This window comes from Corynebacterium sp. ES2794-CONJ1 (assembly GCF_025660615.1).
Classification (GTDB): domain Bacteria; phylum Actinomycetota; class Actinomycetes; order Mycobacteriales; family Mycobacteriaceae; genus Corynebacterium.
In genome coordinates, this window is the sequence record NZ_JAOTIM010000003.1 from 57,142 (window position 1) to 114,812 (window position 57,671).

Below are 57,671 nucleotides of genomic sequence, written 5' to 3' on the forward strand. Positions count from 1 at the left end.
TTTGGTCACCAGGAAGGACAAACCCCGCAAGGGTAGGATCACTCAAACTTATAGGAATGAGTGCATTGCCGTCGAGGCCGACAATATTCTTGGCATCGAATTGGGTATTAATAGTATCCTCGGGGAGCGCAATCGCGGACTTAGGCCGTTGACTAATAAGTACCCGACCCACAAAATCTTGCTTTTTCATCGACTGTCCCCTAGGAATGAGGTCGATTGCCACCTGCTTTTCCATTAAATCCTCGGCTTTCAGTCGGGTTCCGGCTGCGACGTCGTGACTGTAGATGATCGCGGTGGCGGTGGAATTATTGTGCCCGGCCACAAGTAAGAGGGCAGCGCTGATGATCAAAGCCGCGGAAATGAGACGTCGAAAAGCGATCTGGCGGGCAATACCTGGCGAGGCAAAAGGGTAGATCATACCTGCTATGACTCACAGCGAAGATCGGCGGTTCCGTTCTCAGTGAGGATAATGTCTACACGGCAATCGTGGGCCTCGACTACGATGGGTTGAACCTCGCTGGCGAAACACACCCCAATGAGTAACGTAGGACGATCAGCCAATGCGCGGTCATAAAAGCCACCGCCCTGGCCGAGGCGTTCACCGCTGGGGCTGTAGCTCAAACCTGGCACCACAACCGCGTCAAGCTCACCTAGAACTGCAACATCCCTAGTTGCCAAACGAGGTTCTCGTATGCCACAGCTGCTTTTTTCCAAGGATGCTGGACCCTGGTATAGGCCCCACCGAAGCTGGTGCCGTTGAGCAACACGCGGTAACCAGAGCTGCTCGAGGGCTGCAGCGAGAGGAGCGACAAAGTCGAAACCCGGTTCGTGAGGAAGGGGAGCGTAGGCGGCAACAGCTCGCGCATGATAGTCACGAAGAAACTTCACCAAGTGTCCGGAAATTTGAGCATTTTCACTTCGGCAATCTTTAGAAATACGAGCTCGTCTCACCTTATCTCGCATCACCGATTTCGCTGCAGCACTATTCATGGTTTGAATCCTAGGCGGGAAAAAATCTCGTGGCTATAGCGGTGGTGCTTTCCGAAACTCAGCGGTCAAACGTTTACACTATTAACCATGACTTTGCCTTCCTCCTATTCCTCGACAGCGGTACGAACCGTTATTGTGCCGGCGGCTGGCATGGGTACGCGCTTTTTGCCGGCCACCAAGACGGTGCCCAAAGAGTTGCTACCCGTTGTCGATACCCCCGGCATCGAGCTCATCGCTGAGGAAGCGGCACTTCTCGGGGCCCAGCGGCTTGCTATCATCACGGCCCCTAATAAACGCGAGGTGCTTGCCCATTTCCAAAAATTCGGGGACCTCGAGCGCATGCTTGAAGATCGTGGCAAAGATGAGCAACTAACCAAGGTTCAACGTGTCAACACTCTGCCTACCCCAGTCGCCGTAGAGCAGGCAGAACCCTTGGGCCTAGGCCACGCAGTTAGCCTCGCAGAATCCGTCTTAGATGACGATGAAGATGTCGTTGCGGTCATGTTGCCCGATGATCTTGTACTTCCTATGGGCGTAGTAGAGAAAATGCTTGCAGTGCGCAATGAACTCGGGGGGTCGGTACTCTGTGCCTTTGAAGTCGCACCGGAAAACGTGTGCAATTACGGGGTTTTTGATATCGAAGAAGCTTCGTATTCCGGCGATCTGACCGTGAAAAAAGTTAAGGCCATGGTGGAAAAGCCGACCGTTGAACAAGCGCCGTCTACTTTTGTTGCTACCGGTCGCTATCTGTTAGATCGTTCGATATTCGATGCCCTAGCTCGCATTCAACCAGGTGCTGGCGGAGAATTACAACTAACCGACGCAATTGCCCTACTCATTGAGGAAGGGCACCCCGTCCATATTGTGGTTCACCACGGTAAGCGCCACGACCTCGGAAATCCTGGAGGGTATATACCGGCGTGTGTCGATTTTGGTCTCCAAGACCCCGTGTATGGTCCTGGATTACGAAAAGCCCTGCGTAAAATATTTGACGAGCATGGGCTCTGAAAAGAGGGAGAATCCTAGTGCGCTCCGTTGACGAGCAGCTCAATCTCATCACCCAGGCTGCACGAACCCCAGAACCTGTTCGTATCGCTATCGCCGAATCGTTGGGGCTCATGTGCGCCGAGGAAGTTCAGGCCACGCATCCGCTACCTGGTTTCGACCAAGCAGCAATCGATGGTTACGCTATTAGAGCAGTCGATATCGCCCCGATCGCGGGGGATCCCGATGTCCCCACCGAAGTGTCGTTGCCAGTTGTTGGTGAAGTAGCTGCTGGCAGCTCAAGACCGTTGCGGTTGCAACCGAAGCAGGCAGTGCGCGTCCATACCGGCGCCCCCCTCCCGAGCCTTTCCGATGCTGTTATCCCGCTGGCGTGGACCGACCGAGGACGCAAGCGTATGACCGCGCTCAGAGCTGTACGGCCAGGTGAATTCGTACGCAGGCAGGGCGATGACATACAGCCCGGCGATATAGCGGTCTCTGCAGGAACGATTTTATCTCCTGCCCATATAGGCCTCCTCGCAGCTGTGGGGCGGAGTAAGGTACTGGTCAATCCGCGCCCTCGGATGTCTGTGATTTCGATCGGTTATGAACTTGTTGACATTGACCGGGATCCCTCCCTGGGTCAGATTTATGACGTCAACTCCTACGCCTTAGCCGCCGCGGGTCGAGAATCCGGCGCCGACGTGCACCGCGTGGGAATAGCGGCGGGGGAGCCTCGACGGCTGCGCGAAATCGTCGAAGCGCAGATGCTGCGCAGCGAAATTATCGTGATCTCTGGCGCCGTTGGGGGTTCGGGATCGGACACCATTAGGGACATTCTTAATGAGTTTGGTGAGATCGACACTACCCGCGTAGCCATGCACCCTGGCAGTGTTCAAGGCTTTGGTCTCCTCGGTGATAAACAGATACCGGTATTTCTGCTACCGGCCAATCCAGTATCCGCCTTGGTAATCTTCGAAACCATGATCCGGCCCCTGGTACGGGCGAGCCTAGGCAAGCGTAACGCTAGACGTCGGGCCGTACGCGCCCGGGCGCTGAACCATGTGAGCAGTAAGAACGGGCGGCAAGGTTTCATCCGAGCCAGGCTTATGCGCGATGCACAAACGCAGGATTATCTTGTCGAGGCACTTGGGGGTGCCAATGGAGCTCCCGCCCACTTGCTCGCGGGCCTATCAGATGCCAACGCGATGATTCGTATTCCGGCAGGTATAACCCAGGTGCGTCCGGGCGATATCGTCGAGGTCCTCTTTATGAATCAGCAAAGCTAATGCCCATCTTTCGCGAGCGTCTTGCTCTCGGCCCCCGACACCCCATGCACCCAGGTTGGCGAGAGTATACCCCGCATATTCGAGTGGGCACACGCCAACTTCGGTTACGGCCGCTACGAAGAAGCGACGGTCCTCAATGGTGCGAATTGCGTATCGACGACGAACGGTTCCTCCGCCCCGTCGAACCGACTCCCACTGCCGCGTGGCACCTCGCACACAGCAGTGCCGCTTGGCGAGCTACCTACAGATACTTGAGTCGCAGTGCCGCTAAGGGAGAGATTTTGCCCCTGGCTATCGAAGTCAACGGGGAATTTTCCGGCCAGCTGACAATAGGCAATATCCAACATGCGACTGCTCAGGAAGGATGGGTGGGTTATTGGCTGCATTCTTCTCTAACTGGCCACCACATTGCTACCGCAGCAGTGGCACTAGCGATCGATCATGCCTTTAATCGAGTGGGTCTTCACCGCCTCACGGCAACACATCTTCCGTCGAATAAAGCTAGTCGAAGGATCCTGGAAAGAAACGGCTTCAGAGAGGAAGGCTTATTAAAGGAAAACCTTCATATTGACGGCCGGTGGCGCGATCATTACTTAATGGCCCTCACGCGTTCAGAGCTTCAGCAGACGGCTGTCCATAGAATAAGCGACCAAGGGATCATTTCAAAAAAGCCCAGTAGGAATCGGCGCGCCTTATAAGCTATGTTCGGTCGCCCCAATAGGCTTGAACTGTTAAGTAGAAAGGGCTATCACTAGTGACCGGACTCATTGGTCTTCTCATCATCGTCGTGCTGTGGATTTTCGTGCTCGCACCGTGGTTTTTGCGTGCCCAGAAACCGATAAGAAAAGCGGGCGAAGCCTTCAATGAAACGCGCGTCATTCTCGAGGGTGGATCTAAAAAGCTCAGCCCCCAGCGATCGTTGAAAAAATTGCCGCTCGAGGATTCAGCGGTCCCAACTCCCAGTGACTCACAGCTCGAGTCTGACGTTGAGGCATCGGGCGAGGAAAATGAGCCGGTGAATGGCGAGGATCAAGACGAAGATTCTATCCTCATAGATCCTCCTATTAGAGAACAAACTATCTCTGACCTTTCTTCACAGGCCACCTATGAAATCGATTCTTCCTATACCGATCCAGAGGATCTGCTCTTCCCAGCCCCCGACGAAGATACTGGCGATGAAGTAGAAGATAGCGAGGAAACGCCCGATAACGACGACTTTAGCCCAGAGTTCACCGAAGAAGAGCTTTCGTATATTCAGGCTAGGCGTGGTCGGGGAGGTTTCGACCCTGAAGCGGATCGAGAAGCCGCGAAGTCACGTTATCAACGGCGAAAGATCGTAGTAGCTACGATGAGCGTGTTGCTTCTCGTCGCTGTTATCTCTGCGATTGTATTTGGGGGACTGGCCTGGATTGCCCCTGCACTCATGGGCGTTATATTTGTGGCATACCTGATCGTGCTGAGGAAATTGGTTAAATCAGAGATCGAGTTACGCAACCGACGCATTCGGCACCTCCGTCGTAGCCGACTTGGTGTACGGAGCGTCTCCGATAACGATCTGGGTATACCGCAGCGGCTGCGTCACCCTGGCGCGGTGGTTTTAGAGATTGACGACGAGTCAGCCGATTTTCAAGAATTGGAGCTCATCGACAGTGCTCATTATAAACAGCCCACACATGATGCTGAAGCTTCGCGGCGGGTGAGCTAGGCATGGATCGCCCAGTGGTACGCGATATTGCACTCGCAATATTTCGGCTCGTCCTCGGCGTCATCTTCGTAGCACATGGTTACCAGAAGCTATTCATCCAGGGAATTGATGAGATTGCCGGACAGTTCTCTGCAAGCGCTATTCCCCAGCCAAAGCTCTCTGCCTATATAGCTGCCATTGCTGAACTCGGTGGGGGAGCCTTGCTGGTTATTGGACTGCTAACCACTGTAGTTGCTGGTGCTCTAGCTCTTCTTATGGCGGCGGCCTTTTACTTCGTCCACCTAGGTTCTGGTTTTTTTGCGTCCAGTGGGGGATTCGAGTACGTGCTCTTGCTTATTGTGTCTCTTATGGTAGTCGTGGTATTTGGTGCAGGTCGGCTCAGCGTAGATTGGTTTCTCACCCGCGATGCTGAACTGTGACAAGGTTCAAGCTGCTCTCTCGGCTCGCTTGGATGGCGAAGCTTTTTCTCTTAACGATGAGATCGTTGATGCCCACCTTATAGGGTGCGAACAATGTCGCCATTTTCTTGAGCAAGCCGCCTTAATGAATCGCAGATTAGCCTTCAACGAAAATTTGCGGGATCGCGCTCCGGACTTGTCGGCAATTATCATCCATGGTGTGGAATCCGAGTGGCGCCGTCACGCGTCTGCGCGAATTGTTGGTATCACCGTATCGCGCGTATTCATTGCAGTTACTGGTTTGTTCTGGGTCTTTTGGGCCCTCTTTCTTTTGGGCGATGTTGAGTTTCTAGTCGATGACCCGCTGATGAGTAGAGTTGTAGTAGAGGCAGCCGCTATGCGGTTATCACTGGGTTTTGGTCTATTTTTTGCCAGCTGGCAATACCGCCTCATCGCCGGAATCTTGCCCGTGTATGGAGCTGCGTGGATGTTCAGCTTTGGCTTTGCGACGCGTGAAATTGTTGTTGGGACGATTAACTACGATGCACTCGCCCAGTTGGCATTGCTGCTTTTCTCCGTCGTAGCGTTGGCGGGATGTTGGTTCGCTGAACGTGGCTGGGAATTGCTGGAACTCGGCAGACGTTCTCTGTAATAAGGCATCCTCAATAACCCCTTGGTCCTTCGACCTCGAGGATGTGGGTGTTGCGTGTGGACTAGCTCTCTCCGAGGATCCGGTGGGCGAAGGCCTGTGTCCCCTTGGAGATAGCTGGGTGGAGATTAGCGCGTTGAGTGCCGTCGGGCATCCGGTAGGAGATAAGTCCAGTCTTAGGGTCAGCTTCGACACGCCCGTGGCGAGACCTATTAGGGTCATCGTCGTTTCTAAGGTTATGGACCCTACACAGGGGGCAGAGATTGGCAGTGGTAGTTGCCCCTCCACGAGAAAAGGCCTGTATATGGTGGATATCGCAGCGAACCGCCGGGATCGAGCATTCTGGATGCTGACATATCAAATGCGAAGTTATCGCGCGAAAACGGTCGTCTGCGTCTGCTAAGCGTTTGATATCAAGAACTTCGTGAGGCCTGGGTACTCCGTGTGAGTCCTTGTAGATTGCGATGGCAAAACCCATTTCGTTGATAATTTCTTCAGCAATATCGGTAATATTGAGAATGACGCCATCACTATTGGTGACTGTACCATCGCAGTGTTCTTGCGCATCTGCTATCGGAATAAGGATCAGAGGACTGTGGCGAAGATCCCGATGGCCAGAATCAGTTGAAGTATTGGTAATAACGGTTTCATACAGAGCCATAGCGAGGCCTTCAGCCTCTCCATTGGCCATACCTTGGGATGCTTTATCGTGGGCTTGTGGAGTTAGCACTGTGCGCAGACGTTCACATTGCGCTTCAGGGAGCTTCATATTGATATAGCGCATGCCGTCTGCATCGGCAGTTGCGGAGAAACGGGCGTACCATGCACGTGGGCGGGAATACTCGGCATTTAATGTTTTCAACGTAGTTTTGATGTGGCGATCGAGGTCGAAGCAGCTCAAGGTTGCCGCTTGACGGATGAGTTCTTCTCGTAATTCCTTAGGATCGATGCTCGGATTGCGCAGTTTTTTGCTCACACTTGAGATCAAACGTAGTTTGGCAAAACTCAGTTGGTAGTCAATAGCTAGGTCGAGCTCGTCCGGGTGAAAAGTTTTTGCAACCGCGAGCATCAGTGAGGCTTCGGTATGGGTGCAGTCGAGGAATAACGCCATCTCGTCTTTTGTCAAAACGGTGCGCTTGAGTTCGTAAGCAAGTTCACCACCACGTGGAGCGAGGTCCTTTATCGATTCTAGGCACGTCTTCATGCTCCTGACGCTAAACAGGAAGAATCGCGAGCACAATATCTACTCTAAAAAACGCGAAAAGTTGTGGATAACTTTTTGCGTTTGCAGTATCGACCTTTAGACCCTCAACCGCTTTGGCTCTACGATTTTTGCTATCGCCACGCAGGGATCCACGCTAGCGCGTCATAGGCTGAATCGGGCAGAATGAAGCCAAAGAAGAGAGGCATGAAGTAGAAGAACTGTGCAATAAGGATGCCGAGGTAGATACTAACAATAACCGTTCCCCCTCGGGGTCTCCTGTGGATTATTTTCCCTAATAGGTAGGTGAGCATCACAATAACCATCGGGATCAGAGGAGCCGCGTAGAAGAAGTACATCTGGCGGTCGTAACCGATCAACCAGGGAATGAAGCCAGCCGCAAACGTCCATAAGGGGATAACAAGTACCCAATCCTTTTTGATCAGGACAAGCCACAAGGCGGCAATAATAACCGGTATGACGAGCCACCACAGAGCGGGAGTGCCAAAGAGGTAGAGCATGCGGCGGCACGCGGTTGGTCCGCAAGGAATATCCGTTTGTGAGAAGTAGAGAATGGGCTTAATCCCGACCAGCCATTCCCATGGCTTGGATTCAAAGGGGTGCTGGTGGCCGGCGGAGGTGGTTAGCGAGGCATGAAATTTCAGCACTTCTGAGTGATAATAAGTCCAACCTGCAAGTCCCTCGGGGAGAAGCTTGATAAAAGAATCATCTCCTAAAGTGCCGTCGCTAGCAACATGGTGATAGATCGACGTCTCGCTAGCGAACCAAGCTCGCCAGCTCCAGATATAGAGCGCAACAGGGAGGATAACCAGGTGGGTAAAAGCGCGCCAGCTATCACGCATAAGTGTTCCTACAAACGGTGATAACGTACCGGAGCGGGCGCGAGTTCGGTAATCGAGAATAACCGAGAGGATGCCAAAGAAAGCCATATAATACAGACCTGACCATTTTACGGACAGCGCTAGTCCGAGAAAAACTCCACAGGCAAAACGCCACCAGCGAAATCCGATGGGAGGCCCGTAGAGTGATTCGTGGCGATCCTCATAGCGGGCAGATACCTGCAGCCAATCTCTGATAATAGCCCACGAGGCCGCAGTAATAAAAAAAGTTTGAAAGACGTCAAGAAGAGCGAATCGACTGATTACCAGAAGGAAGCCGTCGCTTAGCGCTATCACTCCCGCTGTAGTCGCTAGGCCGGTTGAGCGGGTGAGCTGCCTAGTTATAGCCATGATAAGGGTGATCGTCAGTGCGCCGAGCAGCGCGCCCACCGCCCGCCACCCGAAGGGCGTGTAACCGTAGAGCATTTCGCCAAGGGCGATAAGCTGTTTCCCTAATGGTGGATGGACAACGAGGCCGTAGCCCGGATTTGATTCGATGCCTCCAAGGATCGGGTTCATCCACGTCTCCACCATATCCCAGGCCTGGGGCACATAATGCTTTTCGTCAAATACTGGGGTTTCTTGGTCGCTGAGGGAGCCGAGATTGACGAAACGCAAGAGTGCCGCGCAGATGAAAACGACCATCGTGGAGAGAGTATCCCCGAGGGTCCAGATATGGCGTGGGTATTCGTGGTTAGGTGGCTTCTTGACGAGGTTCACTGTTTTAATATTAGAGGTAGAGCGGTCTCGAGTGGAAAGATATTGAGAAACTCGCCGGAGCTGGATAGCGTGGCTGATGGCCCTAATCGTTACCCTATTGTGACCTTCGGTCAGGCATTGTATTATCGTGCCTGCGCATAGCGTTGGTAACGAAATGGTTACATTGATCAATTTGGAGCGCCGGAGCTGTCAATTTTGGGCGCCTTTGTTGCATTATCGCTGCATATGGAGCACGGTAGCTTTATGGAAAAATCTAATGAATCTCAGCCTGCAGAGGCTAGCGGTGTCGCTTTGACGACCGCGCAGGAGGATGCAGCAGCACCTACTGCAACGCATGAGCTTGCTGCCATGCTCTCGAGTAGATCGACAATCGAGGAGCAGGCCTACGGTGACGAGGAAGAGATTATTCTTCAGGGTGAAGATGAGGATGCCAAGGTAGATTGGCTGGTCACCATACCAGCAGTCGTCGCGGTTTTAGCCGTCGTGGCTTGGGGTCTCCTTCTTCCGGATTCATTCTCAGGCTTTGCCGGCACGGCCCTTGGCTATGTCATCGATACCTTCGGTTGGGCCTTCATTTTGGGCACCACCGTCATATTGGTATTCGCTATTGTTGTGGCGCTCAGTAAATTTGGTTCCATAAAACTGGGCCGCGATGATGAAGCCCCCGAATTCTCCACCGCCAGCTGGATCGCCATGATGTTTGCTGCCGGCATGGGAATCGGTCTGATGTTCTACGGTGCATCGGAACCGTTGACTCACTACCTCAACGGAGTGCCAAATTATGCCCCGAATAACGTGGCTCAGGCTATGGCAACCACGCTCCTGCACTGGACATTGCACCCGTGGGCTATCTACGGAATTTTTGGCCTTGCTATTGCATATTCGACCTTCCGTTTAGGGCGACGCCAGCTGCTAAGCGCATCCTTCATCCCATTATTTGGTGAAAAAGGGGCGCGAGGATGGCCAGGGCGCGTGGTGGATATCCTCGCAATCATAGCCACCATTTTCGGTACTGCGTGCTCCCTTGGTATTGGAGCGACTCAGATCCGTGCTGGTCTCACCGCTGCGGGAATCGTCGAGGAACCACGGATGTCCACGCTTATTGGTATCGTCTCTGTGCTCACTCTAGCGTTCTTAGTGTCCGCTATGTCGGGCGTGGGCAAGGGCATCCAGTATATTTCCAACGCTAATATGGTCCTCGCCTCGCTCGTTGCACTCTTTGTGTTCGTCGTGGGACCTACCGTAACCATCCTCAACCTCATTCCTGGTGCCCTAGGTGCCTACCTGTCCAACTTCTTCCAAATGATCGGTCGTACTGCTGAGTCCGCTAATGGTTCTGCCGGCGAGTGGTTGGGTGGCTGGACGATCTTCTATTGGGCTTGGTGGATTTCCTGGTCACCTTTTGTTGGCATGTTCCTGGCTCGCATTTCGCGCGGACGCACGGTGCGCGAGTTCATTATGGGAGTGCTACTGGTACCATCTGCCGTGTCCGTAGTATGGTTCGCTATCTTTGGTGGGACCGCTATTCACCTCGAGCAAGAAGGTCGCTCGATCTATGGTGAAGGCAAAGCAGAATACCAGCTCTTTGATCTGCTCCACACGATGCCAGGTGGGCATATTGTTGGCATTATCGCCCTCATCCTGCTTGCTACCTTCTTTATTACCTCGGCAGATTCTGCCTCGACGGTGATGGGGTCAATGAGTCAAAATGGTAAGAGTGACGCTAATCGCTTCGTCTCTGCGGGTTGGGGTGTTCTTGTAGCTCTCATCGGTATGACGATGTTGGTCACCGGTGGAGCGGATGTGCTATCAAACTTGCAGAATTTAACTATCATCGCCGCTTCGCCTTTCCTCCTTGTTATTGTTATGCTCATGTTTGCTCTCTTGAAGGATCTTCGCAACGATGCGATTTACCTCGACTATCGTGAGCAACAGCGCTTCCAATCCCGGTTGGCCCGCGAACGACGCATCCACTTAGAGCACGTTCGACGGGAGAAGAATAAGGCTAAGCGCCGTCTCGACAGGCACCACAAGAAAGAGAAAACTCCACATGTTTAAGCGCGTTGCGTCGATAGCTCTAGCATTCATCGGCGTCATCGTAGGAGCTGGGTTCGCTACTGGCCAGGAAGTGCTGCAGTACTTTGTAGGCTTTGGCTCGATGGGCATCCTTGCGGCAGTCATATCCAGTGTCGTGGTTATGCTTTCGGGCATGGCTGCCATCCAACTCGGCTCCTATTTTCTAGCCGACGACCACGGGGCCGTGATCCATCGGATCTCTCACCCCATCGTTGGCAAAATGCTCGATGCAGGTGTCCTCGTGACCCTGTTCTGTACCGGTATGGTTATGTTTGCCGGCGCTGGTTCCAACTTGAATCAGCAATTTGGTTGGCCAATTTGGGTAGGCGCGATCGGACTGCTGGTTGTGGTGCTCATCGCAGGTCTACTCGACGTTGATAAGATCACTGGCGTTATCGGCGCCGTAACTCCCTTTATCGTTGCCTTTATTGGGCTGGCGGCCGTGTGGGCCTTAACCCATGCGTCCTCCTCACCAGAGGCTATTGAGGCTGGCGTGCGCTTGATTGAGCCCGCTACTCCGCACTGGTTTATTTCCTCCATGAACTACGTAGGACTGAATCTGATGGTGGGTGCCTCGATGGCAATCATCATCGGCGGAAATAATACTGATCCAAAAGCTGCTGGTATCGGCGGCCTCATCGGTGGCATTGTCTTTGGACTCATGCTCACACTAACCGCATTGGCACTCTACCGCAGCGTTGATGTGGTGGCCCAAGACGATGTTCCTATGCTGCGCATTGTCGACGGCATTCATCCGAACTTGGGTCTTTTAATGAGTATCGTGATCATCGGCATGATCTTCAATACTGCGGTCGGTATGTTCTACGCCTTTGCCAAGCGCCTAACGTCCAAATCTCCACAGCGTTTCTACCTGGTATTCGTGGCTTCCTGCCTCATCGGATTTGGTGCCAGCTTCCTAGGCTTTAAAACATTGGTTGCCACGGTATACCCAATCCTGGGCTATATCGGAGTGATACTCTTTACGGTGATTACCCTTGCATGGATAAAGAGCTTAACTACCATCCGTGAGGAGTCCACACGCCGCGACCGCATCAGAGAATTGCTACGGCGTAAACTCGATCCGCGCCTACGCTTTAGCTCCAAACAACAGCGTATGTTAAATCGGTATGTTGAAGAGTCGAACCTAGAGCGCGAGGAATTCGTGGAATCTATTCGCGTTGAAGTTGAGGAAGAGATCGAAGAGGAAATCGCTGAAGAAGAACGTCGTGAACACGAGAGCCTTGACGGGGCCGATGAGAGCACCACAGAGTCTCATCAGATTGAATCTGAGAATTCACGTGAGCACCCGGAAACTTTAGGAGATTCCGATCAGCAGTCGCCACATAGGTTGCAGGATCACTAGAGCTTGACCTAGCGCCGCCAGTTTTTTACTGGCGGCGCTTTTGTATAGTCCTATAAGGGTAGATTAGGGGGTGCTAGTTAAGCCGCTGCCTTCTAAGGAGTTATTAAGAAGATGACCGTCGACCTACCACCTCTGCCACGCGGGCTCATCCTCGCAGCGACGCCACTGGGCAATATCGGAGATGCTTCCGAGCGGTTGCGCCAAGCTTTGAGTGAGGCTGATTATATTGCCGCCGAAGATACCCGCCGTACAAAGGCGTTGGCGCAGGCTTTAGGAATTGAGGTGAAGGGGAAGATCATCTCTAATTTCGACCATAATGAACGCTCGCGCGTGGCTACACTCATTGAACTGGCACGTGATGGAAGAGTTGTTGTGGTGACCGATGCAGGAATGCCTATCGTGTCGGATCCTGGATTTCCTCTTGTTGAGGCTGCTCATGAGCAGGGTATTCCCATCACTTGCTTCCCTGGTCCATCTGCCGTGCCCGTAGCTTTAGCCTTATCCGGGCTGCATGTGGGAAAATTCGCCTTTGATGGATTCGCGCCACGAAAAAAAGGAGCCCGACTGTCGTGGTTAGAGTCTCTGAAGAACGAAGAACGGGCCGTGTGTTTCTTTGAATCGCCCCATCGAATTGTCGATACGCTCTCGGATGCTCTCGATGTTTTAGGTCCGCAGAGGCGTGTCGCCGTGGTGCGCGAATTGACTAAAACATTTGAGGAAGTTAAGAGGGGGAGTCTTCTTGAAGTTCTGCAGTGGGCACAGTCTGGGGTACGTGGCGAGATCACCTGCGTGATCGAGGGAAATTTGGGGGCGAGGGATGTCGATATTGACGATATTATTGCCGAAGCTGTAGAGAGGGCAGCGGCTGGGGAGCGGCTTAAATCGGTCTGCAAGGACCTGGCCCGCACGTACTCTTTGCGTGCGAATGATATCTTCGAGAGCGCTTTGGTTGCTCGTGATAAAGTTCTAAACCATGAATAATTTGCTGGTAGCAGTTGCTTGGCCCTATGCCAACGGTCCGCGACATATTGGCCATGTTGCGGGTTTCGGTGTCCCCTCGGATGTATTCGCTCGTTTTCAACGAATGGCAGGGAATAATGTGCTGATGGTGTCGGGGACCGATGAGCACGGAACTCCCCTATTAGTGCAGGCTGACAAGGAGGGCGTCCATGTCAAGGAGCTGGCTGATCGATATAATCGTCAGATCGTTGAGGATCTTACCGGTTTGGGTCTAAGTTATGATCTCTTTACCCGTACAACCACCCGCAACCACTATGCGGTGGTACAGGAACTGTTTAAGGGCCTGTATGACAACGGTTATATGATTAAACAAACAACTTTCGGGGCGGTGTCGCCATCGACAGGGCGCACCTTGCCTGATCGGTATATCGAGGGTGAATGTCCGATTTGCCACTCGGAGGGTGCCCGTGGAGATCAGTGTGATAACTGCGGCAATCAACTAGATCCGGCGGAACTCATCAACCCGATATCGAAGATAAACGGTGAGGTTCCTCAATTTATTGAGACTGAGCACTTCCTTCTTGATCTTCCGGCGCTTGCTGAGTCTTTAGAGCAGTGGCTTCATAGTCGCAAGGATTGGCGTCCTAATGTGCTGAAATTCTCGCTCAACCTCTTAGGTGATTTGCGCCCGCGGGCCATGAGTCGAGATATCGATTGGGGAGTTCCAATTCCCGTCGAGGGCTGGGAGAATAAGCCAACAAAAAAATTGTATGTATGGTTTGATGCTGTTATAGGCTACCTATCCGCATCCCTGGAGTGGGCCTATCGCTCGGGCGATAAAGACGCTTGGCAGAAGTGGTGGACTAATCCACAGGCTCTTTCCTACTACTTCATGGGTAAGGACAATATCACCTTCCACTCCCAGATCTGGCCTGCTGAGCTCTTGGGGTACCAAGGATCCGGTGCCAAAGGTGGTCAGGAGCATCACTATGGACACCTCAATTTACCGACCGAGGTGGTTTCATCGGAGTTTCTGACCATGTCAGGCTCGAAGTTCTCCTCGTCGAAGGGCGTTGTCATCTACGTCAAGGATTTCCTCAGGGAATTTGGCCCGGATGCCTTACGTTATTTCATCGCGGTCGCCGGTCCGGAAAACAACGACACAGATTTTACCTGGGATGAATTCGTCCGACGCATCAATAATGAGTTGGCGAATGGCTGGGGCAATCTCATCAACCGTACAGTCTCTATGGCGCATAAGAACTTCGGGGAGGTTCCTCCCTGTCGTGAGCTTCTACCGGCTGATATGGACATTCTGCAGGCGGCTACCGAAGCCTTCGACCGAGTTTCTGAACATTTGGCCCAATCGCGATTTAAGCAAGGCATTTCTCATATTATGCACATCGTGGGTGAGGCGAATGCTTATATTGCGGAGATGGAACCGTGGAAGCTTGCCAAAGATGAATCCCAGCGTGAACGCTTAGGCACTGTCTTGTGGGTAGCCTTGCAGCTGGTTTCAGATATCAATGTGATGCTCACTCCATATTTGCCGCATCTCGCTCAAGCTGTTCACGAGACTTTGGGACGCTCGGGAATATGGGCAGCACAGCCTGAGATCGTTGAGGTTAGCGACGATATTCCGGTTGAGCTGGTCGGAGTGGGTTTACCTGACCCCAGTTCTACATATCCGGTAATCATGGGGGATTATGCGAGCGAGCAGGCTTGTTGGCAGCGCATCGACATGGTCGCCGGTACGCCCTTGTCGAAGCCGCGCCCGCTGATTGCAAAATTAGACCCTAAGCTCGCCACGGAGGGCCCGAGTTGGGCACCGGTGCAATAGCATGGGGAAGAAGAAGCCGCGCCCTCTCGCGCAACCGTACCCTAGAATCCCTTTGCTTGTCGATGCTCACACGCACCTGGCTAGTTGTGGAGCTCGCAATACCAGTGAGATCAAAGCCTTAGTCGACCGTGCCTTAGCTTCGGGGGTGGAGAAACTGTGTACCGTCGGTGATGGCCTTGACGAGGCCGTCTTAGCTCTCACGGCGGCGCAGGTGAATCCTCGTATTTTTGCTGCGGTAGCGATACATCCTACACGAGCAGGTGAACTCGACGAGGTGGCACGCGACCAGCTTACTCGTATGGCCGGGGACGAGCGGTGTGTCGCCGTAGGAGAAACAGGGCTTGATACTTATTGGATTACACATGCTCCTGAGTCGACGGCTTCGCTAGATATTCAGGAAGAGGCCTTTCGCTGGCATATCGATTTGGCGGTGAAAACGAATAAGGCCCTCATGATACATAACCGCGAGGCTGATGCGGATTTACTGCGAATTCTCGCGGATGCTCCTCGACCACGCGAAGTTATCCTGCATTGCTTCTCTTCACCCGTGGAGGTTGCGCTCGAGGCGATCGACAGGGGCTATATATTGAGCTTCGCTGGCAACCTGACTTTCAAGCGCAACGATCATCTACGACAGGCTGCTGCGCTGGCTCCGATTGATCAAATTTTGGTGGAAACTGATGCTCCGTATATGACGCCCGAGCCCTATCGCGGAGTTAAAAATGAGCCGGCATTAATCGGCCATACTGCGGCTGTGATTGCGCACAGTCGCGGGATGGAGCTGGAAGAATGTGCTTATCAAATCTACCGAAATTTCCATCGCGCCTATGGACTCGATGAAACATTGGGAACAATTTGAGTGGCGGGTGTGACGACTGTACACGCATGGGGCAAACGCGTTTTCCCAGTTCTACCGCCTGTAGTTGTGGTTCTGTTATCATAATGTAATCAAACCCTCGAATCTCACTGAGGGGGTTGGAAACTCGTCACGCAGGGTGGCAGAACGTTGAGAAAGGGATTATGGGACATCATCGCAAGGATTTAACTCCAGGATCATCGCGTCGTATCGCCATCCGTTGTGCAGCCGGTGGCACCGCCGCGGCTTGTCTGATGAGTGGCGGAGCGATGGTAGCCCAAGCAAAAGACGTGGTGATAAACCTCGACGGGGAGAACGTAGAGTTACTCACAACGGCTAGTGATGTGGCTGGCGCGTTGGAGAAAGCGGGGATTACCGTCGACGCTGACGATATCGTCGCTCCCGCCCCCGATCAGAAGATTCAACACAATCAAGTAATCTCAGTGCGTACCTCGAAACAAGTCGATCTGGTTATCGATGGCAAGCGCGAAACGGTCAAAACTAATGCAAATACCGTCGGGGAATTAGTCTCACAAATTGATTCAGTGTCCAGTGCAGCCCGGGCTTTGGGTTTAAGTCAGCCTGTTTACACCAGATTGGCGGAGGGGCCACGTGAAATCAACGTGGTAACACCAAAAATAATCACGCTGTCCGATGGGGGTCGGACTTCATATATCTCCATTGCAGAACCTACTGTGGCTGATGTGCTCAAAGCTCGAGGTATAACATTGAGTGCTTTAGATCGCGTGACACCAGATCTGAAAGAGCAGATAGCGCATAATACCCACATCGTTATCAACCGTGTGATAGAGCAGGACGTCGAAGAAGTTATTGAATATGACGCTCCTGCAGCCTATTTTGAGGATCCCCACCTCGATAAAGGGGTGGAACAGGTGCTCCAGCCCGGTACACCTGGACACAAGCGGGTGAGCTCAATTATTACACTCATCGACGGGGTGCAAACCGCGCAAGAGATCCAATCTGAGGAGATTATCCATACTGCAATTCCCGCAACCATTGCACGCGGAACCAAGCCTGTCATCTCCGTGCCCGCGGTCAGTTCTGGATCGGTGTGGGATAAGTTGGCACAGTGCGAAGCCGGAGGGAATTGGTCTATTAACACCGGGAATGGGTTCTCTGGAGGGCTGCAGTTCGCTCATTCTACCTGGCTGGGTTTTGGCGGGGCGCAGTATGCTCCCATGGCATATCTGGCAACTCGAGAGCAACAGATTGAGATAGCCCAAAAAGTGCAGGCGGTTCAGGGCTGGGGGGCGTGGCCCGCGTGCACATCCAGAATGGGCTTGCGATAGTCTTCTCCTTCTTATTACCTGAGTCTCGCCACCTTATTTGTGTGAGGTGGCGAGGTCCTTTTTTGTGATGAGTAATCTTTCGAGTGAATATGACGGATTGCCCAGGCATTACTGCCGAAAATAGGGGGTGTTGATGGGGGTGGATTTTCTGTACTGCCTATGTCAGGATTTCTGCAGATAACGGCGCTATTCTCGGCTTTTGCCCCGGTCAGATGTTATCTACCTTACATTAAGGCGAAATAGTGACGGTAGCCCGTTGTTATGGGTGTAATTGTTTAGTACACTCAAAGTCGAGGCATCAGACGTCCGACAAGTCAACTCAATGGAGGTTGAAACATGACAAATACCGCTGAAGGTATGAACCGTCGTGGTTTTTTAAAGGCAGCAGGCGTTATGGCCGCTGCCGCTGGTATTGCTACCACCGTTAGCGCCTGTGGCTCTGACGATAAGTCAGATGGGAACACTAGTGGATCCGGATCCGGATCCGGCGGTGCTATGAGCAAAGATGAGATTACCGCTGGTATCTCCTATGAGCTGGGCACCAACGGCTATGACCCAATGACCACAACGTCAGCACTGACGATTGCTGCGAACTGGCATACCCTGGAGGGTCTCTACGAGATCACTCCCACCCCAGACCGCACTGTTTACGCAGCGCTCGCTGACGGTGACCCCAAAGTAAGCGAGGACGGAAAGTCCGCTGAAGTGACTTTGCGCGACGGTGCAGTTTTCCACAATGGGGAGCCAGTCACCACGGAGGATGTCGTGTTCTCCTTCGAGCGCGTATTGGACGAGTCAAATAATTCGCTCTACGCATCCTTCATCCCATTCATTGAGAAGGTCGAGGCTAAAGACGCCACCACCGTGATGTTTACGATGAAGTACCCCTTCACCCTTGTGAAGGAACGTCTATCGGTAGTGAAGATCGTACCGAAGGCAAGCGTAGAGGCTGATAGTGCAGCATTCGATGCTAACCCTGTAGGAACCGGCCCGTGGAAGATGACCGACAACGGTGCTGCATCTTCGCAGGTTGTCTTTACAAAGTTCGAGGATTACACCGGTCCTAAGCCAGCCAAGGCTGCCAAGATGACATGGAAGATTCTTCCAGACGCAGCAACTCGTACCAACGCTATGGAATCCAAGTCGGTTATGGCTATCGATTCGGTTCCCTACCTCTCACTCACCCAGGTTCAGGCCTCGTCGAGTGTCGAGTCTGTTCAAGGTTTCGGCTTGCTGTTCATCATGTTCAACAATGGTGAAAATTCTGCCATGAAGGACCTCAAGAATCGTCGTGGTGTGCTTTATGCCATCGATATCGACAAGGTTATTCAGACAGGCATGGCCAACCAAGCGTCGCCGGCTAAGTCTTTCGTCCAGGAAAACCACGCAGCCTACAAGGAAGCTTCGATGGTGTACAGCCTCGATGCTGCCAAGGCTACCGAGCACTTCGCCGAGACTGGCCTGAAGTCTGTCCGGATGCTGGTAACCAACCATGACTGGGTCAAGGGCTGCACCCCAATCATCAAGGAATCGCTTGAGGCTGCTGGTATAAGCGTAGAGTTCACCGAGTTGAAGTCTTCGGATCTCTATACCCAAATCGCATCTGATGACACGTGGGATATTGTGATCGCCCCTGGTGATCCTTCCGTCTTCGGTGCTGACGCCGACCTTCTTATGCGCTGGTGGTACGCAGGTGACACCTGGACCGATGGTCGTATGCACTGGAAGGGCACCGACTCCTACAACAAGGTTCAAGAGCTGCTTGAGAAGGCATCCCAGTCTTCCGGTGACGAGCAAATGGATCTGTGGCACCAGACCTTCGATCTCCTCTCCGAAGAGGTACCTCTGTATCCGCTCTTCCACCGCAAGAGCCCATCCGCTTGGAACGACGATGCACTTGATGGTTTCGAGCCGATCTCGCTCACCGGTCTCTCCTTCGTCGATGTGGGACTGAAGTAATATCTTGTAGAAGATAAGCGACAACGGGGCGGGCTTGGCTCCTGCCAATACCCGCCCCTTAGTCGAAATTGGCTCGTGTTCGGCCAAAAATTATTGAGCACAATCAAACTTTAACCGTGATGCGCACTGGCATCGTTATTTGTCGTGCCCGCATAAATCTTGGGGAAACTGCCCAGTCATCGCAAGCACGCAGCTTCCTTAAATACTGAAATACCTGTCCCCACAAAAACTACTTAAGCTTCATTTCTTACGAAAGGAGCAGTCCCACTGTGTCGAATCTCATCCGACTGATCGGACGAAGGCTAGTTGCGCTGCCCATCATGATTTTGGGCGTTACCTTTTTGGTCTTCTTCGTCATGTCTTTCTCACCCTCCGACCCTGCGCGCCTAGCCCTTGGCGAAGCAGCTTCCGAAGAAGCCCTCGAGGCCTATCGTGAGCAAAACGGTCTCAACCTTCCCTTGTTCGTTCGCTACGGACAATTCCTTCTTGGACTTTTGCGGCTAGATCTTGGAACCTCCAAGGGTAATACCTCGGTAACCGACCTCGTCGCTTATGCTTTCCCAATTACGTTGCAATTAACGTTCATCGGCCTTTTCATTGCTGTCATCATCTCCTTCAGCTTGGGCGTTATCGCTGCCCTGTACCGTGATAGCTGGCCTGATCAGCTCATCCGTATCCTCTCTATCGCAGCATTGGCAACTCCTTCGTTCTGGCTGGCAATCTTGCTCATTCAGGCCTTCGGTACCGTGCCTTCAGGAACTGGTTGGTTCCCAGCGTTGATCTCAGAGTGGGTCCCATTTACTGAAGATCCTGGTCGCTATATCAACAATATCTTCCTGCCCGCCTTCGCTTTGGCTGTTCCTGTTGCAGGTTCCTTGACCCGTGTGGTGCGTACTGCCATGGTTGAAGAGCTCGATAGGGATTATGTCCGTACCGCTATCGGAGCCGGCATTCCAAAGTCTGTTGTCATCGGCCGTAACGTCTTGCGTAATGCATTGATCACCCCAATTACAGTTTTGGGTCTGCGTGTTGGCTACCTCATGGGTGGCGCGGTGATCATCGAGATCATCTTTAATATTCAGGCGATGGGTCAGCTCATCCTCGACGGTGTTACCCGTAACGACGTCTACCTTGTCCAGGGCGTGACCTTGACTGTGTCTATTGCCTTTATCCTCATCAATATCATCGTTGACCTTCTCTACGTGATGGTCAACCCGCGCATTAGGAGCGTCTAATGATACGCAAGAAGATGACCCAAAAGCTCAGCACGCCTGGATTGCGATTCAAAAAATCCAGCTTGCCCGTAGGCTCGCAAATCGCCGTTGGTATGCTCGGCCTTGTGATTCTCATGGCTATTTTCGCGCCGTTGATCACCAAATTTGATCCTCTCACCACCTCGCTTCCCTTCGATCCTTCGGTGGTTGGCGATGAACAAGCTAATAGCGCACTAGTCCCAGTCGTTCCGCCAGATTCCACCTTCTGGTTTGGAACCGACGCCTCCGGCCGCGACGTCTTCGCTCGTGTAGCCTATGGCGCTCGCTACTCCCTCGCCATTGGCCTCCTATCTACCGCAATGGCACTAGTCTTCGCCGCGGTCCTCGGCTCCATCGCAGCAACAGCTGGCAAGGTAGTTTCCGAGATCCTCATGCGTATTTTGGACATCATCATGTCCTTCCCCGGCATCGCTTTGGTTGCTGTTTTCGTAGCCTCCCTCGGTAAGACAATCGGCGTGATCGTCTTTTCCATTGGCTTCCTGTATGTGCCGCAGCTCTCCCGTATCGTTCGTGCCAACGTACTCTCACAGTTTGGTGAAGATTATGTTTCCGCTACCAAGGTCATGGGTGCTCGCACGTCCTGGATTCTGTTTAAACACGTTGCCCGTAACTGCATCGCTCCCATTATGGTGTTCGCGACGGTGCTGGTAGCCGATGCGATCGTACTCGAAGCCTCGCTATCATTTATCCAAGCTGGAGTTCAGCCACCTGCTCCATCGTGGGGTAATATCCTGGCCGACGGTAAGCAACTTTTGACTTCAGGATTCTGGTGGCCCACATTCTTCCCAGGTCTGATGATCTTGATCACCACCTTGTCTCTGAATGTACTTTCCGAGGGTCTCACTGATGCGTTAGCAGCACCTCGAGCTCGCGGTAATGCCAAGTTCATCGGGGCAACTGAGGATGAAGTCGAAAAGCGTAATGAGTATATCGTCAGCGAGTATGTTCGCCAGAAGGAATCTCTTGGCGAGCGCTTGGATGCGCTGCGCATTTCTGAAATCTCCCGCGATGATCGCCTCATCTTAAGCCCAGAGAAAAGCGCGCAACCTCCACTACTCGAGGTCAAGAACCTCACCATCAAGTTCCCAGCAGCCCACGGTGATGTGGCTATTGTGGATAATGTCTCCTTCTCCGTTCGCCCGAGTGAAACTATGGGTCTAGTGGGTGAGTCCGGATGCGGCAAGTCCATCTCGTCTATGGCGGTGATGGGTCTGCTCCCTGATACCGCAGAAATTACTGGTTCAATCCTTTTCGACGGACACGAGCTAGTCGGTATGGATCCCAAGGAGCACAACTCCTTGCGTGGCCATGAAATTGCCATGATCTACCAAGATGCTCTGAGCTCCCTCAACCCCTCGATGCTTATCTCCTCACAGATGAAGCAACTGACCTCGCGCGGCGGAACGCGAACCGCTGAAGACCTTCTTGAATTGGTGGGCCTCGATCCTGACCGCACCTTGAAGTCTTATCCCCATGAGCTCTCCGGTGGACAGCGTCAGCGTGTGCTCATTGCTATGGCGCTCACTCGCGATCCTAAATTGGTCATCGCAGACGAGCCGACAACCGCGTTGGACGTGACGGTTCAAAAGCAGGTCATTGACCTGCTCCACGATCTGCAACAAAAGCTTGGATTCGCCATGGTCTTCGTATCGCACGACCTCGCCCTTGTGGCCTCGGTCTCGCATCGCGTCACCGTTATGTACGCAGGTCAGATCGTCGAGCAGGCACCAACTGCCGAGCTTATGACCAGCCCAACCCACGAATACACCAAGGGTCTGCTGGGGGCTGTGCTTTCGATCGAATCCGGAGCCGAAAGGCTCCACCAGGTACCCGGCACAGTGCCTTCGCCTCGCGAATTTGTTACGGGCGATCGTTTCGCTCCGCGTTCCTCGCACCCGACTGTGGGTATCGACACCCGTACCGTCCCCGTTGAGGTTGGTCCCGAGCATTGGTATGCGGAGCTTCCAGAATACCTCGACGCTCACAACCGTCCGATTGCTAAGAGTTAAGGAGCACTGACATGACTTCTCCACAGGACGTCCCTGTTATTGAGCTGAAAAATGTCCACGTGGTTCACACCTCACGTACTGGTAAACTCTTCCGGCCGGATAAGGTTCATGCCGTCAATGATGTGTCCATGAAGGTGTTTAAGGGTAAAACCCTAGGCATTGTGGGTGAATCAGGGTGCGGTAAGTCAACTACAGCGCGTGTCATGGTGGGCTTGCAGAAGCCTACCGGGGGAGAGGTTCTCTTCCGTGGCAAACCGGCACACTTCAATGCTTCAGGGCGCAAGGAAATTGGACGTGCTGTTTCGGTGGTCTTTCAAGATCCCGCAACCGCCCTCAACCCTCGTATGATCATCCGCGATGCGTTAACTGATCCTATGAAGGTCCACGGCATTGGCACCCCGGAGTCGCGCGTTGCCCACGTCAAGGAGCTCCTCGATCTAGTGGGTCTACCTCAGTCGGCCCTCGACGTGTTACCTCGCCAGATCTCAGGTGGCCAGCGCCAGCGCGTGGCTATTGCTCGCGCCCTGGTTCTAGAACCTGATGTCATCATCGCCGATGAACCGACCTCCGCCCTCGATGTCTCGGTGCGTGCACAGGTACTTAACCTTCTCGTAGATCTGAAGGAACGCCTCGGACTTGGTTTGGTTTTCATCTCCCACGACATCAATACTGTCCGCTTTATTTCTGATCGCATCGCGGTGATGTATAAGGGTTCGGTAGTCGAAGAACAGTCGACGACCGATATCTTCAACAACGCCCATGATGACTACACCAAGATGCTGCTCTCCGCAGTTCCTTCATTGGTGCAGGAATCGCAAAAGCTCTACTAGTTTCACCCTCAGTGTGCCCCGGAGGTCGTAACCTCCTCCTCCGGGGCACTGGAGGATACTTCATCTTTTTCTCCTTTTCGGAAAGGTCCTTAACATCATCATGAATAAGAAATTTCATGGCATCATCCCTCCGCTCGTTACCCCACTACTCGAAGATGGATCCTTCGACCGCGAGAGCTTCAAACGTCTAATTGATAGACTCATTGATGCAGGATGCCATGGTCTTTTCGTCCTCGGTTCCTCAGGCGAAGTCGTTTTCTCCACTGACGCGCGGCGCCGGGAAATCATTGCTGCTGCAGTTGAATTCAACGCGGGCAGGGTGCCTGTGCTGGTGGGCTGCATCGATACAGAGACCAACCGTGTTATCGAACATGCCAAGGTCGCCCAGGAACTCGGCGCCGATGCGATTGTGGCTACCGCCCCCTTCTACGCACTCCAGGGCCTCGAAGAGATTGAGCGTCACTTCCGCCTCATTCACGAAGCCTGCGAGTTGCCACTTTTCGCCTACGATATTCCAGTGTGTGTTCACACGAAACTACCGCACACCTTGCTCGTACGTCTTGGACAAGAAGGTGTTCTCGCTGGTGTTAAGGATTCCTCAGGTGACGACGTATCATTCCGCTTCTTGGTCCAAGATAACGAACGCGCTGGCCACCCTCTGACCATCCTCACCGGCCACGAAGTTGTCGTAGACGGAGCTTATTTGTCCGGGGCTGATGGAGCAGTTCCAGGTTTGGGTAACGTTGATCCAGCAGCTTATGTGCGCCAGTGGAACGCCTACCAAAATGGCGACTGGGAGACCGTACGCGCCGAACAGGATCGACTTGCGGATCTGATGCGCATTGTTTTCGTACCCCAAGACCTGCACGGCTACGGCGCCGGCGTAGGTTCTTTCAAGTCCTCTCTGATGCTCCAAGGCGTTTTCACCAGCAATACGATGCCAGCTCCTGTGCGTACTCAAAGTGCGGAAGTGGTTCAAGGAATTGGTGAACTGCTCAAGGCTCATGGCGTTCTCTAGAAGAAGGTTAAACGATAATGAGCACGGATATCACCAGCATCATTGAGCAAACAAAGGGGCTCATTGTGAGCTGCCAAGCCTATCCAGGCGAGGCACTGCGAACTCCTGAAGTCACTGCCAGAATGTGCCAAGCAGTAGTTGCAGGTGGAGCGGTTGCGGTTCGCGTCCAGGGTGTCGTCGACATCTCAGCTGCGCGCCAAGCAGTTGAAGTCCCAGTGATCGGCTTGATTAAGTACGGACATGATGGAGTGTATATCACCCCTTCTACTGCTCACGCTCGTGCGTGCGCCTTAGCCGGGGCTTCGATTGTGGCTATTGATGCCACCAATCGGCCCCGGTTAGGAGGGGAGTCTTTCGCCGATGCTGTGCGTAGTATCCACGAAGAATTCCCTGGAGTCGCCATCATGGCTGACTGCGGTAGCCTCGATGACGCCCTGCGGGCTGAGGAAGCTGGAGCTGATCTCATAGGTACGACGCTCGCCGGATATACCGGTGATCGAGAAAAAACCGCGGGACCAGATTTCGAGCTTATCGACGCTGTATGTGAGCACATCACTCGACCCATCATCGTCGAAGGCCGCATCCACACCATAAGTCAGCTCAAAGAAGTATTTACTCGCCCGATCCATGCTGCCTGTGTGGGCACCGCCATTACTCATCCCACCTCGATTACCTCGTGGTTTAGTCAGGCTATCGAATACTAATTGATGGGATCCCCATCCCCCTTATACCGTGGCAGAAAGGATATATTCTCATGGCTGTGAGTACTACCCAGCAGGCAGTAGCCGGAATAGAAAAATATATCCGAACCCACGGACTTCGTGAGGGGGATGCATTGCCCTCCGAGACTACCCTGTGTGAAGAGCTAGAGTGCTCGCGCAGCTCCGTCCGCGAGGCTATGCGAACATTGCAGTCACTCGATATCGTCCACATCCGTCGTGGCCAGGGTACTTTTATTTCGAAAATGAGCATGAGTCCGCTGGTACGTGGGATGGTTCTGCGTTTGACTCTCGATCCCCGTAACGCTGGGGAAAATCTCCTCGAGGTAGTTGCCACGCGGGAGGCTATCGAATCAGCACTGGCCGCAGAACTAATTGACAAGCATACTTCCGCAAGTATCGAGGATATGCTCATCACGGTTGAACAAATGCGTTCGAGCTACGAAAACCGCGGCCATTTTACCCGCGAGGACCGTCTGTTTCATCGGCAGCTACTAGCACCAACATCTAATAAACTTATGCGGGAGCTTTCCGACGCCCTTTGGCAGATTCACGACCGAACGGTGCCCATGCTCAGCCTTGATATCTCTTCGGACTACGCACGCACCATTGAATCGCATGCCGTCATGGTCAAAGCCGTTGCCGCCCGTGATGTTGAGGCCTTCAAAACTGCAGTCCACCATCACTATATTCCGCTGCGAGAAGCAGTGGCGAAACTCAATTAAGGATAAAGTATGGTCAGCATTGCCGTCGATATCGGTGGCACCAAAATTGCCACGGGAATTGTCCTCGATGACAAGCCTAAAGAAGTGCTCTTTCGCAGCGTTCGTCCAACCTTGGCTCAAGAGGGTGGCCAGGTAGTCTTACGCGAAGTAATAGCCGCCATTCAAGAAAGCCGAGAGCAGGCCAAAGAAGCTGGTCTGGTGCCAAAGCGCATCGGAATCGGAGCCCCAGGCGTGGTAGGGAACGGCCGCATTCTATATGCGGGCCCCACCATGCCAGGCTGGGTCGGAACCGAACTTACTGAACGCATCACCGAAGAGTTTCAGCTTCCCATCGCTCTTCATAACGACGTGCGCGTCATGGGATTGGGAGAAGCCGTCTATGGCATCGGTGCAGACAAAGAAGTTCTCTTTGTCTCCATTGGCACTGGCATCGGGGGAGCTCTGATTAGTCGGGGCGAATTGATTGATTCCCCCCACTTCAATCGGGGAGAAATCGCTTATCTCCTGGGACCCACTCCACAGGGAGGCTGCGCTCCGATTGAACACGTTGGTTCAGGTCCAGCGATGTCTCAAGCCTATGGCACCGATTCTTTGCACCCGGTAATGCAGGACTACCGAGCAGGGGTCAAGGAGGCGCGCGCACTTATCGATAAAAGCCAGGAGTGCGTGGGGCAGGCGATTGCCGGTTTTATCAACTCTTATGATGTCGACGCCGTAGTTCTCGGTGGTGGAGTAGGAACCTTGCCGGAAACCCTCGCGCCCTTCGAAAAAGGTCTGCGTTCAGGTCTCATTTCTTCTCTTAAGGATATTCCGTGCATTCAGGCGACTCTCGGTACTAACGCACCACTCGTGGGCGCCGCATATCTTGCTCGAACAAAGGACAATACGTAATGGCTGATATTTTCCGCGGACGTGTCGTTAATCGTGAGGGAATCACCCCCATGGAGATGGAGGTAACGGACGGTGCAATCTCGGCTCTGAGGGTTCTCGACGAGGATCCAGATTCGCTGCCCATTCTCTTCCCTGGCTTTACTGATATCCATAACCACGGCGGGGCAGGGGAGTCTTTCCCTAACTCCGACCTTGCTGGGTGTCGCAAAGCTGCACGCTACCACGCTATGCACGGCACTACGTCGATGCTCGCCTCTCTAGTTTCTGCAACTGAGGAGATCCTGACCGAGCAAACAAAAATTCTTGCGCAACTAACTCACGAGGGTGAAATAGCCGGAATTCATATGGAGGGCCCCTTCGTCAATCCAGGTAAATGTGGCGCTCAGGATCCTGATGCCATTATGCCCGGAGATCCAGAGATGTTTAATCGGATTGCTAGCAGCAGCGAGGGCACCATGCGCTCTGTCACCTTCGCCCCAGAAACTGCTCATGCTAAGGAACTTGTCGATGTGTGTGTTGCCCACAATATCATTGTCTCCCTCGGGCATACGAACGCTGATGCCGATACCACTTGGGAGATTGTTGATTATGCCCTCAGCAAGCGGGCGACTGTGACTGCGACGCACCTTTTTAACGCTATGCCAGCTATCCATCACCGTGAACCAGGAGCAGCAACCGCGCTTATCGACGCCGCTGAGCAGGGCCTGGTGACAGTAGAGGTCGTTGCCGATGGTGTTCACCTTAATGACCATATAGTCAATATGGTGCGCAATGGTTCGCCTCATAATACTATGTTCATAACCGATGCTATGGCTGCCGCTGGCTTGGGCGACGGAGACTACGTGCTAGGAGCACTCCCGGTGACAGTCAGCGACGGAGTCGCTCGTCTCACCCACGGCGGAGCGATCGCCGGGGGTACGTCCACCATCCACCAACAACTGCGTCGGCACACCGCCAAAGGGTGGACCTTAGACGACATGGTTCCCCTCGTGTCTCAAAATGCTGCTGCATTATTGCAGCTTAACTCGGGCGAGCTAGAGATGGGCCGCGATGCCAATTTCGTGATTATGGATGAGGATCTATCAATCCAGAGCGTTTATCGCTTGGGTAAAGAATTGTCATACTAAAAAAAGGAGTTAGTAATTATGGAAATTATCATTATGCCTGATGCCCACCAAGTGGCACTGCGCGCAGCCGATGTCTACGAAGGCTATGCCACCGAAGGGGCAACGTTGGGACTAGCGACTGGTTCCACCCCGCTGGCGATGTATCGTGAGCTCATCCGTCGTCATCGCGAAGAAGGGTTAAGCTTCGCGCAATGCCGAGCCTTCCTCCTCGATGAATATGTGGGACTACCTCGCACACATGAGCAGAGCTACTATGCCACCATTCGGAACGAATTTACCTCCCATATAGATATCGATGACACCGCGGTGAAGAGTCCCGATGGGACAGCCCCAGATGTCACTGAGGCTGGGAAAGCCTACGATGCCGCTATCAAAGAGGCCGGTGGCGTAGATATTCAGCTTCTTGGAATTGGAACCGATGGACATATTGGGTTCAACGAGCCAGGTTCCTCCCTGCGTTCTCGCACTCGTCTGAAAACTTTGCATCCGCAAACGATCAAGGATAACGCTCGCTTCTTTGAATCCGAGGATGAGGTTCCTATCCATGTTCTCACCCAAGGACTGGGCACTATCTCCGAAGCCCGACATCTGCTGTTACTTGCCACGGGGACCAATAAGGCTCAGGCAGTACGAGATTTTGTAGAAGGACCGCTCGCATCCGTATGCCCGGCCTCAGTACTGCAATTGCACAATCACGCTACCGTGATCGTTGACGAAGAGGCGGCATCACTTCTCGAGCATGCGGACTATTACCGCTTCGCCTTTGATCACAACCCTGCGTGGAAGAAATAAGGGCGGTACCCTTTTAGAGAAATATTCTCTAAAAGGGTACATTTATCTGCTATGGAGACCCTCGAACCGCCTCGACTTCTAGGCCCCCAGGAAATTCGTCAGCTGGCGGACCATCTGGGGGTGAGCCCGACAAAAAAGCTGGGTCAAAATTTTCTTCTCGACCCCAATACAGTGCGCATGATCGTTCATGCAGCTGGACTCAATGACGAAGGTGTTTCAGAGCACGTCGTCGAAGTGGGGCCCGGCCTAGGCTCTTTGACCCTCGGCTTAATCGACCAGGCGCAGCATCTGACAGCTATCGAGATTGATCAAAACTTGGCTCGTCAATTACCGCAGACGATAGCTGATTACGCCCCAGATTTCGCCTCTCGTTTTTCCTTGATGGGAGCGGATGCGTTGCGGATAAGTTCGACTGATCTCTCGAACCCCACGGCTCTGGTTGCTAACCTTCCATATAATGTTTCGGTGCCAGTAATCTTGCATATGCTCAAAACTTTTCCTTCAATCCAACGAGTTTTGGTGATGGTGCAAGCAGAAGTTGCCGATAGGCTAGCGGCAAAACCCGGCAGTAAGGTTTACGGTGTCCCGAGCGTCAAAGCTGCCTTTTATGGAGATGTAAAAAGAGCCGGCTCCATCGGTAAAACCGTCTTTTGGCCCGCACCGAAAATAGATTCCGGCTTGGTTCGTATCGATTGCACTCGTCCCTATGATCTTTCTCTGAGGCAGCAGGCATTTCCACTTATTGATGCTGCTTTCCTCCAGCGCCGCAAAACCATGCGCGCGGCATTATCAGGATTCTATGGATCGGCAGCCCAGGCCGAAAATGCTCTCAGACGTGCAGGAATTGATCCTGCTATTCGCGGTGAAAAGCTTGGCATAAATGATTTTATTCGCTTGGCTCACGCCGGGGGGAGCGACATCTAAAGTGCCGAAGGTTCCTAAAATATCGAAAGTAACTGCCAAAGCCCAAGGCAAAGTGAATATCCATTTAGGGGTGGGGCCCATACGAGACGATGGCTACCATGAGCTTTCTACAGTTTTCATGGCTCTCGATCTCAGCGATACCATTACCGTCGAGGCCACCACGGGGGTTGGGGTCACCACTCTTGATTGCGCGGAGACCGGGGTGCCAACCAACGCTCGTAACCTCGCGTGGCGGGGAGCCGAACTGGTGCTGCAGCGCTATGGGCGCCTCGGTAAAACACAGGGTCTCAAGATTACTATTGAGAAAGGTATTCCGACAGCTGGTGGAATGGCCGGTGGGAGTGCCGATGCCGCCGCAGCCATGGTGGCCACTAACCACATGCTGGGCGGTCGCCTCAGTCAGGCAGAACTGTTATCCTTAGGTGCCCAGCTGGGTGCTGATATCCCATTTACTATCCTCGGTGGTGTAGCTCTTGGTCAAGGAAGAGGTGATGAGCTCCGGCCTTGTGAGTCCAAAGGTAAATTCCACTTTGCTCTTGTTTTTTCGGATACCGGCTTATCCACACCTGAGGTTTTTCGTACCCTGGATTCTATGGATCGTATTTCCCATATGGACTCCTCGCGGGCAGAAGCTGCGCTTCGACTCGGTGACGCGGATGCATTGGCGGAAGCTATGTGCAATGATTTGCAACCCGCCGCCTTAAAACTTCAACCAGCACTTGCAGATATTCTCGCCGCGGGTCAATCCGCCGGAGCTCTTCGGGGCATAATTTCCGGCTCGGGGCCGACGTGTGCTTTCCTCAGTCCTCATGAAGAGAGCGCACGCGCTATCGCCCGTGCGCTCTCACCCCTAGCCCGCACTGCTATCGCTTCCGGTCCAGCTCGCGGGGCATATATTGAACGGATACATCATGGCTAATCTCATCAATCTGGCAGAAGTCTCGAAGTCATTCGGCTTAAAAACCCTTCTCGATGAGGTGAGCTTAGGTGTGCAGTCCGGAGATCGCATTGGCGTAGTGGGACTAAATGGTGGGGGAAAGACTACTCTGTTAGAGGTTCTCACGGGGATCGAGCCTCCAGATTCCGGGCGAGTAAGTCATACTACGGACCTGAGGATGGCGGTAGTTACTCAACGCGCTGAGCTTGATCCACAGGCCACCATAGCCGATATCGTGTTGCGTCCGTTGGGACTAGCCACCTTTGAATGGGCTGGTGATGCGCGAGTACGTGAAGTGCTTAATGGTTTAGGGGTTGCACGGCTCGGGCTGGACACTAAAGTGGGGGAGCTGTCGGGTGGGGAGCGACGCCGTGTAAATTTAGCGGCAGCCCTCGTTAAAGAACTCGATGTGGTCGTTCTCGACGAGCCCACCAACCACCTTGACATTGAGGGTGTCCAGTGGCTGGCTGCTCATATTGTTGCCCGCAAAATCGCGGTTGTAGTAGTCACCCACGACCGGTGGTTTCTCGATACTGTCGCGACCAAGACCTGGGAAGTCCACGATGGTCACGTCGACATCTACGACGGTGGCTATAACGATTGGATTTTTGCCCGCGCGGAACGGTCACGCCAGGCCGATGCCGTAGAGCAACGCCGTAAAAACCTAGCCCGCAAGGAGTTAGCGTGGTTGCGTCGAGGAGCGCCCGCACGCACCTCAAAGCCTCGTTATCGCATTGAGAACGCCGAGGCGCTCATCGCTGATGTCCCTTCACCGCGCGACAGCGTGGAGCTCATGGCTTTTTCAAAGAAACGCCAGGGCAAGGTTGTCATTGAGCTGGAAAATGCCCGTATCGAAACTCAGGACCATCGAGTTCTTGTTGAAGATCTCACCTGGCGTTTAGGGCCCGGCGAGAGAATTGGCCTCGTAGGCATCAATGGTTCCGGTAAGACCACGCTGTTAAGAGTGCTCGCTGGTGCTTATCCACTCAGTGCTGGACGTCGTATTGAAGGGCGAACCGTGCGCATAGGATGGCTGCGTCAGGAACTCGACGATTTGGATCCACATATTCGACTCCTTGATGCCGTGGAAGAAGTGGCAAGCTATGTACAGCTAGGTACTAAGGAGCTCAGCGCGTCTCAACTAGCCGAACGTCTTGGCTTTAGCGCGAAGCGCCAGCGTACACCAGTGGGCGACCTATCCGGTGGGGAACGCCGACGTTTGCAGCTAACCAGAGTGCTCATGGCTGAGCCGAATGTGCTGCTCTTGGATGAGCCCACCAACGACCTTGATATTGATACCTTGCAGGAATTGGAATCTCTTCTGGATAACTGGGCAGGAACTCTTGTCGTGGTCTCGCACGATCGATATCTTATCGAGCGTATCGCTGATTCCACATGGGCCCTTTATGGTGATGGCACCTTGAGTAACCTTCCTGGTGGGATCGAGCAATACTTACAACGACGGCAGGAAATACTAGCTGATACTCCTTCTGGGCTCATTCAACAGGGAGAAGCTCAGGTGCATCAGCCGCAGCCGCAGATCGACCCAGCTTTAAAAAGGCGCGTTGAGAAGGAGATGAAAGCTCTCGAGCGTAGGGTGGAAAAACTTCGCGAACAGCTCACCGAGCTTGATGCTCAGATGGCCGCCGCCGCTCATAACGTCAGTGAACTGATGACATTAGGGGAGAAGGCCCGCGTGATCCGTGAGGATATTGAGGGCCTGGAAATGGAATGGATGGAGCGAGGAGAGCAGCTCGAGCTATGACAGTTGGGCACGAAGCCTTTCGAGCTCAATCTGATCTTCGACAGCTTGGATAATGCGCTCGACATATTGGCCGAGCTTGCCAGCGTCCATCCAGCTTTCGAGAGGGCTGAAAGCTTGATCAGAGATTCCAGAAATACGCTCACGGGCTTCATTGAGTCCTGTTTCGCCACCCTCATGAACCCTTTGCAGGGTGGAGTGGGCGATATGGCCGGTGACTGTTAGCTCACCTAACATGGTGATGAGAAAATCTACGTTGGCGTAATCAACGGGGAAACCCTTTGCAACGAGATAGCCTGAGATATCCCTGTAGTAGTCGAGGGCATGCACATGAGCTGCTGGAGTTTCTAACATGGCCTTCTCGAAACCAGGATAACGCTCAAAAAGATCCCATAATTGCTTAACCAGAAAGCGTAAGGCATCCTGCCAACCCATCTCGTCCTTCGGCAAGGTCAGTTGCGATAGTCCGTGTTCTAAACATAGATGCACTATATCGTTGCGTGTTTGAACGAGGCGGTATAGCGATGGACTGGAAACTCCTAGTTCTCGAGCTATATCGGCAAGGGTGAATTTATCCACTCCACGTTTGAGAGCAATACGTACTAGGTCAGATTCATTGAATTTAGGCTTTGGTCCAGTCTTCTTTACGGGCATAGCGAAGATAATACTACTCCTAAGTTATATATTCGAATGCCTTTAAAACTTCGACCTCGTTGACATTAGCCTTCGTTTTAAGACTTTATTCGGCATCTTATTTGAGATCAGCAACTGCACGTATAGCGACGTAAACACGCCGAAGCGGGTAAATTGGAGGTATGTCCAACAAAGAAGAGAAAAAACCGCGGAAACTGAATAAGAAGACCTACCAAGCAGAGCTGAAGCGGCTACAAGCCGAGCTCGTGGAGATGCAGCAGTGGGTGGTAGCTACAGGGGCCCGCGTGGTCATTATTATGGAGGGCCGCGACGCCGCAGGCAAGGGGTCGGCAATTAAGCGCATCACCCAATATCTCAACCCACGTTCGTGCAGGATTGAAGCGCTTCCTGCTCCCAACTCGAGAGAACAGGGACAGTGGTATTTTCAGCGCTATGTGGAGAAACTCCCCACCGCCGGCGAAATCGTTATTTTTGACCGATCCTGGTACAACCGGGCGGGCGTCGAGCGCGTCATGGGATTTTGTACAACCGAGGAATACCGGAAATTTCTCCATCAAGCGCCAATATTTGAGCGCCTGTTAACGGAAGATGGCATCATTTTGCTCAAATACTGGTTCTCGGTATCGAATGAAGAACAAATTGAGCGCTTTAAGTCCCGCCGTAACGATCCACTGCGCCGATGGAAACTCTCGCCTATTGACCTCAAATCTATTACACGTTGGGAGGACTATTCCCGCGCTAAAGATGAGATGTTTATCCACACCGATATTGTGGTAGCACCGTGGTACACGGTTGAGAGTGAGGATAAGAAGCGCTCCCGGATCAATGTGATCAACCATATTCTCTCGGCTGTCCCGTATGAGCATATTAAACAGGAATTACCGGAGATACCCGAGAGGCCTGAATCGTCGTATGACTATCAGCGCCCTCCGCGGGAAGAGTTCCGTTATGTTCCAGATGTAGCCAAACGCTTGGAGGAATAACATGAAACCTGGCCGCGCTAGCTGCTCATATAACTAGCAAAACCTATTTATCGGAATCTGGAAATAGCTCGTCTAAAACAGTGAGCACTCCGTGCTCGCTATTGGGAGGGGCTATATGGTCGGCAATATCCTTCAATTTTTGATGACCGTTGTCCATGACATAGGAGGTCCCAGCGGCCTCGATAAGTTCGTAGTCGTTGAGATAATCTCCAAAAGCTAAAGTTTGGGATATATCGATGCCCATAGCGTCTGCAAGCTCGCGCAAAGCTTTGCCTTTATTAGCAGACTTATTCATGACATCAATCCAATGCTTGCCGGAGACTGCAACAGCGAGGTGATCAGGAAGCGCGGAAAAAAGGTCATGGGCGCGATCTTCAACGTCCTCGAAGCTGTAGAGGGCAAGCTTTACAACATCATCGTTGACTGCCTGATGAAGGTCTTCGATATGGGTGAGGCGGGCGTAGTACCGGGTACCTTCAGCTAGGAAGTCCTCGTCGGTGCGTGAAACAAATGCCCCATCTGTGCGGCACAGGGCAAGGCCCCAATCGATCTCTGGGTGAGCGTCAACAATGTCAATAATGCGGTGGGCATCCTCAGGGGCGATCGTTGTCGTTGAGATGATCTCACCTTCGTGGTAGACCATTGTGCCATTCTCGGCGATGACCGAAACCGGGTAGGATGCCTGCTCGAACTGATTAAGCAGCGTATACAGCTGACGGCCTGAGGCTGGAGCGAAGGCGACGGACTGCGAAGTTAGTCGATCAAGAAGAGCCCAAAACCCCTCAGGTATATGGTGTTCGCTATCTAATAATGTGCCGTCCATATCGCATACGACTAGTTTGTACTGCGGATCCTGATTACCCATTATCTCGGCGTGCCTTTCTCGATAAGTTCATGCAATGCCCACGCTACCTTACAAGATGCTAGCTAGCGGAGCACATTTTAATATGTCACACTTAGCCTATGACAGATAGCGTGATTCGTGCCTATGTTGAAAATCGCACCGGTATTGTCGAGCTTAACCGCCCCCAGGCTCTTAACTCTCTGAATCTCGAGATGGTCACTATTATCTCGAAGCATATGAGCATCTGGGAAGCCGATCCCGATATTGACCAAATACTGATTTATTCTAATTCCAAAGCTTTCTGCGCCGGCGGTGATGTGCGCCTCGCCCGAGAGTATATTATTGCTGGCGATCCCGAGCGCGCCGACGAATTTTTCCGTGCTGAGTACGCCATGAACGCTCAGATTCATCACTGCACTAAACCGTATATCGCGCTGATTGATGGTGTAGCCATGGGCGGCGGCTTGGGTATTTCGGTGCATGGTAGTCACCGCATCATAAGTGAAAATGCTCTTGCGGCGATGCCCGAAATGGCGATCGGGTTCATCCCAGATGTGGGTGTTGCCTATATGGCACAACGAATGGTGGGGCAGCGAGGCTTCGCATCGCCAGCCCTCGCGCGATTTATGCTCCTCAGCGGCTGGCATCTGGGGCCAGCTGATCTTCTATGGTCAGGTTTTGCAACCCATTATGTCGAACACGCAGATATGGAAGGTGTGCGCTCTGCGATCATTGCCCACGGTATTGATCAAGCGCTTGATCGCTATGCTCGACCAGTGAAGGGTGAATCGGAGCTTGCGAGATTTGCGGAGGCCATCGAGGAGGTCTTTTCGGCGGCCGAATGGCCCGATATCGAACGACGACTTACTGCCTATCCCGAGCTCGCTGAGCGTTTCGATACCCTCACCAAGGTGGCAAGTCCTACCTCCATGATTGCCGCCCTCGAGCTCTTAACTCGCAGCCAAGAAGCCAGCACTATAGAGGAAGAACTTCGTTTAGAAGAGAGGCTGGGGGCCTATCAGCGCCAGCACCCAGATTTTGCCGAGGGGGTCCGAGCAGTGCTCGTGGACAAAACTCGCGATGCTTCGTTCTGCCCTGCTCACATCGATAATGTGGACAAGGATGCGATTAAAGCCGCACTAGAATTGTCGTAGTTGACGGTAGGCGAATTCTGCTCGTTGCTTATCGACGCCGCTCGGGAGACGTGTGGATCGAGCGGCCGCCGCAGCCTCCGGAGTATAGGGAGGTAAATGGAAGGCGGGAGCGTCGATAAGCACGAGAGCAGTGGTGCACTCATTCACGGGAATAAAGACGTGAGTCCAGTGACCTACAATGCGCTTCACAGCATGGACAAGACCTAGTTCCTGGGCACGAGCAATAGAAGTAGGTTGGAGTAGTTCAGGAATAGCGTATTTTGTCGCGAAGGCTCGTACCGGTAGCAGCTCAGCTTCGCTGGAGTGGGCGAAGCTGAAGGTATCCCCACTGAGGAAGCCAGCTACGATCCCGTGGGCATTAATGGAATTGCCGCGAAACTTGACCTGAGCCTGATGGGTTTGCTCGTCATAGGTTACTCTGGCCTGGGGAAATGCGCCGTGGAAGAAGAGTTGATGTTCCACACTGAAGTAGAAGGAATCTGCCACAACGTCGGCGATGCTGAGTGAGTTCGTCGACTCTAAAGTTCCCGAGCTTAGATTGACGCGCGATCCGTTTTCGAAGACAATCACATCATCGTCGGCGCGAATCCTGATATTTTCGAAGGCCGCGAAAGACAGCAGCGCTCGCTGTAGATCTATGGAATGTGGCAGGGAGCGCAAACCAAGGGCGAGTGTTTCATCGATAGATGGCAAGAAACCGCCCCAGTCGGCATCTTCGGCTAGCACGAGATCCGTTGTCCCGTCATCCTGCGGTGCTAGATAGAGCAAACCTGGTCCAAAAATCGTCCGGGCCGCCTGGATGAGCTCATCTGAAGCGGGAGCGAAGAGAAAATCGAAATCGGGGTGGGGAACCAGCCATGTAATATGAGTCCGATCAGCGTTGAGTGAGCCGATAATTCGGCCCTTAAGCTTCAATGCCCGGTCAGCCCCAATAAGGTCAATCGCATAGCCGGATTCAGTGCGCATATAAGCAACCTTAGGGGACGTACCCAAGCAGGTCCGCAGGGCATAATCGCGGCGCAGAGCAGAGAAATAACCATCTGAACGTACGTCATCGAGGGTTCGAGGTGGTTGCAGGTGGGTAGACAATGAGGTTCCTCTAGGGTGAATTACTTCAAGCTAGGTAACCAGCGTTACCTAGCTTGTAATCTGGACATACCGCTATTTATCTTAGCGTAGAGGACTTTTAGGAACCTGTAGGCTGAACGCAACCAATGGTGTCGCTTCCAGCAGCTGCTGAGAAGAGCGTTTTACCCTCGTAAGTAGACACGTTGAAGATCATGACTTTTTCAAAAACTCCCTCGCCATTGGCGGGAGTATGCCAGCACCACTCGTGGGTCTCGGATTCGTCGTTGAGCGGTTGGTCGTAGACAAGGGTCATATCCAGCTCTTTGCGCGGTGGGTTGGAATAAATATAAGTCGCGAGCGCTTCCGTGGACATCTCGGGGTAGTAGGCATCCCAGAAGTAAGTTCCCTCTGCGGCAGTTTTATCCTCGATCTCCGTTGCACCCAAGGGGAGGACATAGTCGTAGAGCTTGGCTACGGTAATACCATCGCTGCCAACGCTGGTGCCTGAATCGGCTGTTGTGTGGTCTTCGTCGGAAGCGCAGGCAGCAAGGGCGGTTATGGTGGCGAGCCCGCAAATGAGGGGAATAATTTTCATATCGGAAATCCTTCAGAAGAGTCAACAAAGATTGCTATCAGCCTATCAAATGCGAGCTTGCTAACCCATTTTCTATCGGAGGGGCTCTCGTAAAATAGGGATGCCCGTTAGACTGTCAGGGACACCAAAAGGAAGCCCACAAAAAATAAAGGCAGTATTTAATGCTTCATGCTGTAACCTATGCATTCCTCGATTCGCTTAACGTCCTCCTCATCGGCATTGTGGTTGCATTGGGGATTATGCTGCCTGAGCGCTCCCGTTATCGCCACGTGGTGGGGGTCCTCATTGTTGGTGACTGGTTGGGAGTTTTTTTACTTGCATTAAGTACGATGTTTATTTTTGACCAATTAGGCGACGTCGTACGGAAAGCGGTTTCTTCGCCCATATTTGGTTGGTTGCTTATCTTTGTGGGCATATTAAGTATTGTGATGACGGCTCGCGGCGGGGACTCCCAGGCGATGGTCGCAAAGTTCCTGCCACCTTTGCATACCCCCAGCTTTCGTACCCTAATTATGGGACTATTTATTGGGCTCGCCCAATCTGTTACATCGGTTCCTTTTTTTGCGGGTATTGCAGTCTTAAGCGCCGGCGATTTTTCTTGGATGACCCGTTATCTGGGAATGATTGTTTACGCCAGTATTGCTCTGTCACTACCGACGTTATCGGCTCTCATGATGGTGTCTATCCGATCTCGGCCAACTTCGCGTGCAGCGGTCCTGTTCCAGGCAATGCGTGAACGACCGCGTTTGGCTTCGCAGATTGCCGGTTATACTGTTGGAATCGCTCTGATCCTTATGGGCAGCTTTCATCTTTAAGTGGTTGGTAGCACAGAGTTCATCTCATAACGGTTCGGTAAATTTCGGGCGCGGGGATGTAAAAATATGCGGAACTATGCCACCATAGATCTATGAAAAAGATTCGCCATATCGCTCTCGCCACCTCTCTTGCCTGTGTCATGGGATTAGCTCCTCAGGCAGCTGCCCAGCCTGCACCGAGTAGCTCAGACTTAGCAGCGATAGGCGGAAGCTCCGAATTTGTGCTGCCCAAGGAATTGCTCGACGTGGCCGATCAGTTGAGGATCCCAGTTCCTGCTGAGTTGCGTCCTGATGACACCCTCGCTCGCACTACTCACGAGCGGGCTGCTTTGCAATCTGCCACAGAAAAGCACCTTGCAAAGATGGGGCATACCCCTGATCAACGGGCGTATAGCATAGCTGCTGCTTGGGCTGATGAGGCTGCACGCGGACGAGTGGTATTCCACGGCAATGCTGGACGCGGCGGCAGTCATCTGCGTGAAGGCACCGGAAATATTTACCGCTATACCCCGCAACAAGCTCGCGAGCGGGCGAAGTGGCTGAAAAACTCCCCAAACTATTATCCAGATGGGCGAGGATTTGGGGTAGCTACATCGGCGCGCAGAGGCCAGGTTTTTGTCGTTGAGTATTTCCTCAACTAGCAGTGGTTTAATCCGCACCTTTGTCACGAAGGTGCGGATTTCCTATTCTCGGGATTGAGAGCTTTTGCCCTCGACACTTAGTATCATCTCGTGTTCAGCACTATTGCTAGGAGTCGAGGGGTGCTCAGGGGATAGTAGATCGCGTAAAGCTAGCACAGTGACGTAATGCTCAGGAGCAAAAGTGGCCCGACTCAGCACGCATCACTGGATGCCTCCCTCACATAATCAATATAGGAAACGGTTAGTGGTGCCCGGCTGTTGTTTATGGGGCCCTGCCAGCCGCTAGATACTGAACTTCATTGCACTCAGTAGGCCAAGGCTCACGCTATATGATCGCATATGCCCCTAGGTATCAGTTTGAACTCTTCGAATATAGCTTTACAGTCCGGTGATCAGGATTCACCTATTCCCCACGAGAGGCGTTTGAAAATGGTGAGATCTCGAGAGCCTCGTGGGCTGCGGCGACAGTTGAGGTGTCGGAAGTTCTTAACCTAATCTGCGACCATGGGGAAGAGTTCAAACTCGGGGTGCTCTTTTTCGATAAAGGCAAGTTTCCACTTATCCCCAAAGAGAGCGACGAGCTCGCCATCGGTGCGCGTGAAAATCTCAACTCCGCGCTGTTTGGCTAATTCTGGGGCGGTCTCTTCGGTGGTGCGCCGTGCTACGGAGTAGGGGATAGGGTCAGCTTGGGTTTCTACGTTGTATTCATTCTCCATTCGAGCCATCATGACTTCGAACTGCATGGGACCTACCGCCGCCATGACGGGGGCGGCATCGCCACGGGCGTCATTCCGCAAAATCTGCACTACCCCCTCGGCTGCGAGTTGGTCTAGCGCTTTGCGGAATTGCTTGTATTTGCCCAAGCTCTTCGCGCGAAGGGTGCGGAAATGTTCGGGGGCGAATTGCGGCATGGGTGGGAATTGCACTTTTCGTCCTGCGTAGATGGTATCGCCTGGTGCGAGGGAACCGGCATTGACCATACCTACGATATCGCCAGGAAATGCGCTTTCCACTGTGGATCGGGTGCGACCGAAAACAGTGAGCGCGTATTTTGTGGAGAAGCTGCGCCCCGATTGAGCGTGGGTGACCTGCATTCCGCGCTCGAATTCACCTGAAACGATTCGCATAAATGCTAGTGAATCGCGGTGATTTTTATCCATGCCGGCTTGTACCTTAAAGATTACGCCAGAAAATTCCGACCCTACTTCGCGAAAACCGTCGAAGGTGCCGGTGGCGGCGGCTAATACTTTCTCATCTGAGCCTCTTCCCTGGGGGGCGGGGGCGAGGGTGCATAAGGTATCGAGAATTTGGTGTACACCAAAATTCAACATCGCGGAGGCAAAAATAAGAGGGGAAGTCATGCAGGATAAAAAGAGTTCTTGATCGTGCACGGCTCCATCAGCAGCGAGGAGTTCTACCTCTTCGGTGGCATTGTCCCATGCCGCGCCCTCACGGGTATGGGCGGCATCGGGCTCGTAGTGCTCCTCTGGGGCAATGGTGGATCCGCCTGCGGTTCGCACAAAGTGGATATAGTTTTCTGCTTCACCCTCATCATTGATGCGAGCGAGTCCGCGAAAATCGCCTGCTTCTCCCACGGGCCAATAAAGCGGAGTGGGTTGTAGCCCGATCTCTTGAACGATTTCATCGACGAGTTCCAGAGGGCTGCGGCCTGGGCGGTCCCATTTATTGATCACCGTGATAATGGGGAGACCACGAGCTTTACATACCTTGAAAAGCTTGAGGGTTTGCGGCTCGAGGCCTTTGGCAGCGTCAATAAGCATCACGGCTGCGTCGACCGCGGTGAGGACGCGATATGTGTCCTCGGAGAAGTCGGCATGCCCTGGGGTATCGACGAGATTGATCATATAAGGCTCGCCCTCATGACCCGCCGGCGCATATTCAAATTGCAGAGCCGATGACGCGATCGAGATCCCGCGGTCTTTTTCCATCTCCATCCAGTCAGAAACAGTTGCCTTACGTCCTGCTTTACCGTGCACGGCTCCGGCTTCGTTAATGATGTGTGCGTGAAGCGCGAGAGCTTCTGTAAGTGTTGATTTACCGGCATCGGGGTGGGCGATGACTGCAAAGGTGCGACGGCGGGCGGCTTCTGTGGCGGTGTGGGTTGAACTCATGATTTTTAAGGATAGTACAAACTAGGTGCTCTCCTTTCTTTCTCCGTATGAGCAGAGTGGTGTTGATTACATAGGGCGTGGCTTAGTTGGTTTGAAAGTCTTATTCGTTTATTCTTGGATTCTGATGCCTATTGGTACTCGTTTTCATTATTTTCAATAAGAACCCCTTGATGGAAAGGCTCCCATGTCCCTTCGTCCTTCCGCTCAGAGGCTCTTAGCGTCGCTAACCTCGCTATCCATGCTCGGTGCAGCGCTCATAGTGCCCTCAACAGCAACTGCCAGCCCCGATGATGGCAAGCGTGTGATTACGCGCCACCATGTCGATTCCCCAAAGACCTTCTACGATGAAGCAACGGGATCTATCCAATTGCGCACCGAATACTCCGACGGAAAGACAGCCGAATTTGACGAGTCGGTCATCTGGATCGGTAAAGGCTGGGAGCGCGGATTCCGTGGATATGTACCCACCTATCAGTTCACCACCCCTGATAATGATTTATTCGATCATATGGGACTTAAGCGGGAAGCGACCTACTACGCGAGTCCAGCGAATATCCGCAGTTCAGCAACACCGATTTGGTGGGGTTATGGGTCAGATGAAAGCTTCAAAATCAACCAGTACCTCAATCAAATGGCCATGCTCGACCTCGTGAGCGTCAAAGGCCCAGGCCGCGTGGAACTGTTTAACTACTACGAGGACTACCCAGCTGGTCTCAATCAACTGCTCGGGTCAAGCGCTCAGAGCCCTCGCTCGAGCAAGCTCGATTTCGGAGAGCACACCCATAACTACACCCTTTTCACCAAGCCTGGACGCTATGAGCTCACCTACCGAACCGTAGCGCGCCAAACTGACAAGGAGCTGCTCTCCTCCAAGCTCAGCACGATAGTGGTACAAGTAGGCGGCGAAGCTCCTAAGGATACTGCGAGCGCCAGCCTGAAGGACCGCTACTCCAACGCACCTGCCCAAACGCATGCCCCGGCTTATACACTGAGCATTGCCCCGACCGAGCTCAATGCCGAGAGTAGCGCCGGCGATGACAAGCTCGACACCATTCGTTTCGACGCCAAAGACGATTCGGTGCGCGGTACCTTGACTGTGCTTATCGATGGCTACCATCTCACTGATCTAGACGTGGTAGACGGTGTGGCGAGCTGGAATGAGCTCATGGGGCCTGAAGCCTCCAAACTTCAAGCTATTTTCGTCCCCGAGGGGGACGCTGGGCAACGCTGGATCTCGCCTATCTTAAGCCGCGAGGTTGATGAGGAATTCCAGGTCATCCCCGCGACGGTGGGAGGCGTTAAAACCGAAGAATCATCGTTTGATGAAAAAGTTCTAGCTCCGGTTGCCAACGACGTTGTAGACCTTGATCTCAACAATTTTGAGCCACGTGAAGATATCACCTGGGCAATTGCCATTACTCCTATTGAAGACGATCACTATCGCGTTACGCTCACCGCAAGCGACCCCAGGGCGCGCGGCGTAGTCAAGTTCCGCGCTGGTGAGGGCGGCGATGAATACTCCTTCTTCGTTGAAAACGGTGTAGGCACCCTTGTTCTTAGCGATAGTGATCTTCAAGATCGCCAGCCGCATATCAAGATCATCCCCCACCCAGCAGTTGCGGTTAGTGCTGTCGACGTAACTGCCACAGCACCAATAGATCTGGAAAGCGATTCGATAACCATTGCTACTCCTCCCATGGTGTCCACACCGCTTATCGACGCTCCCGCTGAAACCCCAGAAGTACCCCGGGTAGTTCATCGGTGTGAAGACAAGATTCTGCTCGACCGCGGGCACACCGACTTGGTGGTGGATCGGGAAGGCGAGAAGCTGAGCGCCATGATCTACGACGAGACGGGGATCGAGACCGACGACTTCATCAAGCGTGACATCGAATCAGTAATCAATGTTGCGTCGCCCGCCGCCTCCGTGGTACGCACGCAACGGTTTGATAACCAGGGACTCGACTTCATCGATGCCCAGTACCTCGATCAGGGTGAGAAGTTCTACCTCCTTCCCGAGAGCTTAGGCAATAAAACCAGTATTCTGTGGCCTGGCTACAACACCATGAAGCTCGATATGGAGGACTTCTCCGATGGGATTACGTGGCACCTAGAGCCCACGAAACTGCCTCAAGGAGCACAGTTTGGGCTCTACCGTGATGCCACCCTCAGCGATAACACCTTGGTCATGATCAACTCAGTGACCAAAGACTACGAGGAAAAAATCAGCACGGCTTCCCACGTGCACATGAACTGGGCGTTTAGCAAAGCTGGCGTATACACGCTCAAGAGCTATTTTACGGGCGAACTTAACAACGGCACGAACATTTCCTCTGAGCCCGAAGAAATGACCTTTGTGGTGGGACATAATGCCGACGAAGCCTGTAAAGTTTTGAGCCAGCAATCTCACGATGAACAAAGCCCTGAGGACACGCAGCCTGGGGATCAGCAACCAGAGGATCCGCAGCCTGAAGATCCAAAGCCTGAAGATCCAAAGCCTGAAGATCCAAAGCAGGAGCCCACCCCAGTCTGGATACCAATTGTTTCAGCCATCTCCACGATTGCCCTCACAGCTCTGGCAATCCTGCAGATGCAATGGCTCATCGATTTCCTTCGATCGATACTGCATCGTTAAATTGCGCGAGGCACCACTGCCCTAAGGGGTGCCATGTCGCACCCCTTAGGGTCATGCCCACCTCGGTTCAACTGGAATGAACTGGGCACCAAGCTTTTGAAGCATTTTCACAAGGAGAAAATATGTTACGCCAACACGTCGTCGCCCTGGGCACCGCTGCCATCGTGGGAACGTCTACCATGTCTGTAGCTCATGCAGAGACCCTCGTTCTCGATCGAGGCCATGTTGACTTCCTGCACCTCCAACAGGACAAGGATCAACTCAAGCTCAACGTCAAAGAAGACGTGACCGGCGTCGGTGTTATCCGTGAGGCCGATGAGGTTGTTTTTAAAGTCAACGAAAAAGCCTGGATAGAGGCCAAAAAATTTGAGAAGTTTTCCACTAATCCCGTTGGAGCCAATGCCGCGTATCTGCCACAATCTCAACGGCAAGAAACACTGTGGCCTGGCTGGGACGCCCCTTTGAAAAACAAGAAGCTACCTGTCGACTTCAACTTTCTCGAAGTCAGTGGTCCTGGTTCGATCTATATTTTTAAAACCGATGGAACAAATGGTGATGGACTTTTAAATGTTCGCCCGGTACTCAACGGTGGGCAGCTCAAGCTGGAGACCGGTTCTCATCTGATCACTCAACCAGCCCATAGCCACGTTCATTGGATCTTCACCGAGCCTGGAACCTACACCATGAAAGTGTCGGCTCAGCAGGGTCAGCTCATCTCCAACCAGGCTACATACACCTGGGAGGTCGTAGAATCGCCGTTAAAGCCTGAGGCACCGAGTGCGCCTAGTACGACACAACGTCCAGCCGAACCTGACTCTCCCGCCCCTTCGCAACCTACTGAAAAGAGCGGCCTTAGCGTTGGGGCCATTGTAGGAATTGTGATAGCTATTATCGCTGCTCTCGGTGGGCTGATTGCAGCGGCTCTCAACGGAGGATTACTTCCGCGCTTCTAAGAGGGCACCATCGTTAAGATCCCGACACTCTACGTGAGTGTCGGGATTCCCGCACCCTGCGATTTTTTCGTTTCTCAATTTTGTGAAGGTCTCATGTCTCAGATTGCTACGCGCCGATTAGCTGCACTACTAGGCAGCATCCTTATTTCGGTTATTCTCATAACCGCCCCAGCCCAAGCTCAGGGAATTGAATTGAGCAGCGGGCACGTGGATCTTTTCACTGTTCGAGCTCAAGACGGTGGACTTGATTTGGCGGTAAAAGAAGACATCACTGGCACTGGGGTGATCAGACGAGCAGAAGACATCACCCTGATTGTCGGCGAGAATGCTTATTCTCAAGAAACAGCACGGGTGTCGGAAATCGGACAAGCCAGTTATTTTCTCCCACAATCACAGCAGCCCGGAATTCTATGGCCTGGATGGGACACCCTGGGAGTGCGGACCGGTGGGTTTTCTGAGATAACTCTTACCTTCGAATCAGTTTCGGGCCCAGGGTCGGTCTATCTCTTCGAAGATCGCATCGGCGGGGAACTAGCTGCTGTGACCAGTGACGGCGGCTTCGAGCTCACCTCAGGTAGTACTGTTGACCAACGCTACCCAGCGCATCGCCACGTCAATTGGGCATTCACCCAAGCAGGCAGTTACCAATTCGAAGTCGTGGCCAGCGGCAACGGGGTCAGTTCAAACCGCGCTCTCTATACGTGGAAAGTGGGGGACACCGCTGCCCTCGGGCGCTCGCAGGACGATAGCTCAGATCTTACCCATCAAGACAACAGCCGCACTCCATCACCCTCGCGCAACCAAAGTGCCCCTATACAGCAGCAATCCCGACCTCAGCCAGCACGCCCCCAAATCCAATCGGTGCCTGCACCTTTAGCGCCGCAGGCTCACGTACCTCAACCCGGGACGTGCGAACCCACGGTGATTCCGCAGATTAAAGATGACACCACCTCTCCAGCTCGCTGGGTGAATTTCAATGACCTGCAGTTTCACTTGGGGTCAGCGGCTATTAAAGATCTACCTCTTAGTATAGGCCCCGTACCGCGAGGAAAAGTTTGGATGATCGGATCCACCCAGGAGCCCCATGTCCCATGGGTGGGTTCGAATAACCAACATCCCACCATGCTGGAGCATACTCAAGGATCCGTGGTGTGGGAACTTGTAGGCTTCCGCGGTCCTGGCCCCATGGTGGTCTACAGCCAGGGATCACTCGGCACCGTGGTGGGGGAAGAATGGTTTAGAGGAGCGAATAACCAGGCGTCTGGGGTACACGAAATTCCGCGCAATTCCCATGTCCATCCCAACTGGGTATTTGGAGCCCCTGGTACCTACTATGTGTCGATCCGGCAATCAGTGACCTTGACTACGGGGGAGCAAGCACAAGGTACAGGTACTCTTGTCTTCAATGTAGGTCATGGTGATCAGTCGGGGCATTTTGACATAGGAAGTGTGATCAACCCCGCAGGCGGGCAGTGCGATCCGGGGATCTCTCAAGCGCAAGCAATCGCGCCCGTGCCCCAAGCGCCAGCGATACCAAGTGACGTATCCAATGGTGCACCAGGGGAGACTGGAAATATTCCAGATTATTTCGGCGAGGTCCAACACCAGAACGCCGCAGAGAGCAAATCCTTGGCAGAAAAAATCATCGGGGTACTCCCGTTCGTCATTTTCGGCCTCGGTCTTTTCGTATTGGGTGCCGGCAGCACCGTATTGATCAATGCAATGATGAGGTCACGTGCACGATCGGCGGTAGCACCGAAATGACAAGATTTTCGCGGAACCTTGTTCATACAATACTGGTAGCAATAGCAGGCTCCCTGATGATCACTGGGTGTGCGTCTGATAATGCTCAAGTACCCACCACTAACGACTCGACCGTTGATGCCGTATCAACCACACCTATTATCGCGGATCTGGTTTCTCAAGTCGCAGGTGATCGTGCTCGGGTTATCTCCCTGATGCCCCTCGGCGCCGATCCTCACAATTATGAGCCGGGTTTGCGCAATATTCGCAATATAGCCAACGCTGATATCGTTTTTGCCAATGGGCTCCTCCTCGAACAGCACTCTCTCCTGACCACGGCTCAGCACGTCAAACGTGTGGGCGTGCCTTTCGTAGAGCTCGCCGAGCAAGCGCCACGACATGGCGGGGAATTGCTTCCCCTGGTTGAAAATATTGCCCTTGATACGGTGTGGTTCGGGATGCGCATTGGTGGCCAGGGGCAAGCTCTCGGTGCGAGCCGCAATTCCGGCGTAGATATTGCCCTCTCAGCGGCTGAAGGTCCAGGTCACGCAGCAGCCTATATCACTAGTACCTTCGGCACTCCAGAGATCCTATTTAATACCCGCGATGGAATCGACGCCGCCGATCAAGCTACTTTACCTGTCGACGCCCACACCCATGTGTCCTGGGCGTTTTCAAAGCCGGGATACTACCGGCTGAATTTTTCTGCCACCCTCAACACCGCTGAGTCTTCCATTCCAGTTGGCACCTCAACGGTGACTTTCGCCGTGGGGGTTGATCCCCACAGCACTCCGGGTATAGCTCATCCGGTGGTTCTAGATCACGGACATATGGACCTCACCGCTGACCTGGATCAAGCCCGAATGACCATTCGCGGTGATGCCCCGGAAGGGATTCAAACAGATTATGATTACGACCCCGAGCGTTCGGTCGTGGCTGTCCCATCATCCGTTTTGCAACAAATTCCTGGTGACCCAACCTTCCGTTTCCTAGGAACCGCCGGCGAAGAAACTTATCTACTGCCACAAGCGGTCTTGGGTAAGCACGTCCACGGGGAGGTTGACCCCCATGTCTGGCACAGTGTCGCCAATGCCATTGCCATGGTTCGCGTAATCCAAGACGAATTAACAGCTATAGACCCGGGTGGACGAGATATCTACCGAGACAACGCTGACCGATATGTGGACTCACTCCAGGAGTTAGACCAATGGATGAGGGCTTCTTTGAGTACAATTTCGCCACACCGACGCCATTTAGTAACCACGCACGACGCCTACGGATATTTAGGCCACGACTATGATCTCAATATCGCGGGCTTCGTGACCCCTAACCCAGCCGTTGAAGCGAGCCCCCGAGATGTGATCGCCTTAACGCGCACATTGGAGAATTTACAGGTGCCAGCGGTTTTCCTGGAACCAAAACTAGCTGGCCGCTCAGGTGTACTGACCGAAACCGCTGCCACCTTGGATATCGCTGTGTGCACTATACGTGGCGATACCCTTGACTCCACCGCGACGAACTATATTGACCTCATGCGGAGCAATGTCGAAGAACTCCGTCGGTGTCTGGGATAGCAAAAATAAGCGCACTTAAAAGTAATTTAAGGAGAAAATATGTTCAAAGAGAAGGTTGCTGCACTGACCGCATCACTATGCCTGGGTCTGTGCATCACCCCAAGTATCAGCACTGCCGGCGATCTGAACCAAGTTATTAGCGCGGATGAGCCGATTGCACCCGAAGGCGAACTCACCGAGTTCTTCGGTGGGCATGCTGATATCGCTCCGCTGGTGAAAACTGATGGATCGGGATTCGATGTACTCATTCGCGATGACAGGCAGGTGCCTCCCGTGTGGCGCAGCGTCGACGATATGATCTTCGTTTTGGATAATAAAGCTGTTCAGCAAATTCCCGACACTGAAGAATTTGCTTTTATCGGTGCTAAACCTGGCGCAAAGGTATGGGTCGCCCCGCAGGTGGAGGAAGTAGGAGTGCCGTGGTTAGGGTGGTCTACCCAATCGCCTCTTTTCGTTGATAAAGCAACGCGCGGCATGAATATGACTTTCCTCGGGCACGAGGGTCCTGGAGAATTTACCCTCTTCTTACAAAATGGTGGCTTCGAAGCGCCGCAAGTACTCTTTAACTCCGCGCAGCAGAAAGCCCAAAAAATTTGGATCGATCTCAATACCCACACGCATGCAAACTGGGTATTCACTGAGCCTGGAATCCAGCAGGTAGCACTAAAGTTCAGCACTGAGTTTAATGATGGCAGCACTCACGAGTCGATTAAGACTCTGGTTTTCGCCGTCGGTGAAGAGGCCGACCTCCCCGCAGCCCAGGCAGTCACATGGGATGGAGAATTCCTTGCTGACGATGACGACACTGTCACGCCTGGCCCCGCGTCAAGCGCCGAGGGCGAAAGCCAGTGGGTGCTGTGGTCGATCATCGCACTCGTGGCGCTTCTCGTTATCGTGAGCATTATTGCAGTAGTACGACTCGTCCTTGGCTCTAATAAGAGAGGAGCTGAGCAGAACTAGTGGAAATTTTGCGCGCCCGCAATCTGGGAGTTCACCTCTCAGGTCGGCGAATCTTTCAAGGCGTGGATCTCAGCGTCAATCAAGGAGAATTTCTGGGATTGCTGGGGCCCAACGGGGCCGGCAAAACGACCCTTTTGCGGGCCATTCTAGGACTGGTGCCGTCTACAGGCACGGTTAGCATAGCCGGGGAAACGCAACTAAAAAAGATGCGGCAGCTCACCGGGTATGTGCCACAACGCCACGAATTTGCGTGGGATTTCCCCATCAGTATTCGCGATTGCGTGATCAATGGCCGCATTGGGATCAATGGAGTCCTCATAAAAAAACGTGCCGCCGACCGAGCAGCGTGTGACCAGGCACTCAAGCGAGTAGGCCTCGACGGACTCGCAGACCGCCCGATTGGCCAACTCTCCGGCGGTCAGCGGCAACGCGTGCTTGTTGCCCGGGCACTGTCTACTCATCCGCGATTATTACTTCTCGATGAACCTTTTACTGGCCTCGATATGCCCACCGCGGAGGGGTTGACGCAACTCTTTGTGGAATTAGCCCAGCAAGGAATCTCTATTGTCATGTGCACCCATGATCTTGGGGAGGCACTTAACTCCTGTTCTCGTCTGGTGCTCTTTCGAGGAGCAATCCGTGCAGATGGAAGCCCTCGAGAGCTGAGTGACCCGCACGTGTGGATGGATACTTTTCAAGTGGGGGAGACCTCGCCGCTGCTCACCCTGGTAGGAGCCCATATACAATGATTGATATTTCCTTTGTCGACTTCCTCCACGATCTCGCAAACCCCTCTCTAGCATTTTTGCCCCGCGCTTTGCTGATCTCGGTGATATCAGCAATCGTGTGCGCTATTATCGGCACCTTCGTGGTTCTGCGCGGTATGTCCTTTATCGGTGATGCTGTGGCCCACGCAGTTTTTCCCGGACTGGCCATTGCTTTTGCATTACAGGTATCAGTGCTCGCCGGGGGTGCGGTAGCGGGAGCGTCGGTTGCTCTGCTCATAGCTGTCTTTTCTCAGCGACGTCGAATTCGAGAGGATGCGGTTATAGGAATCTTCTTCGCTGCAGCGTTCGCCCTTGGCCTCGTTGTCATCTCGCGAACCGAGGGGTATACAGCTAGCTTGAATAACTTTCTTTTCGGCTCCATTACTGGGGTATCAGACGCCGATATTGGTTTTGCCGCCATCGCTGGCACGCTTATAATCGCCGCAGTCTTTTTACTTCTTCCCCAATTAACTGCGGTAGCTTTGGACCGTGAGACCGCACGCGCTATGAATTTACCGGTATTCTTCCTTGACCTGGTTATCTATATGGCAGTCACAGCTGCGGTGGTGATGAGTGTGCGCACCATCGGTAATATTTTAGTTCTAGCTCTTTTGATAACCCCCGCCGCCACGGCCCGTCTGCTGAGCGATAACCTGAAGATGACGATGCTCATAGCGGCTCTGGTTGGGGTCATCGGAGCTATCGCGGGGGTATACCTTTCTTGGGCAATTGATCTGCCTACCGGTGCTACCATCGTGTTGGTACTAACTTCCATTTTCCTTTTCGCTTGGATCTTTAGTCCCACGCAGGGGCTGATAGGACGCAAAAAATCATGAGAAAATACGCCCTTGCCTTAAGTGTCAGCTTGGCCTTTATGCCGTTGGGGATGGCAACTGTTGCTTTTCCACCAGCGGTAGTTGCCGCGGAGGAAAGTAGTGGTATCCAACGCTACTTGGTGCGCGAAAATCACCAAGATATGCACCTTTTCCTCGGTGAGGATCAACGCATCAACTTTCTCATGCGTGATGATGGATCCTTCGACTCCCGTGGGCTTTCGCCGATGCGGGAAAGCGAAACCGTTTTTATTCTCGTCGGGGACGATGCTCGCCTGACATCTGCACGACTGGAACCAGATCTCGGCCCTGACCGCGCAGGGATAACGCCAAACGGTGAGGATGAGATCTGGAATCTTCCTGAGGTGCAAATAACCACCTGCGGCACCCACGTGCCCTGGGTCGGTTTTTCCACTCTGGGTATAACCAGTGAGCAGCTTGGTGGTGCGACGTCGCTACCTCTGAGCATGGATCTCCTCGAAAGCCCGGAAGACGGACGCGTAGTATTTTGGAAGCAACAGAATTCTCTCTTTTCCCAAGCGGATGTATTGCTCGATTCCGCCGACGCATCAAAGGTGTGGGATTTCCCAGCTCACGCCCACGTTCATAGCGGCATTATCTTTACACAGCCAGGGATCTATACAACCAAATTCGCCTTTGGTGGCAATTTTGCCCATAATCCGGTGATTGCCTCGGATTATACGGTGAACTTTGTGGTGGGTGAGGAGACAATCGATGACCTGATAACCGCTCAGGACTATCAATTCATCGAGCAGCAGGTGTACCAACCTCAGAACGACGCCAACTGTGGCCCCAGACAATCTCGTACGGCCAGCTCCATTGGTCAATTGCCCAGGGTGCTGGTCCGTGAGTTTAAAAAACTCGACTCCGAGGTTGTTAAGCTTGGCAAGTCTTTAGACAACCTAGAACCGCGCCAAAAAAGCACAGAGTCCGAGAGTCCCCAATCTCTACAGGCACCAGAGTCTCTACAGGCACCAGCGGAAACGTTCGTTCCTGTGCAACCGCGAAGCGCCTCCTCACAGCTGCCTGTGATTGTTAGGCGACAAACAACACCGATCCAGCAGTCGCCCTTTAGTCCCGCCTTAAGCGCTCCCCCGGTAGCCTCCTCTCCACCCCCTTCCGTTCCCAATGCGAGCTTGCAACCGGTGCCTGCTCAAGCGCAGGTTGAGGCTACGAACGCCCGCGAAAATTCGCGAATGGGCGAGGGGGTTGCACTAGGTATCGGGATGATGAGTCTCATTATGGGCTTCGCCGCTTTCGGCGTCGCTCGGTTTATCAATTAGTGAATCTGATTTTGAGCCCGTGCTAAGCCCGATGTGACTATCAGCTCCGCGGCGCGGGCTGCAGTATTTATGCTGGCTGAGAGCTCCGTACTTTCAGGTATATCGGAAAGGACATAATTGGCAATATTAGTACCCTTCTGAGGGCGGGAAATTCCCATCCGAATGCGGAGGTAATCGCGGGTACCAAGATGGGCTGTGATCGATTTCAGCCCATTGTGACCATTCTCATTACCGCCCAACTTTAGGCGCACTTTAAACTCGGGAAGATCCAGTTCATCGTGGATAACAATAATATGATCCGCGGCAATATTGAGCGTCTCTGCAACTGCTGCCACACTCTTGCCTGAGTTGTTCATGAACTCAGTTGAACGGGCGAGAACGCACGGGCTATTATCAATCTCGGCAAATGCTAGTAACACTGGCATTCCTTTGACAGGAGACAGTGTGCGGCCGCTTTCTTTCAGTAATATATCTAGAGCCCTATAGCCGACGTTATGGCGGGTCTTGGTGTATTGTTCTCCGGGATTTCCCAGACCGATGATCAGCCACTCAGCGGATTGGAGGGGTATATAGGGTGAGGAAAAGAAAGATGCACATTTCTGCCAAAACATAGACAAATAGTCTCATATTCTCAAGGATGGTGCACATGAGCGTCTTGAAGTCGCTGAGGTACCCGATCATCGCGGCTCCCATGGCTGGCGGACCATCGACCCCTGATCTCGTCAATGCCGTGGGTGAGGCCGGCGGCTTCGGATTCCTCGCGGGTGGCACCTCGAAACCAAAACATCTAATTCAAGAAATGGATGCTGTTCATGTTCCCTATGGGGTCAACCTTTACTACCCTCAACTGAAGAAACCCAAAAAGCAGGATATCTTCGAGGTCTACGAAAAGCTTGACCGTGCTGTAAGCGACGAGAATCTCAAGCACCCCTATATGGTGCCTTCGGCTGATTACAGCTTCGGATTTAGCAAAAAATTTCAATCGGTTCTCGAATTAAAACCTACGGTCGTTTCTTCCAGTTTCGGTTGTTTTAGCTCTAAGGAAATTAAGAAGCTGCACACTCAAGGGATAGAGGCTTGGGTGAGTGTAACTAATGCGCAAGAAGCCCACATAGCCGAAAAAGCCGGCGCAGATGCCCTCATAGTTCAAGGTTATGATGCCGGAGGGCATCGCCTCAGTTTCGATCCAAAAATTGAACCCAATCAAATCCCCACCTACCTCTTAGTCCAAGAAGTCTCTGAACACACCGAAACCCCGCTTATTGCAGCAGGCGGAGTACGAACCGCCCGTCAAGTAGAGGCGATGCTTGAGATCAAACAAGTCCATGCAGTGTGTTCCGGCTCCATCTTTTTGCGGTCCAAGGAAGCGGGCACCTCAAAGTTCAACCGTAAGCTCATCAAAAACTCTTCGTCTACAGTAGTTTCTCGCGCCTTCAGTGGACGCTATGCCAGGGGGATCCCGAGTTCCTGGAGCGAAAATAATGCAGACCTTCCCTTTAGCTATCCCGAATTAGCTTTTATGACCGCAACCGTCAAGGGGATAGCGGAAACTAAGGAGTTCGCTTATTGCCTCGTCGGCGCCGATCTGGATCATATTAAACGCAAGCGAGCGCGCAAGATTATTCAAGAACTGTTCGAGAGCTGAGAACTTCCTAGCCAGCTTAGGCTGTGCTATCTTCGTAGTACTATGAGTTCTTCTTCCTCGCGCTTAAGCAGCTATCAGCCTAAGGTGACAACGCAACTGAGAGCGCGGAAGATCATCGACGACGCCTTTGCCCAAGCTCTAGCTGAGTCCGACATTCATCCCTCAGCGGTATCCTCACCCACCTCCACGCGCGAACTGCGTGACAGCATAGCCAAGGGATCTCCTAAGAAAAAGTGCTGCCGCTCGCATCCGCGGTGCAAAAAGTGCCCCACGGTCATGCACCGTTTGCGGCGAGCGGGGGCACTAAAGCTCGACGATAACGCACTGAAAGCCGCTCTGGTAAAAGCTAGGAAGTGGTAGCGATATAGCGTTCGATCTCGTCGGCCATATCGGCACATATTACCGGCAGAGATCCCTGCTCTTTTTTAGAAAAGGGTTTGAGTACAAAACTGGAGACATCCATTCGGCCGGGTGGCCGTCCTATACCCAGGGCACAGCGAATATAATCCTTACCTGCACTCCGCGTTATTGAGCGCAGACCTTTATGTCCGTGATCGCCACCGTGATGCCGGAGTGCAGTATGGCCGAACTCCAACTCAAGGTCGTCGAAGAGTATCAGCATTCTAGAGGGATCAATCTTATAAAAGTCCGCGAGCGCTCGGACAGGTATTCCTGATTCATTCATATATGACCGCCCCTGTGACAAGATAACCCGGTGGGAAGCGATATGAGTTTCCGCTACCTGAGTGCGAGTCCGAGTATGTTGTTTAAGGGTTTCCCCGGTACGTTCGAGCAGTTCATCAAGAGCCATGCGCCCAATATTGTGGCGTGTTTTGGCATAACTGGGGCCTGGATTACCTAATCCAAAAATCAGAAAAGTCATCATCGATCCTTGATAAGCAAAATGCCAGGGTCCCCTCGAGGAGGGGACCCCAGCATTTTAAGTGTTGATTATTCTTCAGACTCGGCTTCCTCAGCGTCACCCTCGGATGCCTCAGCCGCTTCTTCAGCGTCCTCGTCAACCTCTTCCTCGTTGAGCTCCTCGTAGGAAACGGAAGCGATAACGGTTTCTGGATCGAGGATCAAGGTGGTCTTAGCAGGCAACTCGATATCCGAAGCCAAAACCTTATCGTCGGCATTGAGGCCTTCGATATTGTGGATGATCTCTTCCGGAATAGAGAATACATCGGCTTCGACCAGGATGGTATCGATATCCTGAACCAACTGAGTACCAGGCTCGGTCTCGCCCTCGAATACCACAGGTACTTCAACCTCTACCTTCTCGCCGCGCTTAATAGCGAGCAGATCGATATGATCGGCGTTGAAGGTCAACACGTTTTGGTCGACGTGCTTAATCATGACCATGTGGCTGTCGCCCTCGATATCGAGCTCGAAAACGGCGTTGGAGCCGTAGTTACGCAAAACTGCGTGGATCTCGAGAAGATCAGCGGAGAAGTGAACGGGGTTATCCAGGGTCTGGCCATAAATAACGCCGGGAACGCGGCCTGCAGCGCGCAGACGGCGAGCAACACCCTTGCCGAACTCCTGGCGAGGGGTAGCGCTAAGAACCAAAGTATCTTGTGCCATGGTGTACTCCTTCAAGTACTAAATGCGACCCAGGGCAAAACAAAGGCCCTGCGGTCTCGATAGAAACAGAAAATTGTCATCGTCGAGTCTTCGCAAGGCCACACTATGGCAATATGAAGATATCTATCGCGTCGATAACGGCGCACTCAAAGAAGAATCCTCGAGCTCGCCCTCGCCGAGACTAGAAAATCTTAACATAGAAAATATACTCTCTCAACAGAACTGGCCACGAGCATCAACGCTCGTGGCCAGTCTAAATATCGGCGTGGCTAAGCCTCGCCCTCGAAGAGGTCGGTAACCGAGCCATTCTCGAAAATTTCATTGATGGTACGTGCCAGCAGTGGGGCAATAGATAAAACCGTGAGATTGTCCCAATCTTGATGATTTTGCGGCAGCGTGTCGGTGGTAATGACCTCTCGAGCACCGCACTTCGATAGCCGTTCGCGAGCCGGGCCAGAGAATACGCCGTGCGTGCAGGCTATAATAACGTCTTTAGCGCCGGCATCGCGCAAAACGCCTACGGCTCCAGCGATTGTTCCACCAGTGTCAATCATATCGTCCAGTAGTACCGCGGTCCGTCCAGCAACTTCGCCAACCACCCGGTTAGATACAACCTCATTGGCCACCTCAGTCGAGCGGGTCTTATGAACGAAGGCCAAAGGTGCTCCACCAAGGGTGTTAGCCCACTTTTCAGCGACTTTCACTCGACCAGCGTCGGGAGAGACCACCACGATATTCTCAAGGGAGTATTTCGACTTGATATAGTCCGTGAGAATAGGCATTGCATGCATATGATCGACCGGACCGTCGAAGAAACCTTGGATCTGATCGGTGTGTAGATCCACCGAAACGATGCGGTCGGCACCAGCGGTCTTGAGGAGGTCAGCGATGAGACGGGCCGAAATGGGCTCACGGCCGCGGTGCTTCTTATCCTGCCGGGCATAAGGATAAAAGGGCACAATTGCCGTAATGCGTTTGGCTGATCCACGCTTGAGGGCGTCGATCATAATGAGCTGCTCCATGAGCCACTTATTCAGTGGTTGATTGTGGGCCTGGATAACAAAAGCATCCGAACCACGAACTGATTCTTCGAAACGAACGAAGATCTCACCGTTGGCGAAGTCGCGGGCGGTCATGGGGGTGAGTTCGATACCTAACTCGCGGGCGACAGCTTCGCCCAGCTGCGGATGTGCGCGCCCCGAAAAGACCATGAGGTTCTTCTTGGTTTCGCTCCACTTGGTGGCGGTCATTCGAGAACTAACCTTCCTTTAAGGTGAGTAATTAGATGAGGAAAGTGGGTGAGTGTCAACTATGGGTTAATCTGGCACTACCGTCTTTTAGAGTACTTCTTTTCTTAGCTTGACGCGAGATTATGAGGATTCTCGTGCCCGCCGAGCTGCCTCAGCTGCTGGGGTGCCTGGGCGATGAGTTTCTACCCAGCCTTCAATAGTGCGCTGTCGGCCTCCCGATACCACCAGAGCACCTGCTGGAACATCCTCGCGAATGACCGTACCCGCTCCAGAATAGGCGCCATCGCCCACGGTTACTGGAGCAACGAACATGGTGTCCGAACCAGTGCGCACATGTGAACCCACCGTGGTGTGATGCTTATTGACGCCGTCGTAGTTGACAAAAACAGAGGAAGCTCCGATATTAGATTCTTCACCGACCGTGGCATCACCGATATAGCTGAGGTGAGGAACTTTCGAACCACGTCCGATTGTGGCGTTTTTTGCTTCCACGAAGCCGCCCAGTTTGCCACCTGCGCCGAGATACGTGCCAGGGCGAATATAGGTGAAAGGCCCCACTGAGGCGTTAGGGCCAATCTCCGAGCCCATGGCGTGGGTGCGAATCACGTGCGCGCCTTCACCAATAATCATATCGCGCACAGTGGTATCAGGGCCGATCACCGCATCATCGGCTATTCGAGTATTTCCCAGGAGCTGGGTCCCAGGATAGATCGTAATATCCTGACCCAATTGCACGTCGACATCGATCCACGTCGTTTCCGGATCAATGATTGTTGCCCCACCCTGCATTGCGGCAGCTAGGAGGCGGCGGTTTAATACCTTGCCAGCATAAGCTAATTGGCCGCGATCATTAACACCCACCAGCTCCTGAGGATCTGCCGCACGATGGGCGCGTACAGGATGCCCTTGCGATCGAGCAATGGATAAGACGTCAGTGAGATACAGTTCGCCCTGGGCGTTATGGGTTGTAAGTTTGCCGAGAGCATGACGAAGCAAACGAGCATCAAAAGCAAATACTCCCGAGTTCACCTCAGTAATGGCAAGCGTATGTGGATCGGCGTCCTTTTGCTCCACGATTGCAGTGATATTGCCATCGCCATCGCGTACGATCCGGCCGTAGCCAGTCGGGTCGGGTTGTTCAATGGTAAGAACTGTGACCGCGGTAGGAGCCTGATTATGGGCGCTGACCAGAGCGTTGAGCGTCTCTGGCCGTAGGAGAGGCACGTCGGCATTGGTCACGACAATGGTGCCCTGGAAGGCGCTAATGTCACTTGCGCTCACCAGCTCATCTAAGGCATCTAAACCACACTGCACTGCATGCCCGGTG

Annotated in this window: 53 protein-coding genes (2 of these 53 only partly in view); 39 read left to right on the top strand and 14 right to left on the bottom strand. The window is 53.1% G+C overall.

Annotated elements, in window-relative coordinates; translation table 11 throughout:
• Positions 1 to 418, bottom strand: partial view of a hypothetical protein gene (locus tag N7326_RS04460; protein WP_263088236.1) — the 5' portion only. 218 nt of this gene lie to the left of the window's left edge; only the first 418 of its 636 coding nucleotides appear in the window; the start codon lies at positions 416 to 418; its stop codon lies beyond the left edge, outside the window.
• A 5-nt stretch (positions 419 to 423) separates the two neighbouring features.
• Positions 424 to 990: a 5-formyltetrahydrofolate cyclo-ligase gene (locus N7326_RS04465; RefSeq protein ID WP_263088237.1), complete on the bottom strand. Its 567-nt coding sequence runs from the start codon at positions 988 to 990 to the stop codon at positions 424 to 426.
• Between the two features lie 87 nt (positions 991 to 1,077).
• Between N7326_RS04465 and N7326_RS04470 the strand changes: the two genes are divergently transcribed.
• The 6 genes from N7326_RS04470 to N7326_RS04495 are packed head-to-tail and all read left to right on the top strand — an operon-like array spanning position 1,078 to position 6,018.
• Complete coding sequence (locus N7326_RS04470; RefSeq protein WP_259078338.1) at positions 1,078 to 1,998, top strand: UTP--glucose-1-phosphate uridylyltransferase; 921 nt, start codon at positions 1,078 to 1,080, stop codon at positions 1,996 to 1,998.
• A gap of 17 nt (positions 1,999 to 2,015) precedes the next feature.
• On the top strand, positions 2,016 to 3,263 hold the full coding sequence (gene glp / locus N7326_RS04475; protein ID WP_259158232.1) for a molybdotransferase-like divisome protein Glp: 1,248 nt from the start codon (positions 2,016 to 2,018) through the stop codon (positions 3,261 to 3,263).
• A complete protein-coding gene (locus N7326_RS04480) occupies positions 3,263 to 3,961 on the top strand; it encodes a GNAT family N-acetyltransferase (RefSeq protein WP_263088238.1) in 699 nt (232 codons plus the stop codon). Before glp ends, N7326_RS04480 begins: the two co-directional genes overlap by 1 nt.
• Positions 3,962 to 4,017: 56 nt before the next feature.
• Entirely contained in the window at positions 4,018 to 4,968 is a 951-nt protein-coding gene (gene sepX, locus N7326_RS04485; protein WP_259078333.1) for a divisome protein SepX/GlpR, read from the top strand.
• Between the two features lie 2 nt (positions 4,969 to 4,970).
• Positions 4,971 to 5,387: a DoxX family protein gene (locus N7326_RS04490; RefSeq protein ID WP_259078332.1), complete on the top strand. Its 417-nt coding sequence runs from the start codon at positions 4,971 to 4,973 to the stop codon at positions 5,385 to 5,387.
• On the top strand, positions 5,374 to 6,018 hold the full coding sequence (locus N7326_RS04495; protein WP_259078331.1) for a zf-HC2 domain-containing protein: 645 nt from the start codon (positions 5,374 to 5,376) through the stop codon (positions 6,016 to 6,018). Before N7326_RS04490 ends, N7326_RS04495 begins: the two co-directional genes overlap by 14 nt.
• A gap of 61 nt (positions 6,019 to 6,079) precedes the next feature.
• Here the strand turns inward: N7326_RS04495 and N7326_RS04500 are convergent, their stop codons facing one another.
• Both N7326_RS04500 and N7326_RS04505 read right to left on the bottom strand, forming a co-directional pair.
• The gene (locus N7326_RS04500) at positions 6,080 to 7,219 is read right to left on the bottom strand and encodes an HNH endonuclease (protein ID WP_263088240.1); all 1,140 of its coding nucleotides are present in this window, start codon (positions 7,217 to 7,219) and stop codon (positions 6,080 to 6,082) included.
• A 131-nt stretch (positions 7,220 to 7,350) separates the two neighbouring features.
• Positions 7,351 to 8,901 carry a dolichyl-phosphate-mannose--protein mannosyltransferase gene (locus N7326_RS04505; RefSeq protein ID WP_411512292.1) on the bottom strand — a complete coding sequence of 517 codons (1,551 nt, stop codon included), beginning with the start codon at positions 8,899 to 8,901 and terminating at the stop codon, positions 7,351 to 7,353.
• A gap of 282 nt (positions 8,902 to 9,183) precedes the next feature.
• Here N7326_RS04505 and N7326_RS04510 point away from each other — a divergent pair, with 282 nt between their 5' ends.
• The 19 genes from N7326_RS04510 (at position 9,184) to N7326_RS04605 (ending at position 32,210) form a co-directional block, all read left to right on the top strand.
• Positions 9,184 to 10,893, top strand: a complete 1,710-nt coding sequence (locus tag N7326_RS04510) for a BCCT family transporter (protein ID WP_259158365.1) — start codon at positions 9,184 to 9,186, stop codon at positions 10,891 to 10,893.
• Entirely contained in the window at positions 10,886 to 12,274 is a 1,389-nt protein-coding gene (locus tag N7326_RS04515) for a YkvI family membrane protein (RefSeq protein ID WP_259078323.1), read from the top strand. Before N7326_RS04510 ends, N7326_RS04515 begins: the two co-directional genes overlap by 8 nt.
• A gap of 111 nt (positions 12,275 to 12,385) precedes the next feature.
• On the top strand, positions 12,386 to 13,255 hold the full coding sequence (rsmI, locus tag N7326_RS04520) for a 16S rRNA (cytidine(1402)-2'-O)-methyltransferase (protein WP_259158242.1): 870 nt from the start codon (positions 12,386 to 12,388) through the stop codon (positions 13,253 to 13,255).
• Positions 13,248 to 15,074 carry a methionine--tRNA ligase gene (metG, locus tag N7326_RS04525; RefSeq protein WP_263088242.1) on the top strand — a complete coding sequence of 609 codons (1,827 nt, stop codon included), beginning with the start codon at positions 13,248 to 13,250 and terminating at the stop codon, positions 15,072 to 15,074. Before rsmI ends, metG begins: the two co-directional genes overlap by 8 nt.
• A 1-nt stretch (position 15,075) precedes the next feature.
• Positions 15,076 to 15,933 carry a TatD family hydrolase gene (locus tag N7326_RS04530; RefSeq protein WP_263088243.1) on the top strand — a complete coding sequence of 286 codons (858 nt, stop codon included), beginning with the start codon at positions 15,076 to 15,078 and terminating at the stop codon, positions 15,931 to 15,933.
• Positions 15,934 to 16,094: 161 nt separating this feature from the next.
• Entirely contained in the window at positions 16,095 to 17,240 is a 1,146-nt protein-coding gene (locus tag N7326_RS04535) for a transglycosylase family protein (RefSeq protein WP_310470326.1), read from the top strand.
• Positions 17,241 to 17,576: 336 nt separating this feature from the next.
• Positions 17,577 to 19,199, top strand: coding sequence for an ABC transporter substrate-binding protein (locus N7326_RS04545; protein WP_396124742.1), 1,623 nt, complete (start codon positions 17,577 to 17,579; stop codon positions 19,197 to 19,199).
• A 269-nt stretch (positions 19,200 to 19,468) separates the two neighbouring features.
• Positions 19,469 to 20,434 carry an ABC transporter permease gene (locus tag N7326_RS04550; RefSeq protein WP_259078315.1) on the top strand — a complete coding sequence of 322 codons (966 nt, stop codon included), beginning with the start codon at positions 19,469 to 19,471 and terminating at the stop codon, positions 20,432 to 20,434.
• Between the two features lie 2 nt (positions 20,435 to 20,436).
• Entirely contained in the window at positions 20,437 to 22,482 is a 2,046-nt protein-coding gene (locus tag N7326_RS04555; protein ID WP_259078452.1) for a dipeptide/oligopeptide/nickel ABC transporter permease/ATP-binding protein, read from the top strand.
• Between the two features lie 11 nt (positions 22,483 to 22,493).
• Positions 22,494 to 23,312: an ABC transporter ATP-binding protein gene (locus N7326_RS04560; RefSeq protein ID WP_259078313.1), complete on the top strand. Its 819-nt coding sequence runs from the start codon at positions 22,494 to 22,496 to the stop codon at positions 23,310 to 23,312.
• A gap of 100 nt (positions 23,313 to 23,412) precedes the next feature.
• Positions 23,413 to 24,330 carry a dihydrodipicolinate synthase family protein gene (locus N7326_RS04565; protein WP_259078311.1) on the top strand — a complete coding sequence of 306 codons (918 nt, stop codon included), beginning with the start codon at positions 23,413 to 23,415 and terminating at the stop codon, positions 24,328 to 24,330.
• Between the two features lie 17 nt (positions 24,331 to 24,347).
• Positions 24,348 to 25,034, top strand: coding sequence for an N-acetylmannosamine-6-phosphate 2-epimerase (locus N7326_RS04570; protein WP_259078310.1), 687 nt, complete (start codon positions 24,348 to 24,350; stop codon positions 25,032 to 25,034).
• A 50-nt stretch (positions 25,035 to 25,084) separates the two neighbouring features.
• Complete coding sequence (locus N7326_RS04575; protein WP_259078308.1) at positions 25,085 to 25,774, top strand: FadR/GntR family transcriptional regulator; 690 nt, start codon at positions 25,085 to 25,087, stop codon at positions 25,772 to 25,774.
• Between the two features lie 9 nt (positions 25,775 to 25,783).
• On the top strand, positions 25,784 to 26,665 hold the full coding sequence (locus N7326_RS04580; protein WP_263088244.1) for an ROK family protein: 882 nt from the start codon (positions 25,784 to 25,786) through the stop codon (positions 26,663 to 26,665).
• Complete coding sequence (locus tag N7326_RS04585) at positions 26,665 to 27,792, top strand: N-acetylglucosamine-6-phosphate deacetylase (protein ID WP_259158250.1); 1,128 nt, start codon at positions 26,665 to 26,667, stop codon at positions 27,790 to 27,792. Before N7326_RS04580 ends, N7326_RS04585 begins: the two co-directional genes overlap by 1 nt.
• An 18-nt stretch (positions 27,793 to 27,810) precedes the next feature.
• Entirely contained in the window at positions 27,811 to 28,584 is a 774-nt protein-coding gene (gene nagB, locus N7326_RS04590) for a glucosamine-6-phosphate deaminase (protein ID WP_259078299.1), read from the top strand.
• A gap of 51 nt (positions 28,585 to 28,635) precedes the next feature.
• The gene (gene rsmA / locus N7326_RS04595; protein ID WP_259158251.1) at positions 28,636 to 29,508 is read left to right on the top strand and encodes a 16S rRNA (adenine(1518)-N(6)/adenine(1519)-N(6))-dimethyltransferase RsmA; all 873 of its coding nucleotides are present in this window, start codon (positions 28,636 to 28,638) and stop codon (positions 29,506 to 29,508) included.
• A 1-nt stretch (position 29,509) separates the two neighbouring features.
• The gene (locus N7326_RS04600; RefSeq protein WP_396124748.1) at positions 29,510 to 30,427 is read left to right on the top strand and encodes a 4-(cytidine 5'-diphospho)-2-C-methyl-D-erythritol kinase; all 918 of its coding nucleotides are present in this window, start codon (positions 29,510 to 29,512) and stop codon (positions 30,425 to 30,427) included.
• The gene (locus tag N7326_RS04605; RefSeq protein ID WP_259078293.1) at positions 30,420 to 32,210 is read left to right on the top strand and encodes an ABC-F family ATP-binding cassette domain-containing protein; all 1,791 of its coding nucleotides are present in this window, start codon (positions 30,420 to 30,422) and stop codon (positions 32,208 to 32,210) included. The genes N7326_RS04600 and N7326_RS04605 overlap by 8 nt, the downstream gene beginning before the upstream one ends.
• Here N7326_RS04605 and N7326_RS04610 read toward each other — a convergent pair.
• Positions 32,205 to 32,861, bottom strand: a complete 657-nt coding sequence (locus N7326_RS04610; protein ID WP_259158257.1) for a TetR/AcrR family transcriptional regulator — start codon at positions 32,859 to 32,861, stop codon at positions 32,205 to 32,207. The genes N7326_RS04605 and N7326_RS04610 overlap by 6 nt on opposite strands.
• 161 nt (positions 32,862 to 33,022) lie before the next feature.
• On the opposite strand from N7326_RS04610, the gene ppk2 reads away from it, so the two are divergent.
• On the top strand, positions 33,023 to 33,844 hold the full coding sequence (gene ppk2 / locus N7326_RS04615) for a polyphosphate kinase 2 (RefSeq protein WP_259078284.1): 822 nt from the start codon (positions 33,023 to 33,025) through the stop codon (positions 33,842 to 33,844).
• A 43-nt stretch (positions 33,845 to 33,887) separates the two neighbouring features.
• On the opposite strand, the gene N7326_RS04620 is transcribed toward ppk2, so the two are convergent.
• Positions 33,888 to 34,709 (bottom strand): HAD family hydrolase, encoded by an 822-nt coding sequence (locus tag N7326_RS04620; RefSeq protein ID WP_259078282.1) that lies wholly within the window; start codon positions 34,707 to 34,709, stop codon positions 33,888 to 33,890.
• Between the two features lie 98 nt (positions 34,710 to 34,807).
• Here N7326_RS04620 and N7326_RS04625 point away from each other — a divergent pair, with 98 nt between their 5' ends.
• The gene (locus N7326_RS04625; protein ID WP_259158259.1) at positions 34,808 to 35,842 is read left to right on the top strand and encodes a 3-hydroxyisobutyryl-CoA hydrolase; all 1,035 of its coding nucleotides are present in this window, start codon (positions 34,808 to 34,810) and stop codon (positions 35,840 to 35,842) included.
• On the opposite strand, the gene N7326_RS04630 is transcribed toward N7326_RS04625, so the two are convergent.
• Together N7326_RS04630 and N7326_RS04635 are read right to left on the bottom strand one after the other, a co-directional pair.
• Positions 35,828 to 36,931: a DUF6882 domain-containing protein gene (locus tag N7326_RS04630; RefSeq protein WP_259078279.1), complete on the bottom strand. Its 1,104-nt coding sequence runs from the start codon at positions 36,929 to 36,931 to the stop codon at positions 35,828 to 35,830. The two genes, N7326_RS04625 and N7326_RS04630, sit on opposite strands and share 15 nt — an antisense overlap.
• Positions 36,932 to 37,028: 97 nt before the next feature.
• Positions 37,029 to 37,505, bottom strand: coding sequence for a hypothetical protein (locus N7326_RS04635; RefSeq protein WP_259078277.1), 477 nt, complete (start codon positions 37,503 to 37,505; stop codon positions 37,029 to 37,031).
• Positions 37,506 to 37,666: 161 nt separating this feature from the next.
• On the opposite strand from N7326_RS04635, the gene N7326_RS04640 reads away from it, so the two are divergent.
• Together N7326_RS04640 and N7326_RS04645 are read left to right on the top strand one after the other, a co-directional pair.
• Complete coding sequence (locus N7326_RS04640) at positions 37,667 to 38,320, top strand: hypothetical protein (RefSeq protein WP_259289427.1); 654 nt, start codon at positions 37,667 to 37,669, stop codon at positions 38,318 to 38,320.
• A 92-nt stretch (positions 38,321 to 38,412) separates the two neighbouring features.
• Positions 38,413 to 38,961: a hypothetical protein gene (locus tag N7326_RS04645; protein ID WP_259078274.1), complete on the top strand. Its 549-nt coding sequence runs from the start codon at positions 38,413 to 38,415 to the stop codon at positions 38,959 to 38,961.
• Between the two features lie 491 nt (positions 38,962 to 39,452).
• On the opposite strand, the gene N7326_RS04650 is transcribed toward N7326_RS04645, so the two are convergent.
• Positions 39,453 to 41,093 (bottom strand): peptide chain release factor 3, encoded by a 1,641-nt coding sequence (locus tag N7326_RS04650; protein ID WP_259078273.1) that lies wholly within the window; start codon positions 41,091 to 41,093, stop codon positions 39,453 to 39,455.
• 184 nt (positions 41,094 to 41,277) lie between these two features.
• On the opposite strand from N7326_RS04650, the gene N7326_RS04655 reads away from it, so the two are divergent.
• The 8 genes from N7326_RS04655 (at position 41,278) to N7326_RS04690 (ending at position 51,862) form a co-directional block, all read left to right on the top strand.
• Positions 41,278 to 43,728, top strand: a complete 2,451-nt coding sequence (locus N7326_RS04655) for a choice-of-anchor M domain-containing protein (RefSeq protein WP_263088245.1) — start codon at positions 41,278 to 41,280, stop codon at positions 43,726 to 43,728.
• Positions 43,729 to 43,850: 122 nt separating this feature from the next.
• Complete coding sequence (locus N7326_RS04660; RefSeq protein ID WP_259078270.1) at positions 43,851 to 44,681, top strand: choice-of-anchor M domain-containing protein; 831 nt, start codon at positions 43,851 to 43,853, stop codon at positions 44,679 to 44,681.
• A gap of 93 nt (positions 44,682 to 44,774) precedes the next feature.
• Positions 44,775 to 46,445, top strand: a complete 1,671-nt coding sequence (locus N7326_RS04665) for a choice-of-anchor M domain-containing protein (protein ID WP_259078269.1) — start codon at positions 44,775 to 44,777, stop codon at positions 46,443 to 46,445.
• Complete coding sequence (locus N7326_RS04670) at positions 46,442 to 47,998, top strand: anchored repeat ABC transporter, substrate-binding protein (RefSeq protein ID WP_396124925.1); 1,557 nt, start codon at positions 46,442 to 46,444, stop codon at positions 47,996 to 47,998. The genes N7326_RS04665 and N7326_RS04670 overlap by 4 nt, the downstream gene beginning before the upstream one ends.
• A 39-nt stretch (positions 47,999 to 48,037) precedes the next feature.
• Entirely contained in the window at positions 48,038 to 48,958 is a 921-nt protein-coding gene (locus N7326_RS04675) for a choice-of-anchor M domain-containing protein (RefSeq protein WP_259078265.1), read from the top strand.
• Complete coding sequence (locus N7326_RS04680; protein WP_259078263.1) at positions 48,958 to 49,707, top strand: anchored repeat-type ABC transporter ATP-binding subunit; 750 nt, start codon at positions 48,958 to 48,960, stop codon at positions 49,705 to 49,707. The genes N7326_RS04675 and N7326_RS04680 overlap by 1 nt, the downstream gene beginning before the upstream one ends.
• A complete protein-coding gene (locus N7326_RS04685) occupies positions 49,704 to 50,561 on the top strand; it encodes an anchored repeat-type ABC transporter permease subunit (RefSeq protein WP_259078262.1) in 858 nt (285 codons plus the stop codon). The genes N7326_RS04680 and N7326_RS04685 overlap by 4 nt, the downstream gene beginning before the upstream one ends.
• Positions 50,558 to 51,862: a choice-of-anchor M domain-containing protein gene (locus N7326_RS04690; protein WP_259078259.1), complete on the top strand. Its 1,305-nt coding sequence runs from the start codon at positions 50,558 to 50,560 to the stop codon at positions 51,860 to 51,862. The genes N7326_RS04685 and N7326_RS04690 overlap by 4 nt, the downstream gene beginning before the upstream one ends.
• Here the strand turns inward: N7326_RS04690 and pth (N7326_RS04695) are convergent.
• Positions 51,859 to 52,473, bottom strand: a complete 615-nt coding sequence (gene pth, locus N7326_RS04695) for an aminoacyl-tRNA hydrolase (RefSeq protein WP_259078253.1) — start codon at positions 52,471 to 52,473, stop codon at positions 51,859 to 51,861. The genes N7326_RS04690 and pth (N7326_RS04695) overlap by 4 nt on opposite strands.
• A gap of 35 nt (positions 52,474 to 52,508) precedes the next feature.
• Here pth (N7326_RS04695) and N7326_RS04700 point away from each other — a divergent pair, with 35 nt between their 5' ends.
• On the top strand, positions 52,509 to 53,507 hold the full coding sequence (locus tag N7326_RS04700) for a nitronate monooxygenase (protein ID WP_259078251.1): 999 nt from the start codon (positions 52,509 to 52,511) through the stop codon (positions 53,505 to 53,507).
• Between the two features lie 42 nt (positions 53,508 to 53,549).
• Positions 53,550 to 53,867 carry a hypothetical protein gene (locus tag N7326_RS04705; protein ID WP_259078461.1) on the top strand — a complete coding sequence of 106 codons (318 nt, stop codon included), beginning with the start codon at positions 53,550 to 53,552 and terminating at the stop codon, positions 53,865 to 53,867.
• On the opposite strand, the gene pth (N7326_RS04710) is transcribed toward N7326_RS04705, so the two are convergent.
• From pth (N7326_RS04710) to glmU, 4 genes are all read right to left on the bottom strand, one after another.
• Entirely contained in the window at positions 53,854 to 54,393 is a 540-nt protein-coding gene (pth, locus tag N7326_RS04710; RefSeq protein WP_411512291.1) for an aminoacyl-tRNA hydrolase, read from the bottom strand. The two genes, N7326_RS04705 and pth (N7326_RS04710), sit on opposite strands and share 14 nt — an antisense overlap.
• 65 nt (positions 54,394 to 54,458) lie before the next feature.
• The gene (locus N7326_RS04715) at positions 54,459 to 55,094 is read right to left on the bottom strand and encodes a 50S ribosomal protein L25/general stress protein Ctc (protein ID WP_259078249.1); all 636 of its coding nucleotides are present in this window, start codon (positions 55,092 to 55,094) and stop codon (positions 54,459 to 54,461) included.
• Between the two features lie 269 nt (positions 55,095 to 55,363).
• Positions 55,364 to 56,344: a ribose-phosphate diphosphokinase gene (locus tag N7326_RS04720; protein ID WP_259078248.1), complete on the bottom strand. Its 981-nt coding sequence runs from the start codon at positions 56,342 to 56,344 to the stop codon at positions 55,364 to 55,366.
• A 120-nt stretch (positions 56,345 to 56,464) separates the two neighbouring features.
• Positions 56,465 to 57,671 carry the 3' portion of a bifunctional UDP-N-acetylglucosamine diphosphorylase/glucosamine-1-phosphate N-acetyltransferase GlmU gene (glmU, locus tag N7326_RS04725; RefSeq protein ID WP_263088247.1) on the bottom strand. 248 nt of this gene lie beyond the right edge of the window, so 1,207 of the gene's 1,455 nt are visible here — the last part of the coding sequence; its start codon lies beyond the right edge, outside the window — the gene reads right to left on this strand; its stop codon occupies positions 56,465 to 56,467.

Excerpts from the sequence above, each read along its gene's own strand:
- N7326_RS04670 (WP_396124925.1), top strand. The coding sequence starts at position 46,442 with ATGACAAGATTTTCGCGGAACCTTGTTCATACAATACTGGTAGCAATA.
- N7326_RS04715 (WP_259078249.1), bottom strand. The coding sequence starts at position 55,094 with ATGGCACAAGATACTTTGGTTCTTAGCGCTACCCCTCGCCAGGAGTTC.
- N7326_RS04645 (WP_259078274.1), top strand. The coding sequence starts at position 38,413 with ATGAAAAAGATTCGCCATATCGCTCTCGCCACCTCTCTTGCCTGTGTC.
- N7326_RS04545 (WP_396124742.1), top strand. The coding sequence starts at position 17,577 with ATGACAAATACCGCTGAAGGTATGAACCGTCGTGGTTTTTTAAAGGCA.
- N7326_RS04690 (WP_259078259.1), top strand. The coding sequence starts at position 50,558 with ATGAGAAAATACGCCCTTGCCTTAAGTGTCAGCTTGGCCTTTATGCCG.
- N7326_RS04535 (WP_310470326.1), top strand. The coding sequence starts at position 16,095 with ATGGGACATCATCGCAAGGATTTAACTCCAGGATCATCGCGTCGTATC.
- ppk2 (WP_259078284.1), top strand. The coding sequence starts at position 33,023 with ATGTCCAACAAAGAAGAGAAAAAACCGCGGAAACTGAATAAGAAGACC.
- N7326_RS04620 (WP_259078282.1), bottom strand. The coding sequence starts at position 34,709 with ATGGGTAATCAGGATCCGCAGTACAAACTAGTCGTATGCGATATGGAC.
- N7326_RS04510 (WP_259158365.1), top strand. The coding sequence starts at position 9,184 with ATGCTCTCGAGTAGATCGACAATCGAGGAGCAGGCCTACGGTGACGAG.
- N7326_RS04650 (WP_259078273.1), bottom strand. The coding sequence starts at position 41,093 with ATGAGTTCAACCCACACCGCCACAGAAGCCGCCCGCCGTCGCACCTTT.
- N7326_RS04565 (WP_259078311.1), top strand. The coding sequence starts at position 23,413 with ATGAATAAGAAATTTCATGGCATCATCCCTCCGCTCGTTACCCCACTA.
- N7326_RS04575 (WP_259078308.1), top strand. The coding sequence starts at position 25,085 with ATGGCTGTGAGTACTACCCAGCAGGCAGTAGCCGGAATAGAAAAATAT.
- N7326_RS04470 (WP_259078338.1), top strand. The coding sequence starts at position 1,078 with ATGACTTTGCCTTCCTCCTATTCCTCGACAGCGGTACGAACCGTTATT.
- pth (WP_259078253.1), bottom strand. The coding sequence starts at position 52,473 with ATGTTTTGGCAGAAATGTGCATCTTTCTTTTCCTCACCCTATATACCC.
- N7326_RS04500 (WP_263088240.1), bottom strand. The coding sequence starts at position 7,219 with ATGAAGACGTGCCTAGAATCGATAAAGGACCTCGCTCCACGTGGTGGT.
- N7326_RS04515 (WP_259078323.1), top strand. The coding sequence starts at position 10,886 with ATGTTTAAGCGCGTTGCGTCGATAGCTCTAGCATTCATCGGCGTCATC.
- N7326_RS04625 (WP_259158259.1), top strand. The coding sequence starts at position 34,808 with ATGACAGATAGCGTGATTCGTGCCTATGTTGAAAATCGCACCGGTATT.
- N7326_RS04660 (WP_259078270.1), top strand. The coding sequence starts at position 43,851 with ATGTTACGCCAACACGTCGTCGCCCTGGGCACCGCTGCCATCGTGGGA.
- N7326_RS04635 (WP_259078277.1), bottom strand. The coding sequence starts at position 37,505 with ATGAAAATTATTCCCCTCATTTGCGGGCTCGCCACCATAACCGCCCTT.
- N7326_RS04570 (WP_259078310.1), top strand. The coding sequence starts at position 24,348 with ATGAGCACGGATATCACCAGCATCATTGAGCAAACAAAGGGGCTCATT.
- N7326_RS04665 (WP_259078269.1), top strand. The coding sequence starts at position 44,775 with ATGTCTCAGATTGCTACGCGCCGATTAGCTGCACTACTAGGCAGCATC.
- N7326_RS04580 (WP_263088244.1), top strand. The coding sequence starts at position 25,784 with ATGGTCAGCATTGCCGTCGATATCGGTGGCACCAAAATTGCCACGGGA.
- rsmI (WP_259158242.1), top strand. The coding sequence starts at position 12,386 with ATGACCGTCGACCTACCACCTCTGCCACGCGGGCTCATCCTCGCAGCG.
- N7326_RS04530 (WP_263088243.1), top strand. The coding sequence starts at position 15,076 with ATGGGGAAGAAGAAGCCGCGCCCTCTCGCGCAACCGTACCCTAGAATC.
- N7326_RS04480 (WP_263088238.1), top strand. The coding sequence starts at position 3,263 with ATGCCCATCTTTCGCGAGCGTCTTGCTCTCGGCCCCCGACACCCCATG.
- N7326_RS04705 (WP_259078461.1), top strand. The coding sequence starts at position 53,550 with ATGAGTTCTTCTTCCTCGCGCTTAAGCAGCTATCAGCCTAAGGTGACA.
- N7326_RS04675 (WP_259078265.1), top strand. The coding sequence starts at position 48,038 with ATGTTCAAAGAGAAGGTTGCTGCACTGACCGCATCACTATGCCTGGGT.
- pth (WP_411512291.1), bottom strand. The coding sequence starts at position 54,393 with ATGATGACTTTTCTGATTTTTGGATTAGGTAATCCAGGCCCCAGTTAT.
- N7326_RS04490 (WP_259078332.1), top strand. The coding sequence starts at position 4,971 with ATGGATCGCCCAGTGGTACGCGATATTGCACTCGCAATATTTCGGCTC.
- N7326_RS04700 (WP_259078251.1), top strand. The coding sequence starts at position 52,509 with ATGAGCGTCTTGAAGTCGCTGAGGTACCCGATCATCGCGGCTCCCATG.
- N7326_RS04685 (WP_259078262.1), top strand. The coding sequence starts at position 49,704 with ATGATTGATATTTCCTTTGTCGACTTCCTCCACGATCTCGCAAACCCC.
- N7326_RS04495 (WP_259078331.1), top strand. The coding sequence starts at position 5,374 with ATGCTGAACTGTGACAAGGTTCAAGCTGCTCTCTCGGCTCGCTTGGAT.
- N7326_RS04560 (WP_259078313.1), top strand. The coding sequence starts at position 22,494 with ATGACTTCTCCACAGGACGTCCCTGTTATTGAGCTGAAAAATGTCCAC.
- nagB (WP_259078299.1), top strand. The coding sequence starts at position 27,811 with ATGGAAATTATCATTATGCCTGATGCCCACCAAGTGGCACTGCGCGCA.
- N7326_RS04605 (WP_259078293.1), top strand. The coding sequence starts at position 30,420 with ATGGCTAATCTCATCAATCTGGCAGAAGTCTCGAAGTCATTCGGCTTA.
- N7326_RS04720 (WP_259078248.1), bottom strand. The coding sequence starts at position 56,344 with ATGACCGCCACCAAGTGGAGCGAAACCAAGAAGAACCTCATGGTCTTT.
- N7326_RS04640 (WP_259289427.1), top strand. The coding sequence starts at position 37,667 with ATGCTTCATGCTGTAACCTATGCATTCCTCGATTCGCTTAACGTCCTC.
- rsmA (WP_259158251.1), top strand. The coding sequence starts at position 28,636 with ATGGAGACCCTCGAACCGCCTCGACTTCTAGGCCCCCAGGAAATTCGT.
- N7326_RS04585 (WP_259158250.1), top strand. The coding sequence starts at position 26,665 with ATGGCTGATATTTTCCGCGGACGTGTCGTTAATCGTGAGGGAATCACC.
- N7326_RS04655 (WP_263088245.1), top strand. The coding sequence starts at position 41,278 with ATGTCCCTTCGTCCTTCCGCTCAGAGGCTCTTAGCGTCGCTAACCTCG.
- N7326_RS04610 (WP_259158257.1), bottom strand. The coding sequence starts at position 32,861 with ATGCCCGTAAAGAAGACTGGACCAAAGCCTAAATTCAATGAATCTGAC.
- N7326_RS04465 (WP_263088237.1), bottom strand. The coding sequence starts at position 990 with ATGAATAGTGCTGCAGCGAAATCGGTGATGCGAGATAAGGTGAGACGA.
- metG (WP_263088242.1), top strand. The coding sequence starts at position 13,248 with ATGAATAATTTGCTGGTAGCAGTTGCTTGGCCCTATGCCAACGGTCCG.